The sequence below is a fragment of the Rhizobium sp. A37_96 genome, from assembly GCF_053521765.1.
On record NZ_JBNWDS010000014.1, the window covers coordinates 112,887 to 168,858 of the forward strand.

The 55,972-nt window shown below is 62.0% G+C and carries 54 protein-coding genes (2 of these 54 only partly in view); 23 read left to right on the forward strand and 31 right to left on the reverse strand.

The annotated features are described in order from the left end of the window. Positions 1-1,016, reverse strand: partial view of a phosphoketolase family protein gene (locus ACQZ6J_RS26995; protein ID WP_163988385.1) — the 5' end (the start) only. 1,360 nt of this gene lie to the left of the window's left edge; the window shows 1,016 of its 2,376 coding nt (coding positions 1-1,016); the start codon lies at positions 1,014-1,016; its stop codon lies off the left edge, out of view. A 19-nt stretch (positions 1,017-1,035) separates the two neighbouring features. Next, the gene (locus ACQZ6J_RS27000; RefSeq protein WP_449086383.1) at positions 1,036-2,208 is read right to left on the reverse strand and encodes an acetate/propionate family kinase; all 1,173 of its coding nucleotides are present in this window, start codon (positions 2,206-2,208) and stop codon (positions 1,036-1,038) included. Between the two features lie 289 nt (positions 2,209-2,497). Between ACQZ6J_RS27000 and ACQZ6J_RS27005 the strand changes: the two genes are divergently transcribed. Continuing rightward, on the forward strand, positions 2,498-3,157 hold the full coding sequence (locus tag ACQZ6J_RS27005; RefSeq protein WP_449086384.1) for a sigma-70 family RNA polymerase sigma factor: 660 nt from the start codon (positions 2,498-2,500) through the stop codon (positions 3,155-3,157). 36 nt (positions 3,158-3,193) lie between these two features. Here ACQZ6J_RS27005 and ACQZ6J_RS27010 read toward each other — a convergent pair whose 3' ends face one another. Next, positions 3,194-3,598, reverse strand: a complete 405-nt coding sequence (locus ACQZ6J_RS27010) for a response regulator (protein WP_449086385.1) — start codon at positions 3,596-3,598, stop codon at positions 3,194-3,196. 161 nt (positions 3,599-3,759) lie between these two features. On the opposite strand from ACQZ6J_RS27010, the gene ACQZ6J_RS27015 reads away from it, so the two are divergent. Next, positions 3,760-4,032 (forward strand): DUF982 domain-containing protein, encoded by a 273-nt coding sequence (locus tag ACQZ6J_RS27015; protein ID WP_163988390.1) that lies wholly within the window; start codon positions 3,760-3,762, stop codon positions 4,030-4,032. Positions 4,033-4,118: 86 nt separating this feature from the next. Here the strand turns inward: ACQZ6J_RS27015 and ACQZ6J_RS27020 are convergent, their stop codons facing one another. Next, a complete protein-coding gene (locus ACQZ6J_RS27020; RefSeq protein WP_449086386.1) occupies positions 4,119-4,466 on the reverse strand; it encodes a hypothetical protein in 348 nt (115 codons plus the stop codon). Positions 4,467-4,610: 144 nt separating this feature from the next. On the opposite strand from ACQZ6J_RS27020, the gene ACQZ6J_RS27025 reads away from it, so the two are divergent. Genes ACQZ6J_RS27025 through ACQZ6J_RS27035 form a run of 3 tightly spaced genes read left to right on the forward strand, consistent with a single transcriptional unit; the run spans position 4,611 to position 8,076 of the window. Next, positions 4,611-5,261, forward strand: coding sequence for a UdgX family uracil-DNA binding protein (locus ACQZ6J_RS27025; protein WP_449086387.1), 651 nt, complete (start codon positions 4,611-4,613; stop codon positions 5,259-5,261). A 57-nt stretch (positions 5,262-5,318) separates the two neighbouring features. Continuing rightward, positions 5,319-6,464, forward strand: coding sequence for an HlyD family secretion protein (locus tag ACQZ6J_RS27030; protein WP_449086388.1), 1,146 nt, complete (start codon positions 5,319-5,321; stop codon positions 6,462-6,464). A gap of 19 nt (positions 6,465-6,483) precedes the next feature. Next, positions 6,484-8,076 (forward strand): DHA2 family efflux MFS transporter permease subunit, encoded by a 1,593-nt coding sequence (locus tag ACQZ6J_RS27035; protein WP_449086427.1) that lies wholly within the window; start codon positions 6,484-6,486, stop codon positions 8,074-8,076. A gap of 16 nt (positions 8,077-8,092) precedes the next feature. Here ACQZ6J_RS27035 and ACQZ6J_RS27040 read toward each other — a convergent pair whose 3' ends face one another. From ACQZ6J_RS27040 to ACQZ6J_RS27050, 3 genes are all read right to left on the reverse strand, one after another. Beyond that, positions 8,093-8,965 carry an NmrA family NAD(P)-binding protein gene (locus ACQZ6J_RS27040; protein WP_449086389.1) on the reverse strand — a complete coding sequence of 291 codons (873 nt, stop codon included), beginning with the start codon at positions 8,963-8,965 and terminating at the stop codon, positions 8,093-8,095. 206 nt (positions 8,966-9,171) lie between these two features. Further along, positions 9,172-10,029 carry a helix-turn-helix transcriptional regulator gene (locus tag ACQZ6J_RS27045; protein WP_449086390.1) on the reverse strand — a complete coding sequence of 286 codons (858 nt, stop codon included), beginning with the start codon at positions 10,027-10,029 and terminating at the stop codon, positions 9,172-9,174. A 214-nt stretch (positions 10,030-10,243) separates the two neighbouring features. Then, positions 10,244-10,927, reverse strand: coding sequence for an FCD domain-containing protein (locus tag ACQZ6J_RS27050; RefSeq protein ID WP_449086391.1), 684 nt, complete (start codon positions 10,925-10,927; stop codon positions 10,244-10,246). A 141-nt stretch (positions 10,928-11,068) separates the two neighbouring features. Between ACQZ6J_RS27050 and ACQZ6J_RS27055 the strand changes: the two genes are divergently transcribed. The 10 genes from ACQZ6J_RS27055 to ACQZ6J_RS27100 all read left to right on the forward strand — a co-directional run bounded on the left by ACQZ6J_RS27055 (position 11,069) and on the right by ACQZ6J_RS27100 (position 22,430). After that, positions 11,069-12,205 carry a cupin domain-containing protein gene (locus tag ACQZ6J_RS27055; RefSeq protein ID WP_449086392.1) on the forward strand — a complete coding sequence of 379 codons (1,137 nt, stop codon included), beginning with the start codon at positions 11,069-11,071 and terminating at the stop codon, positions 12,203-12,205. Further along, a complete protein-coding gene (locus tag ACQZ6J_RS27060; RefSeq protein ID WP_449086393.1) occupies positions 12,202-13,146 on the forward strand; it encodes a fumarylacetoacetate hydrolase family protein in 945 nt (314 codons plus the stop codon). The genes ACQZ6J_RS27055 and ACQZ6J_RS27060 overlap by 4 nt, the downstream gene beginning before the upstream one ends. A gap of 22 nt (positions 13,147-13,168) precedes the next feature. Beyond that, positions 13,169-13,804 (forward strand): flavin reductase family protein, encoded by a 636-nt coding sequence (locus tag ACQZ6J_RS27065; RefSeq protein ID WP_449086394.1) that lies wholly within the window; start codon positions 13,169-13,171, stop codon positions 13,802-13,804. A gap of 221 nt (positions 13,805-14,025) precedes the next feature. Continuing rightward, entirely contained in the window at positions 14,026-15,078 is a 1,053-nt protein-coding gene (locus ACQZ6J_RS27070) for a peptidase M29 (protein ID WP_449086395.1), read from the forward strand. 22 nt (positions 15,079-15,100) lie between these two features. Continuing rightward, a complete protein-coding gene (locus ACQZ6J_RS27075; protein WP_449086396.1) occupies positions 15,101-16,411 on the forward strand; it encodes an acyl-CoA dehydrogenase family protein in 1,311 nt (436 codons plus the stop codon). A gap of 5 nt (positions 16,412-16,416) precedes the next feature. Further along, positions 16,417-17,712, forward strand: a complete 1,296-nt coding sequence (locus tag ACQZ6J_RS27080) for an alpha/beta fold hydrolase (protein ID WP_449086397.1) — start codon at positions 16,417-16,419, stop codon at positions 17,710-17,712. Beyond that, complete coding sequence (locus ACQZ6J_RS27085; protein ID WP_163988417.1) at positions 17,709-18,398, forward strand: TetR/AcrR family transcriptional regulator; 690 nt, start codon at positions 17,709-17,711, stop codon at positions 18,396-18,398. The genes ACQZ6J_RS27080 and ACQZ6J_RS27085 overlap by 4 nt, the downstream gene beginning before the upstream one ends. Then, positions 18,388-19,728 carry a glutamine synthetase family protein gene (locus ACQZ6J_RS27090; protein ID WP_449086398.1) on the forward strand — a complete coding sequence of 447 codons (1,341 nt, stop codon included), beginning with the start codon at positions 18,388-18,390 and terminating at the stop codon, positions 19,726-19,728. Before ACQZ6J_RS27085 ends, ACQZ6J_RS27090 begins: the two co-directional genes overlap by 11 nt. Positions 19,729-19,770: 42 nt before the next feature. Then, positions 19,771-20,886 carry a LysR substrate-binding domain-containing protein gene (locus ACQZ6J_RS27095; protein ID WP_449086399.1) on the forward strand — a complete coding sequence of 372 codons (1,116 nt, stop codon included), beginning with the start codon at positions 19,771-19,773 and terminating at the stop codon, positions 20,884-20,886. Positions 20,887-20,972: 86 nt separating this feature from the next. After that, positions 20,973-22,430, forward strand: a complete 1,458-nt coding sequence (locus tag ACQZ6J_RS27100; RefSeq protein WP_246725813.1) for an APC family permease — start codon at positions 20,973-20,975, stop codon at positions 22,428-22,430. An 83-nt stretch (positions 22,431-22,513) separates the two neighbouring features. Here ACQZ6J_RS27100 and ACQZ6J_RS27105 read toward each other — a convergent pair whose 3' ends face one another. From ACQZ6J_RS27105 to ACQZ6J_RS27115, 3 genes are all read right to left on the reverse strand, one after another. Beyond that, positions 22,514-22,789: a type II toxin-antitoxin system RelE/ParE family toxin gene (locus ACQZ6J_RS27105; RefSeq protein WP_163988423.1), complete on the reverse strand. Its 276-nt coding sequence runs from the start codon at positions 22,787-22,789 to the stop codon at positions 22,514-22,516. Beyond that, complete coding sequence (locus ACQZ6J_RS27110) at positions 22,789-23,058, reverse strand: CopG family ribbon-helix-helix protein (protein ID WP_163988425.1); 270 nt, start codon at positions 23,056-23,058, stop codon at positions 22,789-22,791. The genes ACQZ6J_RS27105 and ACQZ6J_RS27110 overlap by 1 nt, the downstream gene beginning before the upstream one ends. Positions 23,059-23,207: 149 nt before the next feature. Beyond that, positions 23,208-23,981: an AraC family transcriptional regulator gene (locus ACQZ6J_RS27115; RefSeq protein ID WP_449086400.1), complete on the reverse strand. Its 774-nt coding sequence runs from the start codon at positions 23,979-23,981 to the stop codon at positions 23,208-23,210. A 94-nt stretch (positions 23,982-24,075) separates the two neighbouring features. Here ACQZ6J_RS27115 and ACQZ6J_RS27120 point away from each other — a divergent pair, with 94 nt between their 5' ends. Both ACQZ6J_RS27120 and ACQZ6J_RS27125 read left to right on the forward strand, forming a co-directional pair. Next, positions 24,076-24,996 (forward strand): DMT family transporter, encoded by a 921-nt coding sequence (locus ACQZ6J_RS27120; protein ID WP_163988428.1) that lies wholly within the window; start codon positions 24,076-24,078, stop codon positions 24,994-24,996. 318 nt (positions 24,997-25,314) lie between these two features. After that, on the forward strand, positions 25,315-25,875 hold the full coding sequence (locus tag ACQZ6J_RS27125; RefSeq protein ID WP_449086401.1) for a DsbA family protein: 561 nt from the start codon (positions 25,315-25,317) through the stop codon (positions 25,873-25,875). 198 nt (positions 25,876-26,073) lie between these two features. On the opposite strand, the gene ACQZ6J_RS27130 is transcribed toward ACQZ6J_RS27125, so the two are convergent. After that, the gene (locus ACQZ6J_RS27130; protein WP_449086402.1) at positions 26,074-27,258 is read right to left on the reverse strand and encodes an MFS transporter; all 1,185 of its coding nucleotides are present in this window, start codon (positions 27,256-27,258) and stop codon (positions 26,074-26,076) included. Here ACQZ6J_RS27130 and ACQZ6J_RS27135 point away from each other — a divergent pair. Beyond that, complete coding sequence (locus ACQZ6J_RS27135; protein ID WP_449086403.1) at positions 27,257-28,174, forward strand: AraC family transcriptional regulator; 918 nt, start codon at positions 27,257-27,259, stop codon at positions 28,172-28,174. The two genes, ACQZ6J_RS27130 and ACQZ6J_RS27135, sit on opposite strands and share 2 nt — an antisense overlap. A gap of 61 nt (positions 28,175-28,235) precedes the next feature. Here the strand turns inward: ACQZ6J_RS27135 and ACQZ6J_RS27140 are convergent, their stop codons facing one another. From ACQZ6J_RS27140 to gcl, 5 genes are all read right to left on the reverse strand, one after another. Next, positions 28,236-29,864: an MFS transporter gene (locus tag ACQZ6J_RS27140; RefSeq protein WP_449086404.1), complete on the reverse strand. Its 1,629-nt coding sequence runs from the start codon at positions 29,862-29,864 to the stop codon at positions 28,236-28,238. A 346-nt stretch (positions 29,865-30,210) separates the two neighbouring features. Beyond that, the gene (locus ACQZ6J_RS27145) at positions 30,211-31,479 is read right to left on the reverse strand and encodes a glycerate kinase type-2 family protein (protein WP_449086405.1); all 1,269 of its coding nucleotides are present in this window, start codon (positions 31,477-31,479) and stop codon (positions 30,211-30,213) included. A 116-nt stretch (positions 31,480-31,595) separates the two neighbouring features. Continuing rightward, complete coding sequence (gene glxR, locus ACQZ6J_RS27150) at positions 31,596-32,480, reverse strand: 2-hydroxy-3-oxopropionate reductase (protein ID WP_449086406.1); 885 nt, start codon at positions 32,478-32,480, stop codon at positions 31,596-31,598. Positions 32,481-32,485: 5 nt separating this feature from the next. Next, on the reverse strand, positions 32,486-33,301 hold the full coding sequence (gene hyi / locus ACQZ6J_RS27155) for a hydroxypyruvate isomerase (RefSeq protein ID WP_449086407.1): 816 nt from the start codon (positions 33,299-33,301) through the stop codon (positions 32,486-32,488). Positions 33,302-33,313: 12 nt separating this feature from the next. Beyond that, entirely contained in the window at positions 33,314-35,098 is a 1,785-nt protein-coding gene (gene gcl / locus ACQZ6J_RS27160; protein ID WP_449086408.1) for a glyoxylate carboligase, read from the reverse strand. A 191-nt stretch (positions 35,099-35,289) separates the two neighbouring features. On the opposite strand from gcl, the gene bhcR reads away from it, so the two are divergent. Then, positions 35,290-36,117: an HTH-type transcriptional regulator BhcR gene (bhcR, locus tag ACQZ6J_RS27165; RefSeq protein ID WP_449086428.1), complete on the forward strand. Its 828-nt coding sequence runs from the start codon at positions 35,290-35,292 to the stop codon at positions 36,115-36,117. Between the two features lie 103 nt (positions 36,118-36,220). On the opposite strand, the gene guaD is transcribed toward bhcR, so the two are convergent. Continuing rightward, positions 36,221-37,558: a guanine deaminase gene (gene guaD, locus ACQZ6J_RS27170; protein ID WP_449086409.1), complete on the reverse strand. Its 1,338-nt coding sequence runs from the start codon at positions 37,556-37,558 to the stop codon at positions 36,221-36,223. Further along, positions 37,555-38,796: a urate hydroxylase PuuD gene (locus ACQZ6J_RS27175; protein WP_163988446.1), complete on the reverse strand. Its 1,242-nt coding sequence runs from the start codon at positions 38,794-38,796 to the stop codon at positions 37,555-37,557. Before ACQZ6J_RS27175 ends, guaD begins: the two co-directional genes overlap by 4 nt. A 140-nt stretch (positions 38,797-38,936) precedes the next feature. Here ACQZ6J_RS27175 and ACQZ6J_RS27180 point away from each other — a divergent pair, with 140 nt between their 5' ends. The 3 genes from ACQZ6J_RS27180 (at position 38,937) to ACQZ6J_RS27190 (ending at position 40,650) form a co-directional block, all read left to right on the forward strand. Continuing rightward, positions 38,937-39,875, forward strand: a complete 939-nt coding sequence (locus ACQZ6J_RS27180; protein ID WP_163988448.1) for a LysR family transcriptional regulator — start codon at positions 38,937-38,939, stop codon at positions 39,873-39,875. 80 nt (positions 39,876-39,955) lie between these two features. Continuing rightward, positions 39,956-40,207, forward strand: a complete 252-nt coding sequence (locus ACQZ6J_RS27185; protein WP_163988450.1) for a type II toxin-antitoxin system Phd/YefM family antitoxin — start codon at positions 39,956-39,958, stop codon at positions 40,205-40,207. Positions 40,208-40,209: 2 nt separating this feature from the next. After that, positions 40,210-40,650, forward strand: a complete 441-nt coding sequence (locus ACQZ6J_RS27190; protein ID WP_449086429.1) for a PIN domain-containing protein — start codon at positions 40,210-40,212, stop codon at positions 40,648-40,650. A 57-nt stretch (positions 40,651-40,707) separates the two neighbouring features. On the opposite strand, the gene xdhC is transcribed toward ACQZ6J_RS27190, so the two are convergent. The 4 genes from xdhC to uraH are packed head-to-tail and all read right to left on the reverse strand — an operon-like array spanning position 40,708 to position 45,772. Further along, a complete protein-coding gene (xdhC, locus tag ACQZ6J_RS27195) occupies positions 40,708-41,556 on the reverse strand; it encodes a xanthine dehydrogenase accessory protein XdhC (RefSeq protein ID WP_449086410.1) in 849 nt (282 codons plus the stop codon). 4 nt (positions 41,557-41,560) lie between these two features. After that, positions 41,561-43,915, reverse strand: coding sequence for a xanthine dehydrogenase molybdopterin binding subunit (xdhB, locus tag ACQZ6J_RS27200; RefSeq protein ID WP_449086411.1), 2,355 nt, complete (start codon positions 43,913-43,915; stop codon positions 41,561-41,563). 3 nt (positions 43,916-43,918) lie between these two features. Next, the gene (xdhA, locus tag ACQZ6J_RS27205) at positions 43,919-45,403 is read right to left on the reverse strand and encodes a xanthine dehydrogenase small subunit (protein ID WP_449086412.1); all 1,485 of its coding nucleotides are present in this window, start codon (positions 45,401-45,403) and stop codon (positions 43,919-43,921) included. 3 nt (positions 45,404-45,406) lie between these two features. Further along, positions 45,407-45,772, reverse strand: coding sequence for a hydroxyisourate hydrolase (gene uraH / locus ACQZ6J_RS27210; protein ID WP_449086413.1), 366 nt, complete (start codon positions 45,770-45,772; stop codon positions 45,407-45,409). Positions 45,773-46,402: 630 nt separating this feature from the next. Here uraH and ACQZ6J_RS27215 point away from each other — a divergent pair. Beyond that, positions 46,403-46,888 (forward strand): ureidoglycolate lyase, encoded by a 486-nt coding sequence (locus ACQZ6J_RS27215; RefSeq protein ID WP_163988459.1) that lies wholly within the window; start codon positions 46,403-46,405, stop codon positions 46,886-46,888. 253 nt (positions 46,889-47,141) lie between these two features. On the opposite strand, the gene ACQZ6J_RS27220 is transcribed toward ACQZ6J_RS27215, so the two are convergent. From ACQZ6J_RS27220 to ACQZ6J_RS27260, 9 genes are all read right to left on the reverse strand, one after another. Next, positions 47,142-48,434: an NCS2 family permease gene (locus tag ACQZ6J_RS27220; protein ID WP_449086414.1), complete on the reverse strand. Its 1,293-nt coding sequence runs from the start codon at positions 48,432-48,434 to the stop codon at positions 47,142-47,144. 430 nt (positions 48,435-48,864) lie between these two features. Then, on the reverse strand, positions 48,865-49,896 hold the full coding sequence (locus ACQZ6J_RS27225) for an ABC transporter substrate-binding protein (RefSeq protein WP_163988461.1): 1,032 nt from the start codon (positions 49,894-49,896) through the stop codon (positions 48,865-48,867). 31 nt (positions 49,897-49,927) lie between these two features. Continuing rightward, positions 49,928-50,698, reverse strand: a complete 771-nt coding sequence (locus ACQZ6J_RS27230; RefSeq protein ID WP_449086415.1) for an ABC transporter permease — start codon at positions 50,696-50,698, stop codon at positions 49,928-49,930. After that, complete coding sequence (locus tag ACQZ6J_RS27235) at positions 50,695-51,513, reverse strand: ABC transporter ATP-binding protein (RefSeq protein ID WP_449086416.1); 819 nt, start codon at positions 51,511-51,513, stop codon at positions 50,695-50,697. Before ACQZ6J_RS27235 ends, ACQZ6J_RS27230 begins: the two co-directional genes overlap by 4 nt. Positions 51,514-51,932: 419 nt before the next feature. Further along, entirely contained in the window at positions 51,933-52,061 is a 129-nt protein-coding gene (locus ACQZ6J_RS27240) for a hypothetical protein (protein WP_281411057.1), read from the reverse strand. A 264-nt stretch (positions 52,062-52,325) separates the two neighbouring features. Further along, entirely contained in the window at positions 52,326-53,261 is a 936-nt protein-coding gene (locus ACQZ6J_RS27245; protein WP_163988464.1) for a carbohydrate kinase family protein, read from the reverse strand. A gap of 11 nt (positions 53,262-53,272) precedes the next feature. Beyond that, positions 53,273-54,475, reverse strand: coding sequence for a trans-sulfuration enzyme family protein (locus ACQZ6J_RS27250; protein ID WP_449086417.1), 1,203 nt, complete (start codon positions 54,473-54,475; stop codon positions 53,273-53,275). Positions 54,476-54,506: 31 nt separating this feature from the next. Continuing rightward, positions 54,507-55,346 carry a carbohydrate ABC transporter permease gene (locus ACQZ6J_RS27255; protein WP_449086418.1) on the reverse strand — a complete coding sequence of 280 codons (840 nt, stop codon included), beginning with the start codon at positions 55,344-55,346 and terminating at the stop codon, positions 54,507-54,509. Continuing rightward, positions 55,343-55,972, reverse strand: the 3' portion of a protein-coding gene (locus ACQZ6J_RS27260; RefSeq protein WP_449086419.1) for a carbohydrate ABC transporter permease. It continues 261 nt past the right edge of the window; only the last 630 of its 891 coding nucleotides appear in the window; the start codon falls outside the window, past its right edge; it ends in the stop codon at positions 55,343-55,345. The genes ACQZ6J_RS27255 and ACQZ6J_RS27260 overlap by 4 nt, the downstream gene beginning before the upstream one ends.

Consider the following 55,972-nt stretch of genomic DNA (forward strand, 5'->3'; position numbering starts at 1 on the left):
AAGAGATCGTCCGGGTCGTAGCTGCGCATCCAGTCTTCCAGGATCTTGCGATGACCCTCGTCGCCGCGGCAATTGGCGACCGGCACCTGATGCGCCCGCCAGAATCCTTCCACCTTCTTGCCGTCGACCTCCTTCGGTCCGGTCCAGCCTTTCGGGCTGCGCAGAATGATCATCGGCCAACGCGGCATCCCATCGGACGATGCGTTTTCCCGTGCGTTCCGTTGTATGCCGCGGATGCGGTCGAATACCCGGTCGAACGTATCGGCCATCGCCTGATGCATCGCGGCCGGCTCATGTCCTTCGACGAAGAACGGCTCATAGCCATAGCCCGAGAACAGGTCGCGCAGGTCCTCGTCGCTCGACCGCCCGAGGATTGTCGGATTGGCGATCTTGTAGCCGTTGAGGTGGAGGATCGGCAGCACTGCGCCATCCCGCGTCGGATTGAGAAACTTGTTGGAATGCCAGCTTGCCGCCAGTGGGCCGGTTTCGGCTTCGCCGTCACCGACGACGCAGGCAACGACGAGATCGGGATTGTCGAAAGCGGCGCCATAGGCGTGCACGAGCGCATAGCCGAGTTCGCCGCCCTCGTGAATGGAGCCGGGCGTTTCCGGGGCGGCATGGCTTGGAATACCGCCGGGGAAGGAAAACTGCTTGAACAGCTTTTGCAGTCCGCTCGTCGTCTCGGATATGTCCGGATAGATTTCGCTGTAGGTGCCTTCGAGGTAGGTGTTGGCCACCATGCCGGGACCGCCGTGGCCGGGGCCGCACATATAGATGATGTCGAGGTCGCGCGCCTTGATGACGCGGTTCAGGTGGGCATAGATGAAGTTCAGCCCCGGTGTCGTTCCCCAATGCCCCAGCAGTCTCGGCTTGATGTGTTCCGGCTTCAGCGGTTCGCGCAGCAGCGGATTCTCCATCAAGTAGATCTGGCCGACGGACAGATAGTTGGCTGCCCTCCAGTAGCGGTCGATCAGAGAGAGTTCTTCTGGCGAAAGCGGTGTGGTGACTGCGTTCATTTCCGTCTCCTCGTTTTCGTCACATGATGAGAGCCATAGCCTCGTCGGCAATCACCTGTTCCTCATCGGTTGGAATTACAAATAGCTTGGCATTGCTGGATGCCGCGTTGATCGAGGTCAAACTGCTCCCGTTCGCGTCTTCATCGATCTCGATACCCAACCATTGCAACCTCTTTGCGACGCGGGTCCTGATCTGCGGCTGGTTTTCACCGATCCCCGCGGTAAAGACGAGAGCGTCGAGGCCGCCGATCGTCATGCTCAACCGGCCGATCTCGCCGGCGATGCGCAGACAAAACAGGTCTATGGCCTCTTCCGCTTCCGGCCGTTTGTCTTCGAGCAAAACCCGCGTGTCGCCACTGATGCCCGAGACGCCAAGCAGGCCGCATTCATGATAGAGGAAGTCCTCTATGGTTTCGGGCTGCCGCATTCCGCGTCTCATGAGATAGAGCAGGGCGCCGGGGTCCAGCCATCCGGGGCGGGTTGCCATCGGAATTCCGTCGAGCGCCGAGAAACCCATGCTCGTGTCCCGGCTGATACCATTTTCCATCGCGCACAGGCTGGCGCCGCTGCCGAGATGGCATGCGATGACCTTGCCTCCGGCGACAGCCGGATCGATCTTTCGAAGCCGTGAGGCGATATATTTGTAGGAGAGGCCGTGAAAGCCGTAGCGGCGTACGCCGTCGTCGTGCATGCCGCGCGGGATTGCCAGCCGTCGCACGACGTCGGCTTGCGACGAATGGAAAGCCGTGTCGAAGGAAGCGGCTTGCCGGACCTCCGGCCGAAGCGTTTCGATCGACCGGATGACGCGCAGGGCCTGCGGCTGATGCAGCGGGGCAAGCGGAACGAGCGCCTCGATCCGCCCGATCGCGGCATCGTCCAGCAGCGTCGCCTCGTGAAAGACCATGCCGCCATGCACGACGCGATGGGCTACAGCGCGCAATCTGCCTGGAAGATGCGCGAGCATATGCTCCAGGGTTTCGGATATGACGGCGACGAAATTCGCGTCATTGTCGCCCTTGACCGTCTTTTCATATCTGTCCTGCCCGACGGAATAGCGAAGCTTCAGCGGGCTTTGGTCGAAATCGATCTTCCCCCGACCGACATTTCTTGCCAGGCCGGACTTCAGCTCGAAGATCCCGATTTTCAAGGTCGAGGATCCGGCATTGAATGTCAGCAAGACATCATCGGTCATGTCAGCCTCGGACTACGGGTTTCGACTACCGCAAGTTAGTGCATTCGCAGGCAGAGGCAACCGCGAAGACGGTCTCGTGCGACTCTTTATCGCTGGCATCGGTTTCACCGGCCGCGGGCAGGCGTTTTGCGGGCGATCAGGGTCCTTTTGGGCTGCGTAGGATCGGACACTCGCATCGCCCCTGCCGCCCGACTGCGGCATTTTGCGATTTTTGTGAACTGCAGGGAACAAGCACGGTAGGCAGCCGTTCCCCCCGCAATGCAACGAGCAATCTGCGACCGGAAGGTCAATGCGAGGCATCGCGAGAACGTATCGCGACGCTCGGAATGACGATGTCTGTTCAAATCACGATCAACGGTGGCTTTCTTCGGCGACAGGCGGACCAGGCGTTGAAAGCCAACGCCGCTGGGAAGGCACCCTCGCCGTTTTCCCAAGGAGAAAAGTTGTGAACGATATGCCACGATCAGCCGGTCTGCAGTCTGAAATAGTGGACCTCATTCCGGCCCTTCGCGCCTTCGCGCGCACCTTCCACAGAAACGCCAACGATGCCGATGACTTGGTCCAGGAGACGCTGGCGAAAGCGCTGGCCAACCTCAACCAATTCGATCGCGGAACCCGGCTGAAATCCTGGCTGTTCACGATCATGCGCAATACGTTCTGCACGAGGTTCCGCATTGCGAAGCGGGAGGCGCCCGGCAACAAGAAATGCATCTCGGGAGAGGGGGTCGCTCCACCATCGCAGGAATGGACCATCAGGGCGAAGGAGCTTCAGCAAGCCTGCGATCTGCTGCCGGAGCATTACCGGGTCGTGCTCGAATACGTCGTCATAGAAGGCCGCTCCTATGACGATGCTGCGGAAAAATTCGGCTGTGCAATCGGCACCGTCAAAAGTCGGGTCAATCGTGCCCGTCAGCAATTGGCCGCCCGGCTTGACGAAGAGGTCCGGTGACGGCGCCTGTAGCCTTCGTCGTCCTCGGGCGCTCTTCTAAATATCCCGCTTTCGGCCGCCGAACAGCGCCTCGGCGATATGCTCGATTGCGGCCGGTCGTTCGCACAGCACAAAACCGGAAAATCCCGTGGCGATACCCTGATGCTCCCGACCGATCGCGAAGATGTAGGGAAACTTCCGTTTCTCGAGCCGCTCCACGAGGGCGAACGCGCGCTCTGCCGCGAGATGCAGATCCAGGATCGCAGCATCCGCTTCGTCTGCCTCGACCAGGTCCGCCGCATGTTCGATATCGCTGACGGGGCCGATGACGGTGGCGCCGAGGATCTGCAATTTTCGGCGCACTTCGTCGGCGAGGAAATATCCGTCCTCCACGATCAAAAGCCGCTTACCCGATAACATCCGGCTGAAGGGATTCGTTGAGCTAGGCATCCATCGGTCCATGGTTGGGCCTCGTTATAGGCGGCAGCGCGTGAACCGGAAGTGAACCGCAAGAACGGAAGCGCGGCCGGCCTTTGCGGTTTCCGCCGGCATCGGGAACAATCGCCGTCGCGCCGTGTTCGGTCATAGCGGGAGTGGCAGTCTCTGCGGCATGGGAGAATCAAATGCGCGACGTCATCGATGTCGAATTCAAAATTCTCTGGACAGCGCCGGTTCGACTGGGGACGGGAAGTCGGGATATCCACGCCGTTCAAGGGCCGGAAGACGCGATCTATTTCCTGTCGCGGCGATGGCCGGGCGAAAAGGGCGTGTCATATGCTCACGCGAAGGAGAGATGCATCGCTGCCGTTTCGCACAGAATTCCGGTCGAAGCCTCCAGAGAGGCATTTGTGACTGCCTGTCTGGATGCGCGGCTGATGTCGATGAAGGGCTATTGACCCTGAAAGCCGCTGCATGCTGTCGACCGGCCTCTCACCGGTTCACTGCCTGCCGCAACCAGGCGGTGAAACCGGCGTTCGTCGCCTCAGGACTCCCGCTCGTTGAGATCGATCTGGCCTTTCTCGGCAAGGATCGGCAGCGCGATATCATGCTGCGTTTCGTTCATCTCTTCCACGGTGACGAGCGTTCCACCCTGTTCGAGGGCGGCGGCATAAGCGGCGCGCTGCTCTTCATGAAAGAAGATTCCGCTCAATGCGTCCAGAAAACCCATGTGATCGATTGGTGACGCATCGGGCCGATTGCCGGGCGTCATGGTAATGGCGTCTCTGGGTATGCCGGCATCGATCAATGCCTGGGCTGCCGCTTCCGCGTCGTATTCATTGTTGAAAAATGCGCTGAGCGCAAAAGAGCCGATTTTATTTTCGCTGTTCATGGCGGTTCCTCCATTCTCCTGGTCTCCTTGCCTAAACGAGCACCGGAAGACCGGGTTCCCTGTTCGATGGCACTTTCACGCGTGGAACAAAGACAACGGCGATTAGTTGAGGTTCCATAGTCTGGAACCATTGTGAGCCCACAAATGCTCGAGAAATTTCCTTCGGCCGGCGCGGGCCCTTCACTGGCGTATGAGCATGCGGACGCGAATACGCTTGCCGAACTGCGCGACGATGCTCAATCCTGTACACGGTGCGATCTCTATCGCAACGCCACCCATCTTGTTTTCGGCGAGGGTCCCGGTGCAGCCGACATCATGCTTGTCGGCGAACAGCCGGGTGACTGGGAGGATCTGGCCGGGCGGCCTTTCGTTGGGCCGGCGGGCAAGCTCCTGGATCAATGCCTCGACGAAGCGGGTATTGATCGGGATCGGTGCTACGTCACCAATGCGGTCAAGCATTTCAAATACCAGATGCGCGGCAAGAAACGTCTGCACGCGAGGCCCGACGCCGGAGAAGTGCAGCGTTGCGCCTGGTGGCTCGGCGCCGAGCTCGAACTTCTGAAACCGAAACTGGTCGTCGCGCTCGGCGCGACAGCGGTGTCCTCGTTGCTCGGCTCGAAGATCAAGGTGATGCGGGATCGTGGCCATATCCTGCATCCCGCGGGAAAGCCGGATGTTCTCGTCACCATCCATCCCTCGGCGCTCCTGCGGATCAGGGAGGCGACCGAGAGGGAGAAAGGCAGATTGGCCTTCATCCGGGATCTGACGAAGATCCCACGTTTTCTGCGGCGTTAACCCCTCTTCGAACTGGCGGGCGGGAGCCCACGTCCACGATCAAGCAAAGGTCATGTCATGGCTGACAATCAACCTGATACCATGGAAACCAGGCCGGATCGGCCCAAGCGGCAAGCACCCGCCAAGATCGATCGGCGGGAGACCGCGCCGCCGGAGCCAAAACGGCCTTCCTTTGTTCGCCGGCATCCCTTCTGGATGTTGTTCGGCATTGTGGTGCTGGCGGCTCTGCTCGTTGCCGCGTGGTTCGTCTGGAAGATCTATTTCTATCCGTACGAATCGACGGATGACGCCTTCGTCGATGCGCGCAGCTTCTCGGTCGCCGCCAAGGTCTCCGGCTATGTGGCCGATGTTCCGGTGACCGACAACCAGCATGTCAAGGCCGGGGATGTCATCCTGCGGATCGAGCCGCGCGACTATCAGATCGCGCTCGATCAGGCGAACGGGCAGGTGGAGGTCGCCAAGGCCTCTATCGATAGTGCGAGCGCGCAGATCGAGGCGGCCAATGCTTCCGTCGATGTCGCGAGAGCGCAGCAGAATTCCGCCAATGCCGCGCTTCAATATGCCCAACAGGAGGCCAATCGCCAGCAGCAGCTGGTCAAATCCGGCTCCGGCAGCGTGCAATCGGTGCAGCAGGCAACCGCGACCCTTCAGCAGGACCAGGCCGGCCTCGCTCAGATGCAGGCGAACGTGACTTCGGCGTTGAAGAACAAGTCCGTGGCGGAGGCGCAAAAATCCAGCGCGCTGGCAAGCCTCAAGCAGGCGCAGGCGCAGGCCGAAGAGGCGCAGCAAAACCTGAACTACACGACGATCATCGCTGTTCAGCCGGGCCGTATCGTTCACCTGACGGGTGCCAAGGGGCAATTCATCGATGCCGGCCAGGCGATCGCGACCTTCGTGCCCGACGAGGTCTGGATCACGGCAAACTTCAAGGAGACGCAACTGACGGATATGAGGCCGGACCAGCCGGTAGACGTGACGATCGATGCCTATCCGGATCATACGCTTCACGGCAAGGTGGCGTCGGTCCAGCCGGGTTCCGGCACCGCCTTCTCGCTGCTCCCGGCCGAGAATGCGACAGGCAACTATGTGAAGGTGACACAGCGGGTGCCGGTCAAGATCATCGTCGACAAATGGCCCGCGGATGTCGCCATCGGCCCCGGCATGTCCGTCGTGCCGACGGTGACGGTGCGTCCGAGGAGCTGATATGAACGACGCAGGCGCAATGGCAGGCGGCGCAGAGGCGCCTTCCACACAAGCCACCAACCCCTGGCTGATCGCAATCGTCGTGTCGCTGGCGACCTTCATGGAGGTGCTGGACACGACGATTGCCAACGTCGCGCTGCGCTATATTTCCGGCGGCCTCGCGGTCAGCTCCGACGAGGCTTCCTGGGTGGTAACGACCTATCTCGTCTCGAACGCCATCGTGCTGGTCGCGAGCAGCTATTTCTCCGAACGTTTCGGGCGCCGACGGTTCTATCTTCTATGCCTGGCAACCTTCACGGTCGCCTCCATCCTATGCGGCTTGTCGTGGAATCTCGAGACGCTGCTGATCTTCCGCATGATCCAGGGCTTTGCCGGCGGCGGCATGGTGCCGACCTCGCAGGCGATCCTTGCGGATGCCTTCCCGCCGGCAAAGCGCAGCCAGGCATTTGCGCTCTTCGGCGTCGCGGTCGTCGTCGCCCCGGTGGTCGGGCCGACTTTGGGCGGCTATCTCTCCGACAATCTTTCCTGGCACTGGTGTTTTCTTATCAACGGCCCGGTGGGGGTCTTCGCCTTTGCCCTCGTCTATGCGTTGCTGAAGGAAACGCCGAAGACGAAGCAGATGCGCGAGGAGTACCGCCGCAAGGGCGTGCGCTTCGACATTGTCGGCTTCCTGCTGATTGCGACCTTTCTCGGCTCGCTCGAGCTGACGCTCGATCGCGGCCAGACCGACGACTGGTTCGGCTCCAGCTTCATCATCATGATGACGGCCATCTGCGTGCTTTCGTTTCTGCTGGCGATTCCCTGGGTACTCACAAAAGCCAACCCGATCATCGATGGCCGGCTGCTGGGCACCCGGCAATTCGGCGCGTGTTTCATTGTCATGATGGCAATCGGCGCAATCCTGATCGCAACGACGCAGTTCATTCCCCAGGTGGTGCAGCAGAACTACGGATATACCGCGACATGGGCCGGTCTGGCGCTATCGCCGGGCGGCCTGGTGACAATGGTCATGATGTTCGTCGCCGGGCGTATCAGCTCCCTGGTTCAGCCGAAATATCTGATTGCCATCGGTGCCGCGATCATCGCCGTGTCGATGTGGCAATTGACGGAGCTTTATCCCGGGCTGAACTTCGGCTTCTTCGTCTGGTCGCGCCTCTATATCGGGCTGGGCCTGCCGCTGATCTTCATCCCCATCACCTCCGCTTCCTACTACGGCCTGAGGCCGGAGCAGACCAACCAGGCTTCCGCGATGATCAATGCCGCCCGCAATATCGGCGGTTCGATCGGCGTGTGTGTCGCGTCCAATGTCCTGGCCCATCGCGAGCAATGGCATCAGAGCCGGCTCGTCGAGCACGTCACGCCATCCTCGCCCGCCTATCACGAGACACTGCAGACCATGACGCGCTATTTTGCCGAGAGGGGTGCGACGACGCCGGATGCGCAGGCGCAGGCAACCGCCTGGATCGGCCAGCAGGTGCAGACCCAGGCGAGCTATCTGGCCTATATCGATGTGTTCCATGTGCTGATGCTGATCGTGCTCTGCGCCATTCCGCTCGCCTTGATCCTCAGCAACGTGGATCTCAAGGAGGGCGGCGGCGGCGGCGCGCATTGAGAGCGGAATGCCGACCTCATGTGGCGAGAAGCCGCCGCAGCACGTCCACCAGCTCGGTCTTGCCGCGGCGGACCTCGCCGACATCGCTTTCCACATCTATCCGGCCGGCATTGTGGGCGCCGTAGAGTTCGACCAGCAGGCGCGCATAGTCCTCCGATAAGCCGGCCCGCAGCAGAACGGCCTGCCAATCGGCCTCGGGTAGCGGCTGAGCGATGACTTCGCGACCGGCGATCGATCCTATGGCCGCCGCGACATCGTTCGGCGTGTAGCGCCGTGGTCCCTCGACATGGACTACCCTCTCAGGCCCGTCCTTTCCGTCCAGAAGCAGTTCGGCGGCGATCGAGCCGACGTCGGAGGCGGAAACAGTGGGAAGGAGTTTTGTCAGCGGATGGCAGAAGCTCGGCAATCGGCCATGTTCCGCCGCCGCCTTTGCCAGGCGAGCCCAGTTCTCCATATGCTCGGCCGATCGCAGCAGAACAAGCCTGGAATCCAGCGTTCGCAGACGCCTTTCCAAGGCATGGAAGATCACGGTGACACCGGTTCCCGAACTGTGCTGCGCGCCGTAATCGGAAATGGCGAGTATGGTTTGCGGCCTGGCGGCTGCCAGGGCGTCGCCGAGGGTGTCGATCGATCGGATCAGGCTTGAACGTGTCTGGGACGCGCGCACATCGACCGGGCAGATGACCTGGATGGCGCTGGCCCCTTTCAGCGCAGCAGTCAGCGTTTGATGATCATTCACGTCGGCGATGGCGATCTCGCAGCCGAGTTCGGAAAATTCCTGCGCTTTCGCGGGATCCCGCAGAATTGCGCGAACGGGAACGCCGGCCTTGCGCAGTGCGGCGATGGTGGTGCGGCCAACTTTTCCGCTGGCACCCAGAATTGCATGCATGATGTCTTCTCCTGTCGATCTTGCCGCAGCGTAGCCGTCCATGCTCATCGGATCGCGCATGTTCGGATGATCCATTGCAGGTTCGGACGACAATCGAAGCTTCGGCATGTCGCGCGAAAGTGTGCAGCGGTTTTGCGACCACGACATGGGCAAGATCAAAGAGAGCCAAAGGGCGAGAAGCGAATCTGAAAAGATCGCGACGCGCCTCAGGAGTGCAGTCGGTTGAGCATTCCGGGGGTCAGGCCCAATATGCGCCGCATCCAGTGGGTCATATGGCTCTGATGGGCAAAGCCCGTCGCCAATGCGATCTCGGCCAGCGGCAGGTCCGCGGACAGGATGAGCAGTCTTGCCCGTTCGACCCGGCGTGCCAGGATGTATTGATGAACAGGCATTCCGAATGTGGCGCGAAAGAGCGGCTTCAGATGCGACACGCTCAGCCCGGCAACCGTAGCCAGATCGCCGAGCGACAGAGATTGATCGATATGCATTTCGACAAACTCCGTCAGGCGGCGTCTTTGCCTGTCCGTCAGCGTCGCGCCCACGGTGGTGGCATCTGCCGTGGTCTTCCCGTCGCCGTCAACCAGGCGGATTGCCAACGCCAGTCCCAATGCCTCGGCATAGGTGCGGTCCGACGGCACGGATGCCTCGATCTCGGCCTTGATGGCCCAGGCGATCGATTCGAGCCCGGCATCCCGAAGCTGGAATTTGGGTGTGAGCGAAACGGTATCTGGATCCCGGCCAAGCGCGGCGGCCGCAGATTGAAGGAGCTCCGGTCGAATATTCAGGCGCAGGATGGTGCAATCGCCATCATCTTCCCACCAGCCATCCAGGCCTGCGGGAACGATATCGATATCGCCATGCTTCTGTCGGCGGCGATGCTGCCGGCCGTCGCACTGGCAAAACGCATTCACGGCTCGCCCGAAGTGAATGCCCAGCCGGTGTGTCTGCGATCCCGGCACATGGGTACGGCCGGCCTGGATGTGGAGGAAGCTTGCCTCCAAACCTTCCCAGCCGCGGCCCTTACTGGAAAGAAGCGTCGTGGCGGCGCTGTTGAGCTGATCCATGATTCCGTATTCCCGGCAAATCCACCGACCCGAAATGGTGGCGATCTCGATCCCGGGAGTATAGAGAGGCCCGCATGTCCGGTCGAGCCGTCTCGGATGCGTGCCGTCCATCCGCTTCTGGCGCGGCGATGCCGACATTCCGTTCGGCATTCCACCATGGTCCGGATGACCGGTCTGGCATTGCGGATCGATCGCATTGATCGCGACATTTCCGTCAACCGGCGGCGGCAGTCACCTCATCCGGCCGCTTCGTGCTGAAAACGGTGGTCAGGTGGCTCGCCGTCTTGCGGTAGTGAGCCTCCAGAAGCGCTGTCGCCTTGTCGGCATCGCGTGCGAGTGTCGCTTCGGCAAGCGCGCCATGTTCCGCCTGCACATCCCGCCCGGCGGAATGGGTAGATGCCAGCAACACGGGGATGCGATAGCGTTCCGTTGCGGCATAGAGACGCTCGAAGAATTCCAGCGTCCAGGGCGAGTTGCAGGCGGTCAGCAATGCCCGATGAAATGCGTAATGCCGGGCCTCGAGCGTCCAGATATCGGCATCCGGGCCTGTTCGGCCAACCTGCAGGTTAAGCGCATAGAGAGCCGATACGATCCCCGCTGCCCAATCGTCGTCACCGAGTCGGATCGACGCTCGCAGGGCGTCGCTTTCGATCTTGATGCGCACGTTGACGGCGTCGTGCAGCTCATCGATCGACAAGGGCGCGACGCGGAAACCACGCAGGGATTCGGCCGTGACCAAACGTTCCGCATGCAGCCGGTTCAGCGCTTCTCTCAAGGGCGAGAAGCCCATATCGTAGCGCTCGCTCAGATCCGAAAGCCGCAGCGGCCGGCCGGGCGGAAGCTCTCCGCGGATGATGTCGTGACGCAGGGCGTCATATGCCTTCTCGGCAAGAGTCATGCTGATGGTCCTTTGCTTGCGCGAACAATAGTGCATCCACCCATTTGTCGGCAATTCCAAATATTTTCGAAAATATTTATTGCTTTCGCAAATATGATCGCTCATCTTGTCCCTCAACGGAATGACGGAGAGGAGGGTTCGATGACAAAGCCGCATGAGAACCATCGGGAGAATGTCGCCGGTCGCGCCAATGTCGAGGATACGCCGGAGCTTTTGGCCTATTACGGCGACCTCGAACGGTTCAGCGCCGGTGCGCTCTGGACCGTGGCAAACAAGATCGAGCCGTGGGAGCCGAAGTCGCAATCCGTGCCTGTCGTCTGGCGCTACAAGGATCTTCGCGACCATGTGCTGCGCTCGGTAGAGCTGGTGACGCCGGAAAAGGCCGGCCGTCGCGTCGTCTATCTCAACAACCCCGGACGGAGCGATGTTGCGGCGGCGGTTGGCTGGCTCTATGCCGGGTTGCAGGTGATGAATCCGGGCGAGGTCGCCAGCGCACATCGCCATTCCGCCTCCGCGATCCGTTTCATCATGGAGGGGACGGGCGCCTATACGGTCGTCGACGGCCACAAGATGACGCTGGGGGCGAACGACTTCGTCCTGACCCCCAACGGCACCTGGCACGAGCATGGCGTCGAGGCGTCGGGTTCGCCCTGCATCTGGCAGGATGGGCTGGATATTCCGTTCGTCAACGCGATGGAAGCGAACTTCTACGAAGTCCATCCCGATCTCTCGCAGGCGGTCGGCTTCGCGGTCGACGACATGACCAAAACCTGGGGCAACCCGGGGCTGACGCCGGCCGGACAGGCATGGAACAAGGGCTACAGCCCGATGTTCAAGTACGAATGGGCGCCCACCTACGAATCCCTGGCAAAATATGCCGGCTGCACGGACGGATCGCCCTACGACGGCGTGCTCATGGACTATGTCAATCCGGTCACCCACGGGCCGGTCATGCAGACCATGGGCGCGAGCATGCAGATGCTGCGTCCGGGCGAACATACCAAGGCGCACCGTCATACCGGCAGCGGCCTTTATCACGTCGCCAAGGGTGGTGGTCACTCCATCATCAACGGCAAGCGTTACGACTGGCAGGAGCACGATATCTTCTGCGTGCCGTCCTGGGCCTGGCACGAACATGTCAATGGCTCGGAGCGGGACGATGCCTGCCTGTTCTGCCTTTCGGATCTGCCTGTCATGCGGGCGCTTGGCCTCTACCGCGAACAGGCGTTCGGCGACAATGGCGGTTTCCAGCCGCTTCTCCAGGGAAAAACGATATGAAACTTGTGACTTACCGAGCCTCCGTCGAGGCCGCGGCCCGGCTTGGCGTGATTGTCGACGATCTGGTTGCGGATGTTGCGGCATTGGCTGCATCGCAGGGCGAAGACCTGCCCGATACGATGCTCGGCCTGATCGACAGCGGACGACCCGGCATCGAGACTCTGCGCGCCTGTCTGAGCAGAGCCAATGGGCAGTTTCCGGCCGGCGTCGCCACGGCGCTTGCCAATGTGAAGCTGCTCGCCCCGATCCCGCGGCCGCGCAAGAACATTTTCGGCATCGGGCTGAACTATGTCGAGCATGTCGCCGAAAGCGCTAAGTCGCTCGATACAGCAAAGGACCTGCCGAAGCAGCCGGTCATCTTCTCCAAGCCGCCGACTACCGTGATCGGGCCGGGCGAGGGGATCGAGCATAACGGCAAGATCACCCAGCAGCTGGATTGGGAAGTGGAGCTGGCCGTCATCATCGGCACGACGGCCAGGCGGGTCGCCAAGACGGAAGCCTTGCACCATGTCTTCGGCTATTCCGTGATGATCGACGTTTCGGCGCGCGACAACAGGCGGGCTGGCCAATGGATCTTTTCCAAGGGACAGGACAGCTACGCGCCGTTCGGCCCCTGCATCGTTACGGCCGACGAAATCCCCGACCCCCAGTCGCTCGATCTGTGGCTGACGGTCAACCGCGTCGAAAAGCAACGCTCGAATACGCGTCATATGCTGTTCAAGGTCGACGATCTGATTGCCGATATTTCATCCGGCATTACGCTGGAGCCGGGCGATATCATTGCCTCGGGCACGCCGGAGGGGGTGGGCGCCGGGCGCGACCCGCAGGAGTGGATGTGGCCGGGCGATGTCGTCGTCGCCTGCGTCGAGGGGATCGGCTTGCTGCGGCATCCGGTGGTCGATGCGACGCCGGACCAGGCCCATGGCGCGATCCCGCGGTGATGATATCGGGGTGTGAAACCTGATGCGCTTCGACCTGCACGAAGTCGGAAGCCAGAATGCCTACAAGCTTTTGGCCGCAACCGTCATGCCCAGGCCGATCGCCTGGGTGGTGACGCTCGATGCGCAGGGCCGGCTGAATGCGGCGCCCTACAGCTTCTTCAACGTCATGGGGCCATCGCCGCCGACCGTGGCGATCGGCATCATGGCCGATCCGGAAAGAGGCTTCAAGGATACGGCGCGCAACATCCTCGACACCGGCGAGTTCGTCGTCAATCTTGTGCCCGAGCGGCTGGTGCAGGCGATGAACGTCACCGCCATCGATGCGCCGCGCGGTGTCGATGAGCTGACGCTGGCGGGACTTGCGACCGCGCCGTCGGCCCATGTCCGTCCGCCGCGGATCGCCGAAAGTCCCGTCGCTTTCGAATGCGTATCGCTGTCGTCGGTCGTCACCGGTCCGGCGCAGGTGGTGGTGATCGGCCGCGTACTTGCCGTGCATGTCGCCGACGATTGCGTGCTGGACGCCGAGCGCGCCCATATCGATACGCCAAGGCTCGATCTCGTCGCTCGCTCCTACGGCAGCGATTACGTGCGCAGCCACGATACCTTCAGTCTCGTTCGCCCGAAATGGAGCGACCGGCGGGGACCGAAGCCGGAATAAGTTTGCTTGAGACCATGCCTATCGACCGGTATCGGCGCTACCCGCGCCGGGACCGGTCTTTTCCTGCTTTTGTCTGGGTGTAGCAGTCAAACAGAGCAATCATCGAATAATTCAATATTTTCGAAAATCTTCGTTGACAGTTCGAGAGAAGTGAAAGAAACTTAACTCGGGAGTTAAGAAATTCACCAAATTGGTGGTTCGTCAAGGGAGGAAATGCCGCGATGCTGCAGGAGCGCGTCGAAGGTCGCTGGCTGGATTCGTTCCGCCGCGTCTTCAGATTGAACGGCATCGGCCAGGGCACGCAGGTTGCCATTCTGTCCGAAACCCAGTCGCGGCCGGTTCTCGTCCATCTTTCGGACCTGGCTCTGCACGATCTGGGGGCGGAATACTGCATGATCCAGATGCCGACGCCGCGCCAGACGGCGCCGGTTCCGGTGAAATCGACCGGCACGTCCTGGGCGATCCAGCAGAATCGCGCCGTCATCGAGGCTCTGAAGCGCGTTGAGGTCATCGTCGACTGCACGGTGGAGGGGCTCATTCACGCGCCGGAATGGCCGGAGATCGAAGCGTCCGGCAACACGCGGCTCCTCGTCGTCTGCAACGAGCATCCGGAAATCCTGGAGCGCACCGAGCCGACGGCGGAACTCGGTCCCAAGGTGGCGCTCGGCGTCGAGATGCTGCGCGCGGCGAGCGAGATGCGCGTCACGTCGGCTGTCGGCACCGATCTTCTGATCGACCTGCGTGGCGCTCCGTGCGGCGGCACGCCGGGCTTCGGCACCAGGCCGGGCGACGTGGCGCATTGGCCGGGCGGCCTTTGCCTCGCCTTTCCGGGCCGGAACTCCGTCAACGGCCGCATCGTCATGGATGTCGGCGACATGAACCTGACCTTCAAGACGGCGCTCACAAGCCGCATCGATTTCACCGTCGAGAATGATTTCGTCACCGCCATCGAGGGCGATGGCATCGATGCCATCCATTTCCGCGAATACATGGAGGCCTGGGACGACCGGAACGCCTACGGCATGAGCCATGTCGGCTGGGGCATGCACCCGCGCGCCCGCTGGGTGTCGGCCGCCATGTACGACAAGCGGGACATGCAGGCGGTCGAATTCCGCGCGCTCGCCGGTTCCTTCCTGTGGTCGACAGGGGCGAACCAGTATGCGGGCCGCTACACGCTCGGCCATTTCGATCTGCCGATGCGCAATTGCACGATCGAACTCGACGGAAAGGTCGTCGTGAAAAACGGCGTCCTGCAGGGTGAACTGGCGCTTTGACGCCTTCGAAGAGAGAAGAAGCATGAGCGAAATTGCCGATTACTACGACCTCTCCCGCATCCGGCCGGAAGTCCAGAAAGTCCTCAACCGCGTGAACGAGCTTGGCCGCGAACGCTTCGCCCTTCGCGCCAAGGCTGTCGATGACGACGCTTCCTTCCCGGTCGAAAACTATAGGGATCTTGCCGAGGAGGGCTTCCTCGGGCTCTGCATCCCGCAGGAGTTCGGCGGCTGGGGCTTTTCGATGTTCGAATACGCCATGGTCGGGGCTGAGATCGGCAAATATTGCGGCGCCACCGCGCTGACCTTCAACATGCACAACTCCTCGATGGCCTGGTCGCGCTTCATGTTCGAAATGCCGAACCTGACGCTCGAGGAGAAAGCGACTTTCGCACCCTTGCGCGAACGCCAGTTCCGCCGCGCCATCGCGGAAAGAGCCATCTTCTCGCAGCCGATTTCCGAAGGCGGGCAGAACTGGACCTCGAAGCCGAACCAGACCCAGTGCCGTAAGGTGGAAGGTGGCTGGAAGATCAACGGTTTCAAGAAGTTCGCCTCGCTTGCCGGCTATTGCGACTACTACACCATCGTCTGCACGGAGACATTCGAGGGCCAGGAGCCGCGCCACGAGGACACGATGCTGTTCGTCGTCCACAAGGATACGCCCGGCCTGACCGTCAAGGGCGAATGGGACCCGCTCGGCATGCGCGGCACCAACAGCCGCGACCTTATTCTGAAGGATGTCTTCGTCAAGGCCGACGATCTCCTGATGCCGCGCGGCATTTTCAACAAGACCCTGCCCAACTGGCCGCACATGATGATTACGCTGTCGCCGACCTATATGGGCGTGGCGCAGGGCGCCTATGATTTCATGGTGGACTATCTCAAGGGCAAGATCCCGGGTCAGCCGCCGATCGATCGGCGCATGTATGCCACAAAGCGCATTGCCGTCGGCAAGATGTATGCGCGTCTTGCCAATATACGCGCCTTGTGGTGGCAGGCTTTCAGCGAGGCCAAGGGTTTTCCGAACAAGGCGGAAGTGCTGCGCATGTATGCCGCGCAATATAACGTCATGGAGGGTGCGGCCGAGATGACCTCGATGGCGATCCGCACCTGCGGCGGCCAGTCGATGCTGAAGTCGCTGCCGCTGGAGCGCATGTATCGCGATAGCCGCTGCGGCGCGCTGATGCTGCCCTTCACCTCCGAGATCTTGGAGGATTATCTCGGCGTGCTCGCGCTCTACGAGATGGACGAGCTCGATCACGCTCCCGGCGACGAAGGCGGCGCCCGCACGTCGCTCTGGCGCGGCGATGCCGGCGGCGCGGGTGGGGTGAGGTAATTCCGATGCCGCGCGACCGGGTTCAGATTGTCGGGCAATGCCCAGCCTCTCCCGAGGCGGTCTGGGCCATCGCCGGCGACTTTTGCGGAAAATGGCATCCCGCCATTGCCGGCATCCGCGCCGAACACGATGCGCGCGGCAGCCTTATCCGGGCCTTCACCGTGCATGGCGAGGATACGCTCTACCGCGAGCAGCTCACTTGGTTCAGCGATAGCGACCACTCGCTTGGCTACACCCATCTGGAAGGCATTGCCGGCGTCGATCGCTACGACGGCCGCATGACTGTCTCCGGCGATGGTGACGGCGGCAGCGTTGTCGAATGGACTGCCGAAGTCGATGCCCCGGACGCGGCGCGTCTGGCCGGTATCTGCCAGGGCACGAAGGCGATCTTCGAGGCTGGCATCGCAGCCCTTTCGGATCGGGCCCAACGCCGTGAGGCGGTTTCGTCCCGGCAGCAATCCCCGGCGCCGGTCACCTTCGAGGAAGTATCGCTCGGCGAGCGGCCACGGCTGGCGTTGACCGTAACATCGCAAGAGGGGGGACCGCTTTGCCTCTTCCTGCACGGTATCGGTGGCGGGCGGACGAATTGGCTGCCGCAGCTTGCCGCTACGGGGACCGTCACGCGCGCGGCCGCTCTGGACCTGCGCGGTTATGGCGACAGCACGCTCGGGACAGGTCCGTCGACGGTCGAGGATTATTGCGCCGACATCTTGCGTATCCGCGCGGCGCTGGGTGCGGAACGGCTGGTTCTGGTCGGCCTGTCCTATGGTTCGTGGATCGCCACGTCCTTCGCCGTGCGGCATCCCGATCTGCTGGCCGGACTGGTGCTTTCCGGCGGCTGCACCGGCATGTCGGAAGCGTCTCACGAGGAGCGCGAGGCGTTTCGCCTCAGCCGCCGGGTGCCGCTCGATGCCGGGTTGGCGCCAGCGGATTTTGCGCCCGATGTGGTGAAGGTGCTGGCCGGTCCGAACGCTTCGGAAGAGGTGAAGGAACAATTGCTGCGCTCCATGGCGGCGATCCCGGCCGCAACCTACAGCGACGCGTTGATGTGCTTCACCAATCCGCCGGAGCGCTTCGATTTTTCCCACCTGGCCATGCCGGTGCTGATGATGACAGGCGAGTATGACCGGCTGGCCGCGCCGGACGAGATCCGTGGCGTGGCAAAGCGCATCCATGCCGATGCCGCCTTGCCCGACGTTCGCTATGAAACGATCCGGGATGCGGGCCATGTCTGCAACGTGGAGCAGCCCGAAGCCTACAATCGCATTCTCCTCGACTTCCTTGGAAAGCTCCCGAAATGAATGATCTTCCCCGCCGCCAGCAGAACCGGATCATTCGTGAGCGGCGTATTCTGGATGCCGCCCTGAAGGTGTTTGCCGAGACCGGCTATTCGGGCGCGACCATGGACGCGGTCGCCATCGAGGCGGGCCTGTCGAAACCCACGCTCTACCAGTATTTCTCGTCGAAGGAGGCGCTCTTCTCGGCGATGATGCTCGGCGAGCGCGACCTGATGCTGGAGTTTTTTCAGCATCCTTCCGGCAAGGGGATGGTGGCCGACCTGCATGGCTTTGCCTGGGACTATGCCGACACGGTGATGCGCCCCGACCTGCTGTCGCTCGCCCGCCTGATCATCGGCGAGGTGCAGCGCTTTCCCGAGATCGGCCGCGCCTACCAGGAATCCGGTCCTGACCGGCTCCTGCGCGGGATCATGGACTATCTGGAGGGACGACGGACCGCCGGACAGCTCATCTTCGAGGATGCGGAGCTGGCGGCCCAGGATCTTTGGGGCCTGATCCTTTCGGCGCCTCGAACCCAGGCTCTCTACATGCCGGACCACCCGCCGGGGCGGGCCGAAATCGCGAGATATCTGAACAATGGCCTCAGGGTTTTCCTGAAGGCCTATTCGACCCAGCCAGAGGCGGATCTGGCCAAATTAGAGGCGCTGATAAACGCCCATTCCCTTCAGCAGGTGGAACATGACGATTGAAGACTATCTGGCCGATCCGGCCAGTCGATTTGCCACGGTCGCGATGACCGACACGAACGGGCTTCTACGCGGGCAAATGGTGTCCGCCGGCAGTCTCAAGGGGATCGCGAAAAACGGCATGGGCATGTCGCCCGTGACGCTGGCGCTCGATCCGACCGACGTGGTGCTGACCATCCCCGGCGTCTCCGACGGCACCTCGGACTTTCACGACGATCCGCTGATCATCGACCCGGCGACCGCTCGCCGGCTGCCATGGTCTAAGCCGGGCCACGATCTGCTGGTTCTCTCCAATTATTCCGGCGGCACCTCCGAATTGTGCCCGCGCTCCATCCTGAAGCGCGTGCTCGAGCGTGTCGGCAATGCGGGATATGCGCCCCGCTACGGCATGGAGCTTGAATATACCCTCTTCGACGAAACGCCGGAAAGCGCCCGCGCCAAAGGCTATCGCAACCTCAAGACGGCCACGCAGCACAACAGCCACGATCTGGTGCTCTATCAGGTGCAGCAGACCGAATGGTACGAGGCGGTCGCCGCGATGTGCGAGCCTCTCCGGATCGATCTTGCCAAGATGCACGAGGAAATCGGCGGCGGCTTTCTGGAGGCGTGCATCGCGGCCGGAGAGGGGCTGGAGCCCGCCGACCAGCTCGTCATTCTCAAGAATTTTCTGCGTTCGCTGGCGCAAAGACAGGGCAGGTGCGTCACCTTCATGCCGCGCTGGACCGAGGCTGCGGACAGCCAGTCGATCCATGTGCATATCTCGCTCAAGGATCGCGACGGCCGGCCGATCTTCCATGATCCCGCGCAGAAGAACGGCGTGTCGCAGACGTTCCGCCATTTCATCGGCGGGCTGCAGACTTACATCGGCGACATGACGCTGCTCTTCCAGCCGACCGTCAATTCCTACCGCCGCTTCGCGCCGGGCACGTTTGCGCCACCCGGCCTTAGCTGGGGTTACGAAAATCGTACGACCTGCTTCCGCATCGTCGGCCACGATGCCGGTTCGCTGCGTGTCGAAAATCGCCTGCCGGGCGCCGACACCAATCCCTATCTGACCGTCGCCGCCACGGTCGCGGCCGGGATCGCCGGCATCTTGGAGCAGATAGAGCCGGAGCCGGAGACCATCGGCAACGGTTATGCGCAAGAACCGGCGCGAGATTTCGCGCGTTCGATGCCCGAGGCGATCGAGCGGCTGTGCGGCTCCGATTTCGCCAAGGATTGGCTGGGGGCCAGGTTTGTCGAGGCTTTCGCCTCGACGCGCGAAAGCCAGCACAACGAGTTCCGTCGCAAGATTCCCGATGTGGAGTTGGAGCGCTTTTTCGATTTGGGGTGAAGGCACATGGATGCAGATCTTCGCGGTCTTTTTTTGGAGAGCATGAGCCGGGTTGCCTCCGCCGTCACCGTGGTGACGACGGATGGCGAGGCGGGCCGCTTCGGCGTCACCGTCTCGTCCATGACGTCGGTCTCGGCCGATACGAGCCGACCTTCCTTGCTGGTCAGCATTCATCACTTGAGCCCCGCCGGTGAAGCGATCCGGAAGAACAAACGGTTTTGCGCCAATGTGCTCAGCGGCAACCAGAGCTTCGTTTCGGACCTTTTCTCCGGTCGCCTCAAGCATCTCGCCGACGACAGGTTCGCGGCGATCGGCTGGCATAGCAGCGCGGCCGGATCTCCCGTCATCGACGGCGCCATCGTTTCACTCGACTGCGAGCTGAAGACGGCCCTGCTTTGGGGCACGCATTTCATTCTCATCGGCGAGGTGGAGCGGATCGAGCTGTCGCGACAGCGCTCGCCGCTTGTCTACGCCAATCGGAGCTATCGGCGCGCCATTCCGATCGCGCCGGACGATGACCAGCCGCATAGTCCGGAAAACCAGCTGCGCGTCGGCTTTTTCATCACGCTCGGGCCGGAATTCGTGCCGCCGCTCGTCGCCGATTTCGCCGGCCAGACGCCGGGCGTCGATATCCGGCTGCTCGAGGCGGACCACGACGATCTCATCGAGCAGATGCGTGCCGGCAAGATCGACGCAGCAGTCACCTTCGGATCGGTCGACGAGCCGGAGCTCGACAGCGAACTTTTGTGCGCTCCGGCGCCGCATGTGCTGTTTAGCGCGGATCATCCGCTTGCCGCGAAGTCCAGCCTTCGGCTTGCCGACATCGCCGATCTGCCGATGATCCTGCTCGATTATCCCTCCGTTCGCGGCGCGATCGCCGCGCTCTTCAAGCGCAACGGGCTGAAGCCGGTCATCCGCCTGCAGTCGCCATCCTTTGCCATGGTTCGCGGACTGGTGGCCCAAGGGCTGGGATATTCGATAGTTCCACAGAAGCCCCAGAACAGAACAGGGCCAGATGGACGCGAGATTCGGGCCGTGCCGCTAAGCGAGGAATTTCCGGAAGGCGCTGTCATTGCCGTCACACAAAGGTCGGATGGCCAAAGCCAGCTGGCAAAGGACTTCATCGCCAAATGCAGGATATCGTTCAAGCGCGCCTGACGGGGAGGGACGGCGCGCGGACAGGGAATTGACGGGAGAATACCGCAATAGACGCCGCCAGGAGCGGCAGAATGGGAGAGGGGAATATGGCTCAGGAAGAAGCTATCGATATGACTGGTGCAGGGAGTAACCAACTTCGTAAAAACTCGCTCGGGCTGATCGCCGTCACCTTCATGGTGATTTCGGCGGCGGCGCCGCTGACGGGTGTTGCCGGCGCGATGCCGCTGGCTTTCATGCTGGGGAACGGGGCGGGCATTCCGGCAACCTTCGTCTTTGTGACGCTGGTGATGCTGGCCTTTGCCGCAGGCTACGTCACGATGTCGCGCTACGTCACCAATGCCGGTGCTTTCTACGCCTATGCGGCGCGTGGGCTTGGCGGCCGTGTCGCCGGGGCGGTCGCCGTCACCGCATTGGTCGCCTATAACGCCATGCAGTTCGGGCTCATCGGCCTGTTCGGCGGCATCGCAGCCGGCATCTTCGGTTCGTTTGGGCTGGTGTTGCCCTGGTGGATCTGGAGCCTGCTTGCCATCCTGCTGGTCGGCTTCCTTGGCTATCGCCAGGTCGACCTGTCCGCCAAGGTGCTCGTCTTCGTCGTAGCCCTGGAATATCTGGTGGTGCTGATCGTCGATTTCGCCATTCTGGGCAAGGGCGGTGCGAACGGGCTTGCACTGAATTTCTTCGATGCAAACGCCGTCTTTTCGGGTTCGCTGACCGCTGCGGTCCTCTTCTGCCTGGGCTGCTTCATCGGTTTCGAGGCAACGACCATCTACGCCGAGGAGGCGCGCGATCCGGAAAAGACGATTCCGCGGGCCACCTATCTGTCGGTTCTGATGATCGGCATCTTCTTCATCTTCACCACATGGCTGATGATCGTCGGTATCGGCGCCGACAAGCTGCTCCCGACGATCCAGGGACTGCCTGATCCGTCGACGTTCTTTTTCGATCTCGCCGGTCAATATGCCGGCGGCACGATCGCGAATATCGCCGGCATCCTGCTGGTCTCCAGCCTGTTTGCCGCACTTTCAGCCTTTCATAACTACATCGCGCGCTACAGCTATGTCGCCGGCCGCGAGGGATTGCTGCCGGCGGTCTTCGGCCGGACGCATGATATCCATCAAAGCCCCCATGTCGGCTCGGTAACGCAGACGGCGGGAGCCTTGATCGTCCTGGCATTCTTCGCCGGGCTCGGCCTGGATCCGGTTCTCAACATGTTCACCTGGATCAGCCAGATCGGCACGCTCGGCGTTCTCGGCATGATGACGGTGACTTCGGTCGCCGTGATTGCCTTCTTCCGCCGCACGGATCACACCGCATCGGCGCTGACGACACTGATCCTTCCGCTGGTCTCCGGTCTGGTGATGGCGGCGCTGTTCGTCTACATCTTCCTGCATTTCGGCGATCTGACCGGAACGACCGGCGGCGTGCTCGGCATCGTCCTGCCCTCGCTGATCCCGATCGCGGCGATCGTGGGCTATCTCGTCGCCATGCGTCTGCAGCGCGTCGATCCGGCCCGCTTCGCCCGCATGGGGCACAATCAGGGCTGAGGCCGCTTATGCTTGCGGGATGCCGGCTTGGGCCGGCATCCCGTCCTGGATCCGGTTCGGGGGCCGATGAGAAATTCCGCCGCCTAACGATCTTCCCGCGTATGCCACAACCTCAGGATATAGATCGTTGACTGCTGAATTTCGTAGCGTATCTCATAGTGGCCGACGAGCAGGCGCCTGACCTCGCGTGGGTCGAATTCAAAGAGTCGCTCGCCAATTCTTGGGTTGGCCAGCAGAATAGTCGGCGCTTTGGTCAGGGACTGCACCGCGCGAACGGCTGCCGGCTTGTTTACAGCCGCCAGAAATTCATAGAGACGACTGAGGTCGGATAGCGCCTTGCTGGTCCATTTTGCTTGCATCAGCGAGGAAGCGGCAAAGGTTCGTCGCTGCCGAGGCTATCGGCCCATGCCTGTACCGCCTGATGGTCGATCACACGGCCCGCGTCCACGTCCAGAAGCGCTTCCCGGGTGAGCCTCTCGCGCTCTTCTTCCTGGTCGAGCCAAGCGGTAAGAGCCTGCTTCATGATCCAGCCGCGAGAACGCTCAAGCCTTTCAGCCATCAAATCGACTTTCTCGGCCAAGGAGAGTGGGACATGCGCGGTCAAGACTTTGGTGCCGGAACCTGACATGCGATCATCCTTTTCATGAGGTTCGATTTATTCCTAATCATAGTGATTAATTTTGAATCGATCAATGACGCCCGTCGATTGGACCGAGCTGGCGGCTTTGTCTTTCCGACGAGACATCCAGCGGCAAACAGATATGCGATGGAGAACACCTAACGGTAGAACTCCGATGGCGGCTTGCCGAAATGGCGGCGGAACATCGCAGTAAAGGCGCTCTGGCTGGCGTAGCCGCAATCGAAGGCGACGTCGATGATGCGGTCGCCGCTCGCCAGTTTGCGCAGCGCAAACAAAAGTCGCGCCTGTTCTCGCCATTGCGCGAAGCTCATGCCGGTTTCCTTGACGAAGAGGCGATGCACCGTCTTGGCCGTCACGCGAAGGCGTTCGGCCCATTGGTTAGCGGTCGACGTATCGGAAGGATGCTCGGTGATCGCTTCGCAGATCAGCTTGAGTCGCTCGTCTTCCGGCATGGGAAGATGCAGGGGCAGTACATCTGAGACATGTACTTCGTCCACGAGCAGCTGCATGAGGCGGTCGTCGCGGCTGCCTTCCGCATAATCGAGGGGAACGCGAACGGCGGCGACGATGAGCTCGCGCAGCAGCGGCGAAACCTCGATGACGCAGCTTCCCACCGGCATATGGCGGATCGCCGTCGCGTCGATGAAGACCGTGCGGATCTTCACTTCGCCGGCCATCTTCACGTCATGCTCCAGCCCGGCCGCCAGCCATAGCGCCCGGCTCGGCGGGACCACCCAGGACCCTTCCACCGACCGCACGATCATCACGCCCTCGATCGCGTAGAGCAGTTGGCCGCGCGGATGCGAGTGCCAGCCCGTGGAGGCCCCGTCCGGATAGTTGACGTCCATCGCCGCCATGGCGCGATGGGTGTCGTGAAAATCGAGATGTTTTCGCGTCGGGTCGTTCTGCATGTCCCAATCTCTACAGTCTTGGTCATCATAAAGCGATACGGACCGATATCGAAGCAGTAAGCCAGGGTCTCGAAATGGATCCATGGTATCGCATATGAAAAACAAGCTCGCATTTCTCTATCCTCTCGTCGCCATCATCCTCTGGTCCGGCAACGTGATCGTTTCCCGAATGTCCGCGCATACGATCGGACCGGAGGCGATCACCTTCTATCGCCTGCTGCTCGCCGTTCTGCTGATGAGCACCTTCGTCGCCGTCCCGGCCTGGCGAAATCGCTTCGTCATCTGGCCGCACCTGGGGCAGTTCGCCATTCTCGGTTTCCTCGCCATGTGCTTCTTCCAGAGCCTGTCCTATCTGGCGGCGGAAACGACGACGGCGACGAACATGGCCGTGTTCACGGCGCTGACGCCGCTGCTCACGGTGGCCTTGAGCGCCTTCGTGCTGAAGGATACGCCGACTGTCGGAATGGTCGGCGGCGGCGTCCTGTCGCTTGTCGGGCTCGTTTATCTGGTCAGCGCCGGCGATCCGGCAGCGCTCGCGCGCAATGGCGTGCATCTCGGCGATCCGCTGATGTTCATTGCGGCGCTGAGCTATGCCGTCTATGGCGTTCTCCTCAAGCGTTGGAACCTGCCCGTCGCCGGCTGGCAATCGACCTATATGCAGGCGATCTGCGCTCTGGTGATCATGTTTCCGGCATTTCTTGCCACGCCAGCACCGTTGCGTGCGCTGAATGCCGAGACCTTGCCGCTCATTGCCTATGCCGGTGGCCTCGCGTCCGTCGTCCTTCCGTTTTTATGGGTGCGCGGCGTTCATATCCTCGGCCCCAACCGCTGCGCGGCCTTCATGAACCTGTTGCCGGTGTTCACCGCGCTCGGCGCCATTGTGATGCTTGGCGAACCGGTACGGGCCTATCACGTCATCGGCGGTGGTGCCGCGCTCGTCGGCGTTGCCTGCGTGGAGCTTTTCCGCCGGCCCTTGCGCAGCGCGCCACCGGCCATGCCCGAAATTGTCGACTAAGCGAATGGACTGCCGCGAACGGACGCGGCTTTCTGCATTGAAATCACGCCCGGGGCAGCCATGAGAGCTCTTCGGGGGAAGCGCGAGCCGCGCAAAATCCTGGGGGTGACTTTGCGCCCCCAATTTGCAACGCGGAACGATGGGCATCTTGCTCTGCTGCTCAAGAACGGGGTGTGGAGCATCCATCAACTTTACGGCATCATGGACATCGAGCTCTTTCCGAGCGCGGTCTTTTCTCTCTCCAACGTTGACCGGCCAAGCGGAGCGCGTCTAGTTTCCGTGTCACGACAGGATTCGAGATCGAAGAGGAAAACCGGCATGACCCACGTCGCCTGGCGCGCAGATCCATTGAGCTGGGGCCACGGGCCGCGCGTTTTTGAAATCTTCCTGGAACCCACTTGCCCGTATTCGGTCAGGGCTTTCAACAAGCTAGACGATTTTCTGAAACAGGCAGGCGAGGATAAGGTCACCATCAAGGTGCGCCTGCAATCGCAGCCCTGGCATATGTATTCCGGCGTCCTCGTGCGCTGCATTCTCGCGGCTTCGACGCTTCCCGGAGGCAAGGAGACGGCGAAGAAGGTGATGGCTGCGATCGGTGTCCATCGCGAGGAGTTCGAGTTCGCTCATCACGCCGGCGGACCGAACATGGACGTGACGCCGAACGCGCTGATCGAGCGGCTGGAGAATTACAGCGGCATCCAGCTGAAAGAGGCCTTCGCGATCCCGGACCTCGACCGCGAGATCAAATGGCACTGCAAATACGCCCGGCAGAACGGCATCCACGTATCCCCGACCTTCATGATCGACGGGCTGGTGCAGGCCGACATGAGCAGCGGCGACGACATAGAAGCCTGGGTCAAGAAAGTATCGGCGTCGTAGGAGGCGGGCACAATCGCCCTCCCGATTTGCCGATCCCGGGCAGCCGCCGGTTTGACACTTGAAGTCTGCGACCAACGGGTCAAGGCCCGGCTTCGGCGTGAGGAATGCTCGGGCACGCGATCCGAGCGCCGATCCTTGCGGGCAATTTGGAAAGGCGGCGATGCTTCCGCATCGGCGCCTTTACCACTTGCCATGTCGTCAGTCTTCCACGTTCGGCAGCAGGATCGTCAGAAGCCCGATCAGCGGCAGGAAGGCGCAAAGTTCGAAGACGAACTCGATGCTCGTATGGTCGGCAAGCACGCCAAGCGCCGCAGCCCCGATGCCGCCCATGCCGAAGGCGAAGCCGAAGAACAGGCCCGAAACCATGCCGACGCGGCCGGGCAGCAGCTCCTGCGCATAGACGACGATTGCCGAAAAGGCGGACGCGATGACCGTGCCGATGATCGCGCTGAGGATGATCGTGGTTTCGAGATTGGCGTGGGGCAGGACGATGGTGAAGGGCAGGATGCCGAGGATGGATCCCCAGATGACCTTCTTGCGGCCGATGCGGTCCCCAACCGGGCCGCCGACCATCGTGCCGACCGCGACGGCGGCGAAGAACACGAACTGGCAGAGCTGCGCCGTCCGTTCGGTAACGCCGAACCGGGCCATCAGGTAGAAATTATAGTAGCTGGTGAAGCTCGCCAGATAGAAATACTTCGAGAAGATCAAGGCGATCAGGACGGCAATGGCAAGGCCGACGCGGGCGCGCGACAAGCTCAGCGCCTTGTGGGTCTTGCCGGTCTTGGCCGGCGCGCGCAGGTGCCCGCCGTTTACCTGATACCAGCGGCCCAGCCCTCCGAGGACGAGGATGCCGATGAAGGCCAGGCTCGCGAGCGCCGCCATTCCATGCTGGCCGTGCGGAAGAATGAAGAAGGCGGCCAGCAGCGGCCCGAGCGACGTGCCGAAATTGCCGCCGACCTGGAACAGCGACTGGGCAAAGCCGTGCTTGCCGCCGGATGCCAGCCGCGCGATGCGGGATGCTTCGGGGTGAAAGATCGAGGAGCCCAGGCCGAGCAGCATCGCGCCCATCAGCAGGGTCGGATAGTTCGAGGCCATTCCGAGCGTAATCATGCCGGTACAGCTGCAGGCCATGCCGAAGGGCAAGGAATAGGGTTGCGGCCGCCCGTCCGTGTACCACCCGACGAAGGGCTGCAGGATCGAGGCGGTGATCTGGTAGACGAAGGTCAGGACGCCGAGCTGGGCAAAGCTGAGGTCGAAGCCGGTCTTCAGCACCGGATAGCTCGCCGGCAGCAGGGACTGGGTGACATCGTTGATGAAGTGGCCGAGACTGGCCACCATAATGACCGGATATATCGTCGCCGCCGCGCGAGGCGGGTTCATGACCTGGCTCATGGCTCTCACTTTCAAATCGTTCGCCGCGCTGATATTAGAAAAGACAATCGCCCGCTACCGCGATAAGGCGCAACTACTACGAGACTGGGCCAGAATGGTCAGGAACAGCCGCATAGATCCATTCATCGATGTCGACCGGCCTCTCGTTGCCCTCGGCAACGAGTATAGGGACGGGCATCGTGTCGATCCGCACCAGCATCGGCGCGCGCAACTTCTATACGGCTTTTCAGGCGTAGTCGTGGTGACCACTCCGGACGGTACGCTCGTCATGCCGCCCGAGCGCGGCATGTGGATCCCTCCGGGCGTCATCCATAGCGTGCGTATGCTCGGCAATGTCAGCATGCGCAGCGTCTATATTCAGCCGCAGGCAATCAAGACGATGCCCGATCATTGCCAGGTTGTCGAAATATCGCCCCTGTTGCGCACGCTCATTGCGGAGGCCGTCGATATTCCGGTCGACTATGACGTCAACGATCGCGCCGGTGCCTTGATGACCTTGCTTCTGCACGAGCTGGCAAGGCTGAAACCGCTGCCCTTATCCTTGCCGATCCCGCGCAACAGCGTGCTTGCCCAGAAGTGCCAGGATTTCGTGCGGCAACCGACGACGCACGATACGATCGATGTCTGGGCGAATTACATGAGCATGAGCCGGCGTGCGTTTACCCGCATGTTTCGTCTCGAGACGGGCCTCAGCTTCGTCAAGTGGCGCGAGCAGGCCTGCCTTCATGCCGCGCTTCCCCGGCTCGTCGCGGGGACGCCGGTGACGACGATTGCAATCGACCTCGGCTACAAGAATCCGGCCGCCTTCACGACCATGTTCAAGCGGGCCTTTGGCTATTCGCCGCGCGAGATCACGCGCCAGCATGCGCGCAACGGTTCCCCGAGTGCTGGCCTCCAGCCCTGAAGGTCATTGCGAGCCGCCGAGATGATCGCCGCAGAACGCGGGAGACTAGCGGCGTGACCCGTCAGGTCGCGTCGAGATAGGGCTTCAGAGGCATATCGTCATGCCTCGGCACCGTTTGCCGTTCAATCATGTGGTGGATGACCGGCGGCTGGCCGCCGCGATGCAGGGCATCGAGACGCTCCGCGACATCGATATCGGCATGCGTCTGGCGCTGGCTATGGCGAACATAGTCGATCCAGGTCGGCAGATGGTAGCTTTCCGTCCATGTGTTCGGCTTTTCCAGATCGCGCAAGAGCGACCATTGCTTCGCGCCATCCCGGATTCGCATCCGGCGCCGCTGGGCCATGACGGCCAGAAACTCCGGCACGTCATCCTGATCGATGTCGTAATCCACCATGACCAGGATCGGACCGCTTCTGGAGCGCAGGTCAAGCTGCAGTTGCGGTTCGCTGAACGTGTTCGTCGGATCGAGATTGAGGGATTCGAAGTCCGGCTGGCGCAAAAGAAGGCCAAGCAGGCCGCCTATCGCCAACGTGACGCTTGCGATGCAGAGAGCGCCGGTGACGCCATGGGCGTCGGCCAGTTCGCCCCACATCCAGCTTCCCACAGCCATGCCGCCGAAAGTCGCCGTCTGGTAAAGCGAAAGGGCGCGACCGACGACCCAGCGTGGCGTGGAGAGCTGAACGGTGACATTGAAGAGCGAAAAGGCCTGCACCCAGGCAACACCGGCCGGCATGAGAAGAAGACAGCTCAGCCACACCTGATGGCTGAGCGACAGGAAGAAGCAGCTGACCGCCAGCGTGAAGAATGCGCCGCGGATCACCCATTCATTGCTTAGGAGGTCGCGAATGCGGCCGATCAGCAGCGCGCCGCAGATGGCGCCGAAGCCGAAGAAGCCGAGCATGATGCCGTAGGTGATCGCCGTGCCATGCACATGATCGCGCGCGACGAGAGGCAGCAGCGCCAGGATGACGATCGCCGTCAGGCCGAAGACGAAGCTGCGGCACATCACCTTGAGAAGGTTCGGCGACATCAGGACATAGCGGAATCCGGCCGACATCGCGCTGCCGAAAGGCTCGCGCGGCAGCGCATTGCGGGCGGGGGCCTTCTTCCAGCGCAACAGCGTGAGAATGAGGGCGAAATAGCAGAAGACGTTGAAGAGGAATGCGAAGGCCGCGCCCGCGGCCGCGACGATGACGCCGCCGATCGCCGGCCCGATGCTGCGCATCAGATTATAGCTCATGCTGTTGAGCGCAACGGCGCCGGGCAGATGTTCGCGCGGGACGACGTCGCCCATGGAAGCCTGCCAGGAAGGATTGTGAAGAGCTCCACCGCAGCCGATCAGGAAGGTGAAGCAGAGCAGCAGCCAGGGCGTCAGGGCATTGCTGTAGGAAAGTACGGCCAGCGTCGCGGAGACTGAGAGCATCAGGGTCTGCGCGATCAGCATGATCCGCCTGCGGTCGTAATTGTCGGCCAGTGCCCCAGCCGCAAGCGAGAAGATCATGACGGGCAGGGTGGTGGAGGACTGCACCAGCGCGACCATGCCGTGGGAGGTCGCAAGGCTGGTCATGAGCCAGGCAGCGCCGACGCCTTCGACCAGACCGCCAAGATTGGAAATCAGCGTTGCCGACCAGAGCGAGCGGAATGTCTTGGATTGAAACGCGACGAGCGGAGAGGTTCTATTGGGCATGTCGGCTTTTCTTCACAGGATTGTCTTGCTCGACGGGCGCGGAAAATTCGCTCGAAGCCTATGCGCGGTCGAGTCGATGATAAGCCTATAGTGATTTGCTAATTTCCGAAACGATTTTGGAATAAAATTCTCGCCGATGACGGCGGATTCGGCCGTCGGATCCCGAAAGCATCTCCCGGGAGACTTTCGTCGTCAGAGTTCGCCTCGGAGCGGGCGACCTGTCACGACGACAGGGATGTTCACAGCGGCAATGGTGGAGAGACATTGCACGCCACCGCCGCCCCTGCCCACGGACAATGAGCCTGTAAGATCTCTCAAGGCAAGGCGGTAGTGACCCTTCGACGCCCTAATGGATAAGGATCGCGCGGAAGTCGTTGACGTTCGTGCCGGTGGGGCCGCTCACGAAAAGGTCGTCGAGCGCGGAAAAGGCCGACCAGCTGTCGTTCCGGTCCAGGAATTCGGCGGCGTCCTTCCCCTGGTCGGCAAGGCGCGTGGCAGTGCTGCCGTCGGCAAAGGCGCCGGCATTGTCCTCGGAGCCGTCGATACCGTCGGTATCCGCAGCGAGAGCCGAAACACCCGACTGGCCGGAGATGGCGCAGGCGAAGGAGAGCAGGAATTCGCTGTTGCGGCCGCCCTTGCCTTTGCCCTTGATCGTTACGGTCGTCTCGCCGCCCGACAGAACAAGGACGGGCCCCTTCGATGCGAGGCCTCGGTGGGCGATCTTCGCCACGATCGCGGCGTGTTCGCGGCCGACCTCGGATGCTTCGCCCTCGATGGCGTCGGAAAGGACAATGGGCTCGACGCCGGCTTTGCGCGCGACGTCGGCCGCCGCCTCCAGCGCAATGGCGGCGGAAGCCACGAGTTTCACCTCGTTGCGGGAGAAGCGAGGATCCGATGGCTGCGGCGGCTCGTCTCCACCATTCCTGAGATGGCGCATGACCGCTTCCGGCAGGTCGAGGCGATAGCGATCTATGATCTCAAGCGCGTCGGCGCGCGTGGCCGTGTCGGCAATCGTCGGACCGGAGGCGACGAGGGCGGGATTGTCTCCCGGTATGTCGGAAACCACGAGCGAGACGACACGGGCCGGATGCGCCAGTGCGGCGAGCCGGCCCCCCTTGATGCGTGAGACCTGCTTGCGTACGGCATTCATGGCGCTGATCGGTGCGCCGGAGGCAAGCAGCGCCCGGTTGACGGCGATCTCGTCGGCAAGCGTGAGATCGCCGGCGGGGGCCGGCAGCAATGCCGATCCGCCACCGCAGACAAGGGCAACCACCAGATCGTCTTCGGTGAGGCCGCTCACGGCGGCCATCAGCCGGTCGGAGGCCCGCAGGCCGCTTTCATCCGGCACGGGATGGGCGGCTTCGAGGACTTCGATGCGCTCACAAGGCACGGCATAGCCGTAACGCGTGACGACGACGCCGGAAAGCGGCGCATCCCACAGGCGCTCGAAGGCGCGCGCCATCTGCGCCGCCCCTTTGCCGGCACCGACCACCACCGTCCGGCCTTTCGGCTTTTCCGGCAGATGGGCGGCAAGCGCCTTGTCCGGATCGGCGGCCGCAACCGCCGCGTAGAACAGCTTTTCCAGAAAGGCGCGGGGATCGGCGATGGTCGGCATCGGGTTTCTCACATGTTAGAGCGTGTCCGCATTCTTCCGAAACGCGAAAACGCTCTACGTTCTGTTTCTGGAGGCATTCCGGACGGAAAGCCGCTCCGCACTTCTCCTGGAAAGCTCTAGGAGACAGGATGGTTCGCCATCCGCTCCAGCGCCTTGACGAGACCGGAGTGATCGAGCCCGCTGTCGCCATTGGCGGCGCATTGATTGAAAAGCTCCTGTGTCGATGCCGTGTTGGGCAACGAGACGCCCAGCGCCTTGGCGCCCTGCAAGGCAAGGTTCAAATCCTTCTGGTGCAGCGATATGCGGAAGCCGGGCTCGAAGGTGCGCTTGATCATGCGTTCGCCATGGACTTCGAGGATGCGCGAGGAGGCAAAGCCACCCATCAGTGCCGAGCGCACGCGGGCCGGATCTGCCCCTGCCTTGGAGGCAAAGACGAGCGCCTCGGACACGGCCTCGATCGTCAGCGCGACGATGATCTGGTTGGCGACCTTGGTGACCTGGCCGTCGCCGCAATCGCCGACGAGGGTGATGTTCTTGCCCATCAGCTGGAAGAGCGGCAGCGCCCGCTCGAAGCTGGCCTCCGATCCGCCGGCCATGATCGACAGCGAGGCGTTTTTGGCGCCGACTTCGCCACCGGAGACGGGGGCGTCGATATATTCCGCACCTGTCTCGCGAACCCTCTGGGCGAATTCCTTGGTCTCGATCGGTGAGATCGAGCTCATGTCGATGACGAGCTTGCCCTTCGAAAGACCAAGGGCAACACCGTTCTCGCCGAAGAGCACATCCTTGACCTCCGGCGTATCCGGCAGCATCAGGATGATCGTATCGACGGTTTCGGCGAGCGCTCTCGGCGTCTCGACGAATTGAAGGCCGTTGTCGAGCAACTCCTGGCGCGGCGCGGCGGAAAACTTGGACGTGATGACGGTATGGCCGGCATTCTGCAGGTGGCGTGCCATGGGTGTGCCCATGATGCCGAGGCCGATAAATCCGATGTGTGCCATGGTTGTTAGCTCCTGATATTGAGAATGGCTGCGCTTTCGCTGTGGCGGCCGGTAGCCGCAAACCAGCCAAGCCCTGCTTCCGTCGTGGTCCGCGGCTTGTATTCGCAACCGATCCAGCCGTCGTAGCCGAGCGCATCGAGCGCATCGAAGACGAAGGGATAGGCGATCTCGCCGGTGCCCGGTTCGTTGCGGCCCGGGTTGTCGGCAAGCTGCACATGGGCGATCTGCGCCTGGTGCTTCTTGAACGTGCCGATCAGTTCGCCCTCGGTACGCTGCTGGTGATAGAGGTCGTACTGAATGAACAGATTGTTGCTGCCGACCTCGGCGATGAGCGAGGCTGCCTGATCGGGCGTGTTGAGATAGAAGCCCGGAATGTCGAAGCGATTGATCGGCTCGATCAACAGGCGGATGCTGTGCTTGCCCAGTTCGGCTGCGGCATATCTGAGATTGACGACGAAGGTGGTTCGCAGCGTTTCATCGGATATGCCCGATGGCGCGATGCCGGAAAGGCAGTTGACCTGGCTGCAGCCGAGCGCCGTCGCATAGTCGATCGCGGAGGCGACGCCGCGGCGGAATTCGTCGATGCGATCGGGCAGGATCGCGATGCCGCGCTCGCCGCCGGCCCAATTGCCGGCCGGCAGATTGTGCAGCACCTGCGTCAGGCCATGACGATCAAGTTCGGCGCGCAGCGCTTCCTTCGTAAAGTCATAGGGAAACAGATATTCGACACCTTTGAAGCCTGCCTTGGCGGCGAGTGCGAAGCGCTCCAGAAAGGGCGCTTCGTTGAAAAGCATGGTCAGATTGGCCGCAAATCTCGGCATGATATCTCTCCTTCAATCCAGCAGGGCGAGGATCGCGGTCGGGGCATCCTCGCCGCGTTCGGCAAGCTCCTCGAACTCGACGACGGCGTTGATGTCGGCGCCCATGGCGATGTTGGTGACGCGTTCGAGAATGAACTCGATGACGACGGGAACCTGGTGTTCCTTCATGAGCTTCTGTGCGGTGGTGAAGGCTTCCTGGAATTCGTTCGGGCTGCGGACGCGAATCGCCTTGCAGCCGAGACCCTCGGCAACCGCGACATGGTCCACGCCGTAGCCCGGTTCCGCGTCGCCCGATGCGTTGATGTTGTCGAAGGCGAGGCTGACCTCGAAATCCATGTTCAAGCCGCGCTGGGCCTGGCGAATGAGGCCGAGATAGGAATTGTTCACGACCACATGCAGATAGGGGAGCTTGTGCTGGGCGCCGACCGCCAATTCCTCGATGAGGAACTGGAAATCATAGTCTCCGGACAGTGCGACGATCGGGCGATCCGGGTCGGCGGCGCGCACGCCGAGCGCTGCCGGCAGCGTCCAGCCGAGCGGGCCTGCCTGGCCGCAATTGATCCAGTTGCGCGGCTTGTAGACATGCAGGAACTGCGCGCCGGCGATCTGGCTTAGGCCGATGGTCGAGACATAGCAGGTGTCGCGGTCGAAGGCCTTGTTCATCTCCTCGTAGACGCGCTGGGGCTTCAGCGGCGTCTGGTCGAAATGCGTCTTGCGCAGCATGGTGCGCTTGCGCTCCCGGCATTCCCCCGCCCAGGCGGACCAATCGCGCAGCTTGCCAGCCGTCTTCCATTCCGTTGCAACGTCGAGGAACAGCTTCAACGCCGCGCCGGCATCCGAGACGATGCCGAAATCCGGTGCGAAGACACGGCCGATCTGGGTCGGCTCGATATCGATATGGACGAAGGTGCGGCCCTCGGTATAGGTCGAGACGTTTCCGGTATGGCGGTTCGCCCAGCGATTGCCGATACCGAAGACGAAGTCGGATGCGAGCAGCGTGGCATTGCCGTAGCGATGCGAGGTCTGCAGTCCGCACATGCCGGCCATCAGCGGATGATCGTCGGGGATCGTGCCCCAGCCCATCAGCGTCGGAATGACCGGAACGCCGGTGATCTCGGCAAATTCGACCAGCAGGTCGGACGCATCGGCATTGATGATGCCGCCGCCCGCGACAATCAGAGGACGCTCCGCCGCATTCAGCATGGCGAGCGCCTTCTCCGCCTGCGCCCGCGTCGCTGACGGCTTATAGGGCTCGAGCGGGGCATAGGTGTCGATGTCGAACTCTATTTCAGCGAGTTGGACATCGACAGGCAGATCGATGAGGACCGGGCCGGGACGACCAGAGCGCATCGTATGAAATGCCTTCTGGAAGACGTAAGGGACCAGCGCCGGCTCCATGACGGTAACGGCCCATTTGGTAACGGGAGCCGCGATCTTCGCGATATCGACGGCCTGAAAATCTTCCTTGTCGAGACGCGCACGCGGCGCCTGCCCGGTGATGCAGAGGATCGGGATCGAATCGGCCGAGGCCGAATAGAGGCCGGTGATCATATCGGTGCCGGCCGGACCCGAGGTTCCGATGCAGACGCCGATATTGCCGGCCTGCGCACGGGTGTAGCCCTCTGCCATGTGGCTCGCGCCCTCGACGTGGCGGGCAAGCACATGGCGGATCGAGCCGCGCATCTTCATTGCCGAGTAGAAGGGGTTGATCGCAGCACCCGGAACGCCGAAGGCGCAATTGACGCCTTCCTTTTCCAGAACCAGCACTGCGGCATCGACTGCACGCATCTTTGCCATGGGACTTTCTCCGTTTCTGAAGAGAAAGTACCGCATTCATTCCATGGCGCAATCATAAAATGGAAATCAATCTCATCATATGGAAATAAACATTTTCAACGAATCTGGAACAAATGAAACGAAGCGGATATGTCATGAGGCCCAAGCGCCGCGCCAAAATGCGCGGCGCATTCGAGTCGGAAGTGAGCGTCATGGCGGAAAATCGAGAAAAGACGAGGGGCAGGCCGGGCCGGAAACCGGCCGAAAACGCGGCGGCTTCGTCCGTGCAGGTGCTCGATCGCAGCTTGAAGCTATTGGAGCTGGTGGCCGAAGCCGACGGTGCGGTGTTGACCGACCTTGCCGATCAGTCGGGCATGGCGCCTTCCACCGTGCATCGGTTGCTGACCTCTCTTGCCCAGCACGGCATGGTGACGCACGACGGAGAGACCGGCGCCTGGACGATCGGGGTCAAGGCCTTCGAGATCGGAACGGCCTACCTGCGCTTCCGCAAGCTCGGGACGATCAGCCGGCCTTTCCTGAAGCAATTGATGGAAGAGTCCGGAGAAACCGCCAATATCGCCATCGAGGACGACGGCGACGTCGTGTTCATCTCCCAGGCGGAAAGCCATGCGCCGATGCGCGCCTTCTTTCGGCCCGGCCGGCGTGGGCCGATCCACGCTTCCGGCATCGGCAAGGCGATTATTTCCACCTGGCCCGATAGCCGGATCGAGGCGGTTCTCGGTGGGCGCGCGCTGCAGCATTTCACCGAGAAGACTCGCGATACGCTTCCCTCGCTGCTCGAAGATATGGCCCGGATCCGGGCGCGGGGCTGGTCGATCGACGACGAGGAGCACACGCTCGGCATGCGCTGCGTGGCGGCGCCGATCTTCGATGAATATGGGGACGCCATTGCCGGCATTTCCATCTCAGGCCCGGCTGTGCGATTGCCTGACGGCAAGGTCGCCGCCCTGGGGCCTGTGGTGCTGGCCGCCGCGGAGGAATTGACGAAGGCGATGGGTGGGAGGGCGAAACGTTTCTGAACGGCTTTGCGAACGACGGGTTCCAATGAGAAGCGCCACGACAGAAACCGTCGACGACGCCTTCTACCTGAAGACGGTGTCGACGGATCGTGGCGTCAGTCGATCAAGCGAGTTGCAGCGATTCGCGTAGCACGGCCTTAGGCTTCCTGGTCTTCATCGCCTTGCCGGCGACGTAGACTTCGGCGACACAGCGATCGTCGCCCATGGTCTGCAGGATGAAGAGTTCCTCGGCCAGCGACGTTGCCGTGCGCATTCGGAATTCCATCGCCGACTTGGCGGTGGAATCGAGCACGACAATATCGGCGTCTGCGCCCGCCTGCAGCGACCCGATCCGGTTTTCGAGGCCAAGCGCCAGGGCATTGCCGCGCGTCATGCGATAGAAGGAATTGAACGGCGTCAGCCGCTGCCCCTGCAGGTGCAGCACCTTGTAGGCCTCGTCCATCGTTTCCAGCATGGAAAAGCTGGTGCCGGCGCCGACATCCGTCGCGACCGACCAGCGCGCGCCAAGCCTGTCGAACTGGGCGGCATTGAAGAGCCCGGAGCCGAGGAAGAGGTTCGACGTCGGGCAGAACACGCCGACCGCGCCGGTTTCGGCCAGCACGGCAACTTCCCGCTCGCTCATATGAATGCAATGGCCGAGCAGCATGCGAGAATTGAGCAGGCCGTAACGGGCGTAAATATCAGTGTAGTCCTTCGCCTCGGGATAAAGCGAGGTGGCAAAGGCAATCTCGTCGCGGTTTTCCGAAAGATGGGTCTGGACGTAGCAGTCCGGATGCTCGGCGACGAGGGCCTTGCTCATATCCATCTGCCCGGGCGTCGAGGTGATCGCAAAGCGCGGGCTGATCGCATAATGCGCGCGGCCGCGGCCATGCCATCTTTCAATCAGCCGCTTCGTCTCGTCGTAACCCTGCTCCGGCGTATCGCGCAGCGCGTCCGGCGCGTTGCGGTCCATCATCACCTTGCCGCCGATCATGCACATGCCGCGCGCTTCGGCCGCTGCGAAATAGGCGTCGACGCTTTCGGGATGGACCGAGCAATAGGCAACCGCCGTCGTCGTGCCGTTCGACAGGAGCTCGTCCATGAAGCGGTCGGCCACCTCGGCAGCGTGGGCGGCACGGGCGAACTTCTGCTCCTCCACGAAGATATAGGTGTTCAGCCATTCGAGCAGCTGTGCGCCATAGGAGGCGATCGCCTGCGTCTGCGGGAAATGCAGATGCGTATCGATAAAGCCGGGGAGGATGAGGTTCGGACGATGATCGGCGAGCTTGGTATCGGAGCGCACCAGCTTGCTCATGTCGCCATAGGAGCCGATTTCGACGATCTTTCCGTCGCGCACGAAAACGGCGCCGTCCTCGATATAGCGATAGGAGGCGGTATCGTCGATGCCCTGCGGCTCGGCGAGGAATGTCAGAACGCGCCCGCGGATCAGGATTTCGCTCATTGGGTCTTCTCCCCGTTCACGGCGCTCTCGTACCAGGAGACGAGCAGGCGGCGCTCCTCGTCGGTGATATGCGAGGCATTGGCCGGCGGCATGGCGTGGCTGCGGCCGGCCTGCAGATAGATCTCGCGGGCATGGGCGGCGATGTCGCGGTCGGTCTCGAACATCACGCCCTTCGGAGGCGCGATGATGCCCTCCCAGCTCGGCTCCTTCGCATGGCACATGGAACAGCGTCCCATGATGGTATCGCGAACCTTCGGAAAGGCTTGGGCCGTGACGAAGGGCTGCTGGGTGGCGGAGAGTTTAGGCTCGGCCGGTTCTCCCGTGAGGATCTTCGGCACCGTGGAGAGCCACATGATGACGATGAACAGGACGACGGTGACGATCCAGGTCCAGGTCGGCTTGCCGGCGTCGGCGTGGCGGGTGTTGAACCAGTGGCGGATGGTGACGCCCATCAGGAAAACCAGCGAGGCGATGATCCAGTTGAATTGCGTGCCGAATGCCAGCGGATAGTGGTTCGACAGCATCAGGAACAGCACCGGCAGCGTCAGGTAGTTGTTGTGCGTCGAACGCTGCTTGGCGATCCTGCCGTATTTCGGATCGGGCTTGCGGCCGGCGAGGAGGTCGGCGACGACGATCTTCTGGTTCGGAATGATGATGAAGAAGACGTTGGCCGACATGATCGTCGCGGTGAAGGCGCCGAGATGCAGGAAGGCGGCGCGGCCCGTAAACAGGTGCGTGTAACCCCAGGCCACCGCCACCAGAATGAAGTACAGCGCCACCATCAGCCGCGTATTGTCGTTGCCGAAGGGCGACTTGCAGATCAGGTCGTACATGAGCCAGCCGCCCGCGATCGAGGCCAGCGAAATGCCGATCGCCACCGGCTTGGAGACGTCGAGCACGGCCGGATCGATCATGTAGAGGTCGGCGCCGGCATAGTAGACGAGACACAGCATGCCGAAACCCGACAGCCAGGTAACGTAGCTTTCCCATTTGAACCAGACGAGATGGTCCGGCATGTTGGCCGGCGCCACCAGATATTTCTGGATATGGTAGAAGCCGCCGCCATGGACCTGCCATTCCTCGCCATAGGCGCCCGGCGGCAGGGCCGGATGCTTTTTCAGGCCCAGGTCGAGCGCGACGAAATAGAATGACGAGCCAATCCAGGCGATTGCGGTGATGACGTGCAGCCAGCGGACGGCAAATGTCAGCCAGTCCCAGGCGATGGCATATTCGTACATGGGAACTCCCTCCCGATCTTCACGGGACTGTTTGCCATCGCTTGATTTTCTCGGAAATCCCGGTGAATCCGCAACACTTTCAAAAAAAACTATAAGATACCCCCCGGTTTGTTCCGCACGGCGATGTGGTAGAAAGGGCCATGTCCTATCTTGATAACGTGCGTGTCTTCGTTCGCGTGGTCGAACTCGGTACCCTCTCGGCAGCAGGGCGTGACCAGCGTGTCACGCCTGCGGTCGCGAGCAATCGCATCAAGGAACTCGAGCGTCATCTCGGCGTGCGTCTCTTCAACCGCACGACGCGCAAGCTCTCGCCGACCGAGCACGGCCGCGTCTTCTACGAGAAGGCCGTGAAGATCATCGAGGCTGTCAATGAGGCGGAGGCGGCCATCGCCGATCTCTCGCGCAACCCGAAGGGATCGCTCAGGATCACCGCGCCGCTCGGCATCGGCCGTAGGCTGATCGCATCGGGCATTCCGGAATTCCACGACAAGTACCCGGATATCGAAGTGCGCGTCCGCCTGTCGGATCACAATGTCGATATCCTTGCCGAAGGGGTCGATGTCGCCTTCAAGCTCGGTGTGCTGGAAGATTCGAACCTGCGCATGCGCGGCATCCTCAACTGCGAGCGGGTGCTCTGCGCTTCCCCGGCCTATCTTGCGCATCGCGGCGTGCCGCCAGGTGCGGACGCCTTGATCGCCGACAAGCATGACTGTCTTCTGCTGCGCTATCCCGGCTCGAAGGAGTATTTCTGGACGCTGATGACGGCCGAAGGTCCCCGCAAATTCGAAGTGGCCGGCCCCTACGACAGCGACGACGGCGATGTGCTCACCCAATGGGCTCTGGAAGACCGCGGCATCATCAACAAGCCGTTGTTCGAGGTGAAGGCCTATCTCAAGGAGGGCCGGCTGGTGGAAATCCTGAAGGAGAGCCCGCCGGCTCCCGTTCAGCTCGCCGCCATCTACCCGCACAAGCGTTTCCAGGACCCGAAGGTCCGGCTGATGATCGATTTCATGGCGGAGCGCTGTCAGCGGCTGATCGGCAAATTGCTTGAGGAGGAGCCGGTGGCCGCAGTTTCGTGACTGAGACCGCAGGCTGATCTCTGCTTGATTCAGGCCGGGCGAGATCTTATATGACTACCAGTGGTCATATGGGGCGCGGCATGAAGGAAATCCAGCTCAAGGACGCGAAGGCGACGCTTTCTGCTGTGGTCGATCAAGCCGTGGCCGGTGAGCCGACGGTTATTACCCGCCATGGCCGGAAGGAAGCCGTGCTGGTTTCCTTCGAAGAATGGCAACGGGTTTCCAAAGTACCGGATTTCGCCGACCTGCTTTTGGTCTTTCCGGGCGAGCCGGCGGATATTCCGCAACGATCGCGGAAGCCCGCCCGTGCGCTGCGTGAAGACGGCTTTTGATCTTGTATCTCCTGGATACCAATATCGTGTCGGCCGATGCGCCGACCAAGTGCCATGTCGGCGTTGATGCATTCGCGGCCTGGATGCGCGCCAATAGTGACCGACTTTATCTTTCGGCAGTCACCATAGCCGAGATCGAGGCGGGCATCGCCCGTGCCGTCAGGATCGGGGCGACGACGAAGGCGGAGCATTTGCGCCGTTGGCTTGTGGCGGTGGAACATTTCTATGGCGGCCGCATCCTGCCGTTCGGAATTGAAGAGGCAAGACACGCTGGCCTGATGCTTGACCGGGCGCGTGCTCACGACCCCGGCTTCGAGGACATTGCCATCGCCGCGACTGCTGCTGCGCACGGCCTCACCGTCTTGACGGCCAACGAGCGTCATTTCGAACCGCTTGGCGTGCCCTTCGCAAATCCCCTCAAGCAGTTACCTGCCATCCGATAACTGGCTGCGCCGTGATTGAAGCGGGTATACAGGACGAAGAACACGGCGGATCCGTCTCTAGCGATTGGCGGTCGCGGTGAGCCTTGCGCGATCTGTCGCCCAGGTCAGCGCCGCCGTCATGATCTCGGCGGCGGCAAGCGTGGCGATGACAGTGGGGCGCTTGTCCTTCACCGCCGTTCCGCCGATCGGGCAGATGAGACCGTCGAAAAGTGCCGCCTGGCAGGTCTCTCGCGACAGCCAGTTGCGGAACGTGGCGCGTTTCGTTTTCGAGCCGATCATGCCGACATAGGCGGCATCCGCGCGTTTCAGCGCCTCGGCGGTGATGAGGAAATCGAGCGCGTGGTCATGGGTCAGGATCACGAAGCTGCTGCCGGCCGGCGCGTCGCGCACGACGGCCTCCGGCATGGCGGTCAGGCAGGTCTCGATACGCGGCACGTTGGAGGCGGTCAGTTCTTCTTCCCGCGTGTCCACCAGCACGACGCGCAGCGGCGCGAGCGAAAGCGCCATGGCGAGCGCATCGCCGACATGGCCGGCGCCGAAAACATAGACATGCGGCCGCGCCGCCATTTCCCGATCGCTGCGGGCGACGAGTTCGTTCGCAAGCTCCGGGTTGAGCGCTGCAAAGGCAAGGCCCACACGGCCGCCGCAGCATTGTCCGATCTCCGGGCCGAGCGGCACGTTCATCGGCTCTGCCGCAAGGCCGGAACGCAATGCCCGTCGCGCCTGGTCGATTGCCATGTATTCGAGTTGCCCGCCGCCGATCGTCGCAAAGATCGCCCGCTCCGACACCAGCATCCAGGCATCGGTATCGCGTGGCGCGGAGCCTGCGACACCCGTCACCTCGACGAGGATCGACGCCGGCTCGCGGCGCAGAAAATCCCGGATGTCCTCACGCGCGGCAGGCATGACTTCACTCCTTTTGCATAGCCTTCAGGCGCTCGATCGCCATCAGTACCCGCTCTGGCGTTGCCGGCGCATCGAGACGCGGGCAGATCTTGTGGTCGGCGACGCTTGCCACCGCATCCGAAAGGGCGTGCAGGACGGCAAGGCCGAGTGGCAGCGGCGGTTCGCCGACCGCCTTGGAACGATGGATGGTCGGCTCATAGGCTTCCGACCAGTCGGTCAAGGCCACATTGAAAATCTTCGGCCGGTCGGATGCAAGCGGGATCTTGTATGTCGAGGGCGCATGCGTTCTCAGGCGCCCCTTGCCATCCCACCAAAGCTCTTCCGTCGTCAGCCAGCCCATGCCCTGGATGAAGCCGCCTTCGATCTGGCCGATATCGATCGCCCTGTTCAGCGAACGGCCGGTATCGTGCAGAATATCGGTGCGTTCCACCACATACTCACCGGTCAGCGTGTCGACCGACACCTCCGAGCAAGCCGCGCCATAGGCGTAATAGTAGAAGGCGTGGCCGCGGCCCGCCTTGCGGTCCCAATGGATCTTCGGCGTCTTGTAGAAGCCGGCGGCGGAAAGCTGGACACGCGCCATATAGGCCTTCTTGATGAGATCGTCGAAGGGCATCTCGACATCGCCGATCCGCACGCGATTGGGCAGGAATACCACCTTCTCGCGGGGCACCTGATGGCTTTCCGCTGCGAAGGCGATCAGCCGGTCCTTGATCTGGCGCGCGGCGTTCTGCGCCGCCATGCCGTTAAGATCGGCGCCCGAGGACGCGGCGGTCGGCGAGGTGTTCGGCACCTTGGCGGTGGTCGTCGCCGTGATCTTCACCCGGTCGAGATCGATCTGGAATTCTTCCGCCACGACCTGCGCCACCTTCAGATGCAGGCCTTGCCCCATCTCCGTGCCGCCATGATTCATGTGCACGGAACCGTCGCTATAGACATGCACCAGCGCGCCGGCCTGGTTCGATTCGGTCTTGGTGAAGGAAATGCCGAACTTCACCGGTGTCAGCGCGATGCCGCGCTTGACGATGCGGCTTTTCGCATTGAATTCGGCGATGGCCTTGCGGCGCCCGGCATAATCGGCGCTTTCCTCCAGTTCGGCGACGATGTGCTGGATGATGCAATCCTCGACCTTCTGGTGATAGGGGGTGAGGTTGCGTCCGCCGTCGACGCCCATCGCGTCATAAAAATTCAGCTTGCGGATTTCGAGCGGGTCCTTGCCGACGGCGAAGGCGACCTCGTCGATGACGCGCTCGGCGCCGACCATGCCCTGGGGGCCGCCGAAGCCGCGAAAGGCGGTGTTGGAGACGGTGTTGGTGTAAAGCGGCGCCGACTTCGCATGAACATGCGGAAAGAAATAGGCATTGTCGCAGTGAAACAGCGCGCGGTCGCCGACGGGGCCGGAAAGGTCGGCGGAAAATCCCGCCCGAAGCGCGAAGGTGTAGTCGATCCCGAGGATGCGACCCTCGTCGTCGAAGCCGACATCGTAGTCGATGGCAAAATCGTGCCGCTTGCCGGTGGCGACCATGTCCTCGTCGCGGTCGAGCCGGACCTTGACGGCGCGTTTTAGCTTCTTGGCGGCAATCGCAGCGATCGCTGCGCATTGGTTCGCCTGGGTTTCCTTGCCGCCGAAGCCGCCACCCATGCGGCGGACCTCGATCGTCACGGCATTGCTCGGCACGCCGAGCGCATGGGCGACCATATGCTGCGTCTCGCTCGGGCCCTGGGTGGAGCAATAGACGGCGACCTCGTCGTCTTCGCCGGGCACGGCGAGCGAGATCTGGCCTTCGAGATAGAAATGGTCCTGGCCGCCGAGCCGCATCCGCCCCGTCACCCGCCGCGGAGCACTTGCAAGGGCCGCAGCCGCATCGCCGCGCTTCAGCGTCAGCGGCGTGACGACCTGGCGATGGGTCGAAACGTCGAGATCCCAGATGTCGATATCGGCCGGCAATTCCTCATATTCGATCTTTGCCAGCCGCGCGGCACGGCGGGCCTGCTCGCGCGTTTCGGCGATCACGCAGAAGATCGGCTGGCCATGAAACTCGACCTTGCCAGCGGCAAGCACCGGATCGTCGTGCATGTAGGACGGCGAGATATCGTTGACGCCGGGCACGTCCTCATGGGTGAGGACGGTGACGACGCCGGGGGCGGCGCGCACGGCGGTAAGATCGACGGACTTCAGGATGCCATGCGCCACGGTCGACAGGCCGAGGCCGGCGTGCAGCGTGCCCGTCGGTTCCGTGATGTCATCGATATAGACGGCCGTGCCAGAGACATGCTTGTGAGCCGAATCATGGCGGGGACTGGAATGAACCCCGCCAACGATGGTCTCGGTCTTGAGGTGTGGGGTGTGCTTGTTCATGGCTTACGCGGCCTCGTATCTGGACACCTGGGCCGGTGCCACGCTGGACGTCGTTTCCAGGTAGAAGCGCATCAGGAGGTTCCTTGCGGCGAGGGCACGATAGTCCGCGGTGGCGCGCATGTCGGATAGCGGCGAGTAGTCCTCGGCGTATTTCTCCATTGCCGTCTCCACGGTCTTTTCGTTCCAGGGCTGGCCGAGCAGCGCTTTTTCGACGGCGAAGGCCCGTTTCGGCGTTGCGGCCATGCCGCCATAGGCGATCCGGATCCCGGCAACCGTGCCGTCGGCGGCAAGCGCCAGGCGGAAGGCGCCGAGTGTCGCCGTAATGTCCTCGTCCCGGCGCTTCGTCACCTTGTAGACGGCGAAATGTTCGCCCGTCGGCGGCACCGGGATATGCACGGCTTCGACGAATTCGCCGGGCTGGCGATCCTGCTTGCCATAGGCGATGAAAAAATCCTCGAGCGCAATGGTGCGCCGGACAGTGCCTTTGCGCAAAGTGAGCGATGCGCCGAGCGCGATCAGGGGAGGCGGGGTGTCGCCGATCGGCGAGCCGTTGGCGATGTTGCCGCCGATCGTGCCCATGTTGCGCACCTGCTGGCCGCCGATGCGGGTGACCAGCGAGCCGAGCGCCGGAATATGCCGCGAAATCGTTTCAAGCGCTTCGGAGTAGGTGACGCCGGCGCCGATCGAGATGATGCCGTCTTGCGCGGTAATCGACTTCAGCTCCTGCAGTCCGGCAATGAAGACCACCGGCGTGATGTCGCGCATGTGCTTGGTGACCCAGAGGCCGACATCGGTGGAGCCCGCCACCACCGTCGCGGTCGGCGACGCCTCGAGGACCGAGGCGAAATCATCGAGGCTCGCGGGCACGATCAACCGATGACGTCCGTCGCCGATTTCGACGCGCGCGCCGTCGCCGAGGGACTTGAGCCGCACGATCATCGTTTCGCGCTCGACAAGCAGAGGGTCGTCTTGCGTCCCGCCATAGCCGGAAATGGCGCGCGCGGCACGCAGGATCGGCTCATAGCCGGTGCAGCGACAGAGGTTGCCCTGCAGCGCCGTTTCGATCTGCCGGTCCGTGGGGTTCGGCGTCTGCATCCAGAGGCCATAGAGCGACATGACGAAGCCTGGCGTGCAGAAGCCGCATTGCGAGCCGTGAAGATCGACCATGGCCTGCTGCACCGGGTGCAGGCGATCCTCGCTGGGTGCGAGATGCTCGACCGTGACGACGTGGCAGCCGTCGAGCGAGCCGAGAAAACGGATACAGGCGTTGACGCTTTCATAGACGAGGCCGCCCGCCGGCGTCAGTCGTCCCACAAGCACCGTGCAGGCGCCGCAGTCTCCCTCGGCACAGCCTTCCTTGGTGCCCTTCAGCGCGCGGGAGAGCCGCAGCCAGTCGAGAAGCGTCTGGTCCGGCGCGACGTCGCTGAGAACGACGTCCTGACCGTTGAGGATGAAACGCAGTTCGGAGCGGATTGTCGCGACGGTCATGGTTCAGCTCCCGCGGTAGGTGGAGTAGCTGTAGGGCGAAAGAAGCAGCGGCACATGGTAGTGCGCGCCCTCGTCGGAAAGGCCGAAGCGGATCGGGACGACATCCAGAAACATCGGCCCCTCGGCTGAACGGCCCAGATAGTCACCGGCATGGAAGCGCAGCTCGTAGGTGCCCGCCTTCATGGTGTCGCCCGACAGGAGCGGCGCATCGCAGCGGCCGTCGTCGTTGGTCTCGGTAGACTTCAGGAGCTGCGCCGTGTCGCCATCGATGCGATAGAGATCGATGCGCAGGCCCTGGGCGGGCTTGCCGAGCGCCGTGTCCAGCACATGGGTCGTGAGCCGGCCGGCTCCTTGCGAATGAGACTGCATGTTTTTCTCCCGAACGTAGCACTCCTGCCTCCACTATCCGACAGGTCCATTCTACTGAAAAGCAGCGGGATCGTTCGAGACTTTCAAAATTTCCAAGGGGAATGGCGCGCGCGATTTGCGGTTAGAAATTGCTCATCGAAGACGTTTGGAGGAGCGTTTCATGCGATATCGCCGTGACATGCATGGAATTGGCCGACGCTAGCAGCGTCTCGGCACCTGCCTGACAGAGGGGCGGGCCGGAAATCCGCCCTGAATGACGATGTGGCCGACGCGCCGGGGGCCGAATAACGCGCTCGGTCGATTTCGCAAGTGCCTGAGCAGGCATGCGCCGGGGAAACAAGTCTCTACCGAACGCGCATGTTCGCCGACAAGCGTATCGTTGGACCATGATGTCCGACCTGCTTGTCCCAAGGTTTGCCGGACGCTGCGGGGATAGGGCGAGTTGGCCTGAAGCCCTGCATCGGCATCAATCGAATTATGGAAGCGGCGGCAGCATGTCCGCCAGGCGGAGCGCATCCTGTGCTCCGGTCGAGCCCTGCTGTCCGCATTGCAGAACACGCATCGAATTTCGCAAACGTGCCGCCGGGCGAGGAGCGGGCGGCGTGGAAGAATGGAAACGGGAGAACATGGATGAAAGTGATCGAAATACAGCCGCTGACAAGAGCCGCATTCGCCCCCTTCGGTGATGTGATCGAAATGGAGGGCGCGCATAGTTTCCCCATCAATGCCGGGAAGTGTATCCGCTACCACGACCTCGCGAAGATCGAGGTGACGGGTGAGAAGGCGCGCACGATGATCAGCTGGCTGCGCGGCGAACCCTATGCCCTGCCGCTGGAGCTGCGAATGGTGGAGCGACATCCGCTCGGCAGCCAGGCCTTCGTTCCGCTGACGAGCAATCCTTTCCTGGTCGTCGCGGCCGAGGAAACGGAAAACGGTCCCGGTGAGCCGCGGGCCTTCCGCACGAAGCCGGGCCAGGGTGTCAACATCTGGCGCAATGTCTGGCACGGCATTCTTACGCCGCTCGAGGGCATATCCGATTTCGTGGTCGTCGATCGCGGCGGCGAGGGCATCAATCTGGAGGAGCATTTCTATGAGGAACCGTTCCTGATCCGCTGAGCGGTTCGGGATCGGTCCTGATGCCAGAGAGGGCGCCGCAACCGCAGCGCCCTCTCCAACTGTTGCGGCAGAGGCAACCTACCCGTTTCCATCCATGGGTTGCCTGATGGTCTTTCGGAATTCCGCGATATCCTCGCATTCATCGCATGGGCGGCGAGCATTGCCAGCGCGATGCCGGTCGCAGCATTCCAGAACGTCAAAAATGGCCGGATCATTCCATCGAATGATCCGGCCTCATCACCTTATGCCGATGCTAGTCCGCGAAGAAGGCGAAGCGCACGATGAACAGGGCAGCGACGATTTGCGTCGCCAGATGCAGCGTCGACCAGCGACCGGTGCAGACCTTCAGGACGACATAGCTGATGAACCCGAAGGCAAGGCCGTTGGCGATCGAATAGGTGAAGGGCATCGCAAGCGCAGTCAGCGCCGCCGGTGCCGCTTCGGTCAGGTCATCCCATTCGATCTCCGTCAGTTCGCGCATCATCAGGCCGGCGACATAGAGCAGCGCCGGTGCCGTCGCATAGGCCGGCACGGAGGCGGCGAGCGGTGAGATGAAAAGCGAAGCAAGGAAAAGCACGGCGATCGTGAGAGCCGTCAGGCCGGTGCGGCCTCCGGCCTGAACGCCAGATGCGCTTTCGACATAGGCTGTCGTGCTGCTGGTGCCCATCAGCGAGCCGGCAACGATGGCGGCGCTGTCGGCAAGCAGGGCGCGGCTCAGGCGGTTCGGTTTTCCTTCCTCGATAAGTTTTGCCCGTTTGGCGACGCCGATCAGCGTTCCGGTGGCGTCGAAGACCTCGACGAGCACGAAGACGAGGATGATGTGGACGAGGCCACCGTGGAGAGCGCCGACGATGTCAAGCTGCAGGAAGGTCGGCATGATCGAGGGTGGTGCCGAGACGATGCCGTGGAATTCGCTGACGCCGAAGATCCAGGACAGGATGGTGACGGCGAGAATGCCGATCAGGATCGAACCCTTCACGTTCAGCGCGTCGAGAGTGGCGATGACGAAGAAGCCGAAGATCGCGAGAAGCGTGCCGGTCTGCTTCAGGTCGCCCAGTCCGATAAGGGTCGCCTTGTTGGCAACGACGATGCCGGCGCTCTTGAGCGCGATGATCGCCAGAAAGAGACCGATACCGGCGGCAATTGCGCTGCGAAGCGAGTGCGGAATTCCGGCGATGAGCCAGCTGCGTACGCCTGTGACCGTCAGCAGAACGAAAATGCCGCCGGAAATGAAGACCGCGCCAAGCGCCTGCTGCCATGTGAAGCCGAGCGCGGCGACGACGGTGAAGGCGAAGAAGGCGTTGAGCCCCATGCCCGGCGCCATTCCGATAGGCCAATTGGCGACGAGGCCCATGATCATGGAGCCCAAAGCGGCGGCAAGACAGGTAGCGACGAAGATCGCATTGCGGTCCATGCCTGTCGTCGACAGAATGTCCGGATTGACGAAGATGATGTAGGACATCGTCAGAAACGTCGTTACGCCTGCGATGACCTCGGTGCGCACGGACGTGCCGTGCTCACTCAATTTGAAAATTCGTTCGAGCATTGTTCCTCCCTAAGCGTTTCAGACGCTCGTGACCTTATGGGCTTGCCTGCATCTCCTCCGATGCGGGCCGCGGGAAGCGCCTGTAAACGCTTCGTAGCGAGGGGGGATTGTGCGCTTTTAAAGGCTTTGGGCGCTAGAGCCGGATTTCCCTGCAATTGGCGAAAGTCATTCTAGTTTTTCAGACTATTTCCGCGCGAATTGATCTGGTTCAGGGGTGATCGTTCACTGAAAATAGCCAAGCGGTTGCGCGCACAGTCGCCCAGCGTCACCAAGCGGGCAAGAACGATATACACCCTGTTTATCGCGGCAACGCGACAAAGCCAACCCATTTTCCGCAGAAAAGCGAGATGCGATCGCGGCGGTGTTCGTCCGCGATCTTGCTCATGCGGCGCTCCCGCCGCGTTGCCGCCGGGAGCGCAAGCGCGGTCGATCAGGTTTTGGCGGCCTTTGCGAAGGTCGGGTCGAACGTCTTGTCGAACGGCACATCGGCATTGGCAAGTTCCGGATCCAGCGTCTTCAGGACACCCATCATGGAATCATAGCCTTCCTTCGTGACCATGCCGTCGGGAGAATACATCTCCTTGGAGTTCTTGAAGGCCTGCATGTAGAGATCGCGGTTGCCGAGCAGATACTCTTCCGGCACGACGCCGGCGACATCTTCCGGGCTGGCCGTCGAGATCCACTTCAATGCCTTCATGAAAGCATTGACGGTTCGCTGCGTCGTGATCGGATTCGCCTCGGCAAAGTCGCGCTTGATGTAAACAGTCGCGGCAGGGTTCGGACCGCCGAACAACGCGCGCGTGCCGGCTTCCGTGCGGGTGTCCAGAAGTACGGCGATGTCGCCATCGTACTGCAATTGCGCAATGACCGGGTCGAGATGAGAAAGTCCGTCGATCTGTCCGCTCTTGATCGCGGCAACTGCGCCGGCCCCGGCACCGATGCCGATCAGCGATGCGTCGTCGGTCTTCAGTCCGTTTTTCAGCATGGCATATTGGAACATCAGCGCGGTCGACGATCCCGGTGCGGTCACGCCGATCTTGCGGCCCTTCATGTCGGCCATGGATTTGATCTCGCCAGCCAGCTCCTTGCGTACGGCGATGACGATCCCCGGGAAGCGGCCAAGGTTGCAGATCGCGACGATGTCCTGTCCCTTGTTCTGCATGCGGATCGTGTGCTCGTAGGCCCCCGCCACGACATCGAGGGAACCGCCGATCAGGCCTTCCAGCGACTTCGAACCGCCGGCGAAATCGTTGATGGTGACATTCAGCCCCTCTTCCTTGAAGAAGCCCTTCCGCTCGGCGATCGTCAGCGGCAGATAGTAAAGCAGCGGCTTGCCGCCCACGCCGATCAAAAGGTCCGGCTTTTCCGGTTTCGCGTCCTGCGCGGCGGCCGGCAGAATGCCGGCGAGCGATGCGCCGATGCCGAAGCTTGCCGTCCCGATCAGAAATGTCCTGCGTTCCATGTTCTTTTCCTCCACTTCTCCGTTTTGTGCGCTATTGGCCGCGCCAGGCCAGCAAGCGCCGTTCGACCATCGTCATCACCCAATCCACGATCAGGACGAAGGCAGTGAGCACGACCATGCCCGCAAAGACGCCGGTCACGTCAAAGACACCTTCGGCCTGCTGGATGAGGTAACCGAGCCCAGCGGCGGAGCCCAGATATTCGCCCACGACCGCACCCACCACAGCAAAGCCCACCGAGGTATGCAGGCTCGAAAACACCCAGGACAGCGCCGATGGCAGATAGACGTGGCGGAGCAGTTGCCGCTCGTTCATGCCCAGCATGCGCGCATTGGAAAGCACTGGCTGGCTGACTTCCTTGACGCCCTGGTAGACGTTGAAGAAGACGATGAAGAACACCAGCGTGATGCCAAGCGCGACCTTCGACCAGATGCCGAGGCCGAACCAGAGGGCGAAGATCGGCGCCAGCACGACGCGGGGAAGCGCATTTGCCGCCTTCACATAGGGATCGAAGACAGCGGCAATCAACGGCCGGCGGGCAAACCAGAAGCCGAAGACGATGCCGCCGATAGCGCCGAGCAGAAAGGCCAGGATCGACTCCGACAGCGTGATCCACAGATGGTACCAGATCGATCCGCTTGCGAACCATTGAATGACGCGCAGCGCGACCTTGAGCGGATCGGCGAAGAAGAAGGATATGGTTTTCGGATTGCCGAACAGGCTGGTGTTCGTGGCGATATGCCAGAGAACAAGGATGACGAGCGCCACCAGGATCTGCAGCAGGAGAAGGAGCGAGCGGTTCATACGGTCTCCCCGCTGCTTTGGCGATAGGCTGTCATGACCTCGTCGCGCAATGCCTGCCATATATCGCGATGAAGCTGATTGAAGATGGGATCGTGGCGTATCTCGCCGATATCACGCGGCCGCTCCAGGGGTACTTTGAAGTCGCCGATGATACGGGACTTCGGACCGGCGGACATGATGACGACGCGGTCTGCAAGGGCGATGGCCTCGTCGAGATCGTGCGTGACGAACATGACGGCCTTGCGATCCTCGGACCAAAGCTTGAGCAGCAGATCGCCCATGATCAGGCGGGTCTGCGCGTCGAGCGGGCCGAAGGGCTCATCCATCAAAAGAAGTTTAGGATTGCGGATCAGCACCTGGGCAAGACCGACACGCTTGCGCTGGCCGCCGGACAACATGCGCGGAAAACGATCCGCGAAGGCGGAGAGGCCGACACGCCGCAGCCAGTCGCGGGCGCTCTTTTTTGCCTCTGCGCTGGCAATGCCCGCAATCTCAAGCCCGATCGCGACGTTGTCGAGCACCGTCTTCCAGGGCATGAGCGAATCCTGCTGGAAAAGATAGCCCGCCTGCCGGTTGATCGATTTCAGCGGCTGGCCAAAGATTTCCACCGTGCCGGACGCGGGCGTCAAAAGGCCCGCAGCCGCGTTCAGAAGGGTGGACTTGCCGCATCCCGTCGGACCAACGATGGCCACAAACTCATGTGCGCCTACATTCAGATCGGTCGCCGAAACGGCGTCGAACCGCTTTCTACCGGCAATTTCAAACGAAATCGCCACCTGCCTCAGGCTGACCGCCCGCACAGCCTCCATCATCATGCCCTGCTGTTCCTCCCGGACATCCCCGATCTTGCCGGATGTCAGGTATTTCCAAGTTCGGCCAACAGATCAAAGCAGGCCGTACCAGTCAATACGTGTTCGGCATGCGATCGGCTATGTCGCAGGAAGAAAGCGAAATGAAAACCCGGCTGTCAACGCCGGGCCTTGATGGACTTTGCTGGCTCAGGCGACACCGCTAACGCCCATCGGAAATTCGGATGGAGAGGCTTTGCCGCGTTCAGGGATTCGTCACCGCACGGTTTGGGAACGCGTGGGCCGATCCCGCTCGATCCTCAGGGCCTTGAGAAGTGCGGCCTTCTCAAGCCGGCTGGCTACATCGCCAGTCGTGATCTGCCGGAAGACAGTGTCGGTCTTCTCGCGGATTGGGCATGCGAACCGCTTCAGACGCTTGGACATGGTCATGACCAAAGGTGAACCGATGGCAGGCCGAAGCTGAGAATGGCGGCTGCTCCGGCGATCAAAACGGATGTCTCGATCAGCAGGCGCGTCAAACGGCGTGTCGTGTTGGCAAAAAGAAAACTATTCATTTCCACTCCTTGTTATAATTATTTTCTAGGAATGGGGTATGATATCACGAAATCTTAGAAAAGTTTCATAAAGTTTCCTAAATATTAATTTAGTTTTCCATGATTTGCTAAGTGGCGTGATATCCGCCGGTTTCGACCAGGGGCTACCCCCCGGCCGAGGAGGCTGATCTTTGCGGGAACACGCTGTCGGCTGAACGCAGACCGTGAAATTCGTATACATGGTGGTGGCTAGCCATCCGTTCCTCGACGGCTCGAACCGGTGTCTTAGGGGAGAGGCAGCAGATCGGAGACTTCGCCCCAGGTCGGCATGGCCAGTCCTGCACCCTTGCGGGTAACGGCAACCGCGCCGAAGGCATTGGCGAGACGGCAGCAATCGGCGCCGCCGAGTCCGGCGATGCGTCCATGGATGTGGCCGGCGGCAAAGGCATCGCCCGCGCCGACGGTGTCCACCACATCGACGGGAAACCATGGCGCGCTGTCCTCGACATTCCCCTGACGGAGCAGAGAGACCGTGCCGCATCCCTTGATCGCCACCCGCTTGACGCCGAGTTCCAGCAGCGTGGCGATCAGGCTGTCTCGGTCCGAACCGGCCGGCCGGTCCAGGAGCAGAGCGAGATCGCTGTCGGCGAGCAGGATCGTGTCGAGTTTGGGCAGGAGAGATCGCACCTTTTCTCCCAGGGCGCCCACCACGCCGCTCGGAATATCGAGCGTGACCGGAATGGCATTCTGGACGGCAATGTCGATTGCCCTCCGCGCCGCACCCGCCTGCCGGGGTTGCAACAGCGCGTAGCCGGAGAGGTGGAAGAGCGCCGCGCCGGCGAACGCGGCCTCGTCGATCATGTCGGCCGCCAATTGCGCATTGGCGCCGCGATAGGCAAACATGGTTCGCTCGCCCGTGGCGCCGACTGCGACAACGTTCAGCTGGGTCGGTTCGGCCGGATCCTGGCCGATCCAGCGCGTCGCAATGCCCGCCGCCTGCAGATCCGACAGCGCTTGCCTCCCCCATGCATCCTGCCCGACCCGCCCGAGCAGGCGGCATTCATGCCCGGCGCGTGCAAGCGCGATCGCCGTATTCGTCGCCGACCCGCCGATCGCCACCGTCTGTGCCGTGGCGATCGCTTCCCCGCCTTCGGCGGGATAGCCTGGGATATCGAGCACCAGATCGATATTGATGTCGCCGAGCAGGACGATGACGGCCATTCTCATGCGCCTCAGAGATCGATATGCATCTGCTCGATGGCCTGATCGACATCGGCGATGATGTCGTCGACATGCTCGATGCCGACGGAGAAGCGCACGAGACCGTCGACCACGCCCATCGCCTCGCGCTCCTGGCTTGGAATATCGAGGAAGGCCATGGTGGCCGGAACCTGGGTGGTCGTGCGCAATCCGCCGAGGCTGGCTGCGAAGGAGCACAGCTTCAACCGCTTGAGCAGGCGCACGCCCGCCGCCTCGCTATCGACCTGGAAGGACAGCATTGCGCCGCCGCCACGCAGCTGTTCGCTGGCTGCTTCATGGTTCGGATGGGAGGGCAGGCCGGGATAGAAGACGCGCTTGACGCGCGGATGCGCCTCCAGATGCCTGGCGAGCGCCAGTGCATTGGCGCACTGCTTTTCGAGGCGCAGCGCCAGGGTCTGCGCTCCGCGCAAGAGCAGCCACGCATTGAAGGGCGAAAGCGGTGCGCCGAGTTTGTTGAGCGTGTTCCAGCGCACGTCCTCCAGCCAGTCCGCCGGCAAGATATCGGATTTCAGGGTGATGACGCCGCCGACGGCGTCGTTGTGACCGCCGATGAACTTGGTGGCGCTTTCGACCACGACGTCGACGCCGAAATCGTGCGGACGGCAGACGGCCGGCGAGGCGAAGGTGTTGTCGCAGATGACGACGATGCCACGGCTATGGGCAAGCTCCACCAGCTTGCGCAGCGGCGGAACCTTCATCGTCGGGTTGGCGATCGCCTCGACGTAAAGCACCTTGGTCTGGTCCGTAAAGGCGTTTTCGACGGCGCGCACATCGGAGCAATCGACAAGGCTGACCTTGAGGCCGAAATCCTGGGCGCGGTGGTCGAAGAATTCATGCGTGCTGGAATAGGTCGTGAGATCCGCGACGATATGATCGCCTGCTTTCAGGATGCCGAACAGCGCGTGCGAGATTGCCGCCATGCCCGAGGCCGTGGCGAGGCAGGCCGTGCCGCCGGTCAGCTGCGCTATATGCTCCTCGAGCTTGTATTCGGTCGGATTGCCGCAGCGGGAATAGATGTTCACTTCCTTGCGGGCGCCATCGACGATCTGGTCGTAGATATCGCCGCCGTACTGAAAATTGGCCGACATGTAGATCGGATAGCTGATCGATTGCGAATGCTCTTCCGGCTCGTAGAACACGGCGCGGCTGGCGAAATCGAGATCTTTGGAAGACATGGCATTTCTCCTGAAAAATCGGACCCGAAGGTCATTCTTTCACGGCTCCGCCGATGAGCGCGGCCGTGATCTGGCGTTCGAAGAAGATGAAGAGGACGAGAGGCGCCACCGCGGCGAGCAGGATCGCTGCCAGCATCACGGGGTAGTTGGTGATGTGCTCGCCGACGAAATCGGTAAGGCCGACGGGCAGGGTCTTGCGTGCGGGATTGTTGATGAAGACCATCGGAAACAGGAAGTCGTTCCAGACCCAGATCATGTTGACGATGCCGACCGTGAACATGGCTGGGCGAGCGATCGGCAGGGCGATCTTTTGAAAGATGCGCCATTCGGATGCGCCGTCGACGCGGCTTGCGTCGAAGAGCTCGCGCGGCAGCGTGTTGAAGAAGGCCTGCATGATGAAGATCGATACCGGTATGTTGAAAGCCGCGGTCGGCAGTATGACGCCGAGATGCGTGTCGAGCAGGCCGGCACCGCGCAACATGACGACCAGCGGCACCAGCGCCACATAGGCGGGGATTGCCATCGCGGCAGTCAGCGAAAGCTCCACCGCCGGCATCCAGCGCGGGCGATAAATGGCGAGCGCGTAGCCGGCAAGCGTCGAGAGGAAAACCGTGATCAGCGTCGAGCCCGCCATGATGATCAGCGAGTTGAGCGCATAGCCGCCCAGCGCGCCGCCGCTCCAGGCGCCGGTATAGGCATCGAAGTTCAGACTGGTGGGAAACGACCAGACCGAGCGCATGAATTCCTTGTTGGTCTTGAACGTGCTGTAGATCATCCAGATGAAGGGAAAGATCACCAGCAGCACATGCAGCGTCAGGGCGGCAAGTACGATCGTGTTCGTCAGGGTCCAGCGTCGGACAGCGGTCGTCATGCCTCACCCTTGCGCTTGAGAAACCGGAAGACGATCCAGGCGGCCAGGGCCGTCAGCACCATTTGCACGAAGCCGATCGTGGCCGCGTAGCCCATCTGGAAACTGCTGAAGCCCATCTTGTAGAGGTAGGTCGAAACCACCTCGCTGGCATGGCTCGGCCCGCCATTGGTCAAAACGAACACCAGGGAAAAGGTCTTGAGCGAGCCGATGATCGCAAGCAGCGAATTGGCACGCACCGCATCCCAGACCATGGGAATGGTGATGGAGAAGAATTTGCGCAAGTCGCCGGCGCCGTCGATCTCGGCAGCCTCGTAGACGCTTTCGGGCACGCTGCGCACCGCGGAGGTGAATAGCAGGACATAGAGCCCGAGATAGGTAAAGCTCATGACCACGACGACGGACAGGAAGGCGGTATCGGATTCGCCGAGCCAGCCGCGCTTCCAACTATCCAATCCGGCCAGCTTCAGGGCGGCGTTCACAAGCCCGAAATAGGGATTGTACATGAACCGCCAGAGGAGGCCGATGCAGATCTCGCTCACCATGACCGGCACGAGATAGAAAAACAGGAAGATCCGGCTGAAGGCGGGAACGATACGCACCAGGCAGTAAGCGATCGCCAGCGCCAG

Bases quoted from the DNA above. Each gene is read 5' to 3' on its own strand.
- ACQZ6J_RS27000 (WP_449086383.1), bottom strand. From the start codon at position 2,208: ATGACCGATGATGTCTTGCTGACATTCAATGCCGGATCCTCGACCTTG.
- ACQZ6J_RS27005 (WP_449086384.1), top strand. From the start codon at position 2,498: ATGCGAGGCATCGCGAGAACGTATCGCGACGCTCGGAATGACGATGTC.
- ACQZ6J_RS27010 (WP_449086385.1), bottom strand. From the start codon at position 3,598: ATGGACCGATGGATGCCTAGCTCAACGAATCCCTTCAGCCGGATGTTA.
- ACQZ6J_RS27015 (WP_163988390.1), top strand. From the start codon at position 3,760: ATGCGCGACGTCATCGATGTCGAATTCAAAATTCTCTGGACAGCGCCG.
- ACQZ6J_RS27020 (WP_449086386.1), bottom strand. From the start codon at position 4,466: ATGAACAGCGAAAATAAAATCGGCTCTTTTGCGCTCAGCGCATTTTTC.
- ACQZ6J_RS27025 (WP_449086387.1), top strand. From the start codon at position 4,611: ATGCTCGAGAAATTTCCTTCGGCCGGCGCGGGCCCTTCACTGGCGTAT.
- ACQZ6J_RS27030 (WP_449086388.1), top strand. From the start codon at position 5,319: ATGGCTGACAATCAACCTGATACCATGGAAACCAGGCCGGATCGGCCC.
- ACQZ6J_RS27035 (WP_449086427.1), top strand. From the start codon at position 6,484: ATGGCAGGCGGCGCAGAGGCGCCTTCCACACAAGCCACCAACCCCTGG.
- ACQZ6J_RS27040 (WP_449086389.1), bottom strand. From the start codon at position 8,965: ATGCATGCAATTCTGGGTGCCAGCGGAAAAGTTGGCCGCACCACCATC.
- ACQZ6J_RS27045 (WP_449086390.1), bottom strand. From the start codon at position 10,029: ATGGATCAGCTCAACAGCGCCGCCACGACGCTTCTTTCCAGTAAGGGC.
- ACQZ6J_RS27050 (WP_449086391.1), bottom strand. From the start codon at position 10,927: ATGACTCTTGCCGAGAAGGCATATGACGCCCTGCGTCACGACATCATC.
- ACQZ6J_RS27055 (WP_449086392.1), top strand. From the start codon at position 11,069: ATGACAAAGCCGCATGAGAACCATCGGGAGAATGTCGCCGGTCGCGCC.
- ACQZ6J_RS27060 (WP_449086393.1), top strand. From the start codon at position 12,202: ATGAAACTTGTGACTTACCGAGCCTCCGTCGAGGCCGCGGCCCGGCTT.
- ACQZ6J_RS27065 (WP_449086394.1), top strand. From the start codon at position 13,169: ATGCGCTTCGACCTGCACGAAGTCGGAAGCCAGAATGCCTACAAGCTT.
- ACQZ6J_RS27070 (WP_449086395.1), top strand. From the start codon at position 14,026: ATGCTGCAGGAGCGCGTCGAAGGTCGCTGGCTGGATTCGTTCCGCCGC.
- ACQZ6J_RS27075 (WP_449086396.1), top strand. From the start codon at position 15,101: ATGAGCGAAATTGCCGATTACTACGACCTCTCCCGCATCCGGCCGGAA.
- ACQZ6J_RS27080 (WP_449086397.1), top strand. From the start codon at position 16,417: ATGCCGCGCGACCGGGTTCAGATTGTCGGGCAATGCCCAGCCTCTCCC.
- ACQZ6J_RS27085 (WP_163988417.1), top strand. From the start codon at position 17,709: ATGAATGATCTTCCCCGCCGCCAGCAGAACCGGATCATTCGTGAGCGG.
- ACQZ6J_RS27090 (WP_449086398.1), top strand. From the start codon at position 18,388: ATGACGATTGAAGACTATCTGGCCGATCCGGCCAGTCGATTTGCCACG.
- ACQZ6J_RS27095 (WP_449086399.1), top strand. From the start codon at position 19,771: ATGAGCCGGGTTGCCTCCGCCGTCACCGTGGTGACGACGGATGGCGAG.
- ACQZ6J_RS27100 (WP_246725813.1), top strand. From the start codon at position 20,973: ATGGCTCAGGAAGAAGCTATCGATATGACTGGTGCAGGGAGTAACCAA.
- ACQZ6J_RS27105 (WP_163988423.1), bottom strand. From the start codon at position 22,789: ATGCAAGCAAAATGGACCAGCAAGGCGCTATCCGACCTCAGTCGTCTC.
- ACQZ6J_RS27110 (WP_163988425.1), bottom strand. From the start codon at position 23,058: ATGTCAGGTTCCGGCACCAAAGTCTTGACCGCGCATGTCCCACTCTCC.
- ACQZ6J_RS27115 (WP_449086400.1), bottom strand. From the start codon at position 23,981: ATGCAGAACGACCCGACGCGAAAACATCTCGATTTTCACGACACCCAT.
- ACQZ6J_RS27120 (WP_163988428.1), top strand. From the start codon at position 24,076: ATGAAAAACAAGCTCGCATTTCTCTATCCTCTCGTCGCCATCATCCTC.
- ACQZ6J_RS27125 (WP_449086401.1), top strand. From the start codon at position 25,315: ATGACCCACGTCGCCTGGCGCGCAGATCCATTGAGCTGGGGCCACGGG.
- ACQZ6J_RS27135 (WP_449086403.1), top strand. From the start codon at position 27,257: ATGACCTGGCTCATGGCTCTCACTTTCAAATCGTTCGCCGCGCTGATA.
- ACQZ6J_RS27130 (WP_449086402.1), bottom strand. From the start codon at position 27,258: ATGAACCCGCCTCGCGCGGCGGCGACGATATATCCGGTCATTATGGTG.
- ACQZ6J_RS27140 (WP_449086404.1), bottom strand. From the start codon at position 29,864: ATGCCCAATAGAACCTCTCCGCTCGTCGCGTTTCAATCCAAGACATTC.
- ACQZ6J_RS27145 (WP_449086405.1), bottom strand. From the start codon at position 31,479: ATGCCGACCATCGCCGATCCCCGCGCCTTTCTGGAAAAGCTGTTCTAC.
- glxR (WP_449086406.1), bottom strand. From the start codon at position 32,480: ATGGCACACATCGGATTTATCGGCCTCGGCATCATGGGCACACCCATG.
- hyi (WP_449086407.1), bottom strand. From the start codon at position 33,301: ATGCCGAGATTTGCGGCCAATCTGACCATGCTTTTCAACGAAGCGCCC.
- gcl (WP_449086408.1), bottom strand. From the start codon at position 35,098: ATGGCAAAGATGCGTGCAGTCGATGCCGCAGTGCTGGTTCTGGAAAAG.
- bhcR (WP_449086428.1), top strand. From the start codon at position 35,290: ATGGCGGAAAATCGAGAAAAGACGAGGGGCAGGCCGGGCCGGAAACCG.
- guaD (WP_449086409.1), bottom strand. From the start codon at position 37,558: ATGAGCGAAATCCTGATCCGCGGGCGCGTTCTGACATTCCTCGCCGAG.
- ACQZ6J_RS27175 (WP_163988446.1), bottom strand. From the start codon at position 38,796: ATGTACGAATATGCCATCGCCTGGGACTGGCTGACATTTGCCGTCCGC.
- ACQZ6J_RS27180 (WP_163988448.1), top strand. From the start codon at position 38,937: ATGTCCTATCTTGATAACGTGCGTGTCTTCGTTCGCGTGGTCGAACTC.
- ACQZ6J_RS27185 (WP_163988450.1), top strand. From the start codon at position 39,956: ATGAAGGAAATCCAGCTCAAGGACGCGAAGGCGACGCTTTCTGCTGTG.
- xdhC (WP_449086410.1), bottom strand. From the start codon at position 41,556: ATGCCTGCCGCGCGTGAGGACATCCGGGATTTTCTGCGCCGCGAGCCG.
- xdhB (WP_449086411.1), bottom strand. From the start codon at position 43,915: ATGAACAAGCACACCCCACACCTCAAGACCGAGACCATCGTTGGCGGG.
- xdhA (WP_449086412.1), bottom strand. From the start codon at position 45,403: ATGACCGTCGCGACAATCCGCTCCGAACTGCGTTTCATCCTCAACGGT.
- uraH (WP_449086413.1), bottom strand. From the start codon at position 45,772: ATGCAGTCTCATTCGCAAGGAGCCGGCCGGCTCACGACCCATGTGCTG.
- ACQZ6J_RS27215 (WP_163988459.1), top strand. From the start codon at position 46,403: ATGAAAGTGATCGAAATACAGCCGCTGACAAGAGCCGCATTCGCCCCC.
- ACQZ6J_RS27220 (WP_449086414.1), bottom strand. From the start codon at position 48,434: ATGCTCGAACGAATTTTCAAATTGAGTGAGCACGGCACGTCCGTGCGC.
- ACQZ6J_RS27225 (WP_163988461.1), bottom strand. From the start codon at position 49,896: ATGGAACGCAGGACATTTCTGATCGGGACGGCAAGCTTCGGCATCGGC.
- ACQZ6J_RS27230 (WP_449086415.1), bottom strand. From the start codon at position 50,698: ATGAACCGCTCGCTCCTTCTCCTGCTGCAGATCCTGGTGGCGCTCGTC.
- ACQZ6J_RS27235 (WP_449086416.1), bottom strand. From the start codon at position 51,513: ATGATGATGGAGGCTGTGCGGGCGGTCAGCCTGAGGCAGGTGGCGATT.
- ACQZ6J_RS27240 (WP_281411057.1), bottom strand. From the start codon at position 52,061: ATGAATAGTTTTCTTTTTGCCAACACGACACGCCGTTTGACGCGCCTG.
- ACQZ6J_RS27245 (WP_163988464.1), bottom strand. From the start codon at position 53,261: ATGGCCGTCATCGTCCTGCTCGGCGACATCAATATCGATCTGGTGCTC.
- ACQZ6J_RS27250 (WP_449086417.1), bottom strand. From the start codon at position 54,475: ATGTCTTCCAAAGATCTCGATTTCGCCAGCCGCGCCGTGTTCTACGAG.
- ACQZ6J_RS27255 (WP_449086418.1), bottom strand. From the start codon at position 55,346: ATGACGACCGCTGTCCGACGCTGGACCCTGACGAACACGATCGTACTT.